The organism is Haladaptatus pallidirubidus (genome assembly GCF_020700235.1).
Taxonomy (GTDB): domain Archaea; phylum Halobacteriota; class Halobacteria; order Halobacteriales; family Haladaptataceae; genus Haladaptatus; species Haladaptatus pallidirubidus.
This window is the reverse complement of record NZ_CP085307.1, coordinates 288,358-343,343: the sequence shown is the minus strand read 5'-3', so window position 1 is coordinate 343,343 and position 54,986 is coordinate 288,358. Positions and strand designations below refer to the sequence as shown.

The 54,986-nt window shown below is 50.9% G+C and carries 67 protein-coding genes and 2 pseudogenes (1 of these 69 running past the window's edge); 34 read left to right on the top strand and 35 right to left on the bottom strand.

Annotation, left to right across the window (positions count from 1 at the left end):
• Positions 1-225, top strand: partial view of a hypothetical protein gene (locus LIX15_RS31350; protein WP_227778712.1) — the 3' portion only. Its footprint begins 42 nt before the window's first position; only the last 225 of its 267 coding nucleotides appear in the window; its start codon lies off the left edge, out of view; it ends in the stop codon at positions 223-225.
• Between the two features lie 42 nt (positions 226-267).
• Here LIX15_RS31350 and LIX15_RS31345 read toward each other — a convergent pair whose 3' ends face one another.
• Entirely contained in the window at positions 268-1,149 is an 882-nt protein-coding gene (locus tag LIX15_RS31345; RefSeq protein WP_227778711.1) for a class I SAM-dependent methyltransferase, read from the bottom strand.
• Positions 1,150-1,425: 276 nt separating this feature from the next.
• Here LIX15_RS31345 and LIX15_RS31340 point away from each other — a divergent pair, with 276 nt between their 5' ends.
• Positions 1,426-1,989, top strand: a complete 564-nt coding sequence (locus LIX15_RS31340) for a GNAT family N-acetyltransferase (RefSeq protein WP_227778709.1) — start codon at positions 1,426-1,428, stop codon at positions 1,987-1,989.
• 430 nt (positions 1,990-2,419) lie between these two features.
• Here the strand turns inward: LIX15_RS31340 and LIX15_RS31335 are convergent, their stop codons facing one another.
• From LIX15_RS31335 to LIX15_RS31320, 4 genes are all read right to left on the bottom strand, one after another.
• Positions 2,420-2,701: a hypothetical protein gene (locus LIX15_RS31335; protein ID WP_227778708.1), complete on the bottom strand. Its 282-nt coding sequence runs from the start codon at positions 2,699-2,701 to the stop codon at positions 2,420-2,422.
• 291 nt (positions 2,702-2,992) lie between these two features.
• The gene (locus LIX15_RS31330) at positions 2,993-3,274 is read right to left on the bottom strand and encodes a GYD domain-containing protein (protein ID WP_227778706.1); all 282 of its coding nucleotides are present in this window, start codon (positions 3,272-3,274) and stop codon (positions 2,993-2,995) included.
• Between the two features lie 180 nt (positions 3,275-3,454).
• Entirely contained in the window at positions 3,455-3,607 is a 153-nt protein-coding gene (locus LIX15_RS31325) for a DUF1328 domain-containing protein (protein WP_227778705.1), read from the bottom strand.
• A gap of 556 nt (positions 3,608-4,163) precedes the next feature.
• The gene (locus LIX15_RS31320; RefSeq protein WP_227778703.1) at positions 4,164-4,538 is read right to left on the bottom strand and encodes a hypothetical protein; all 375 of its coding nucleotides are present in this window, start codon (positions 4,536-4,538) and stop codon (positions 4,164-4,166) included.
• A gap of 186 nt (positions 4,539-4,724) precedes the next feature.
• On the opposite strand from LIX15_RS31320, the gene LIX15_RS31315 reads away from it, so the two are divergent.
• Positions 4,725-5,012, top strand: coding sequence for an SDR family NAD(P)-dependent oxidoreductase (locus tag LIX15_RS31315; RefSeq protein ID WP_303657545.1), 288 nt, complete (start codon positions 4,725-4,727; stop codon positions 5,010-5,012).
• A gap of 203 nt (positions 5,013-5,215) precedes the next feature.
• Positions 5,216-6,769, top strand: a complete 1,554-nt coding sequence (locus tag LIX15_RS31310) for a flippase (RefSeq protein ID WP_227778702.1) — start codon at positions 5,216-5,218, stop codon at positions 6,767-6,769.
• On the opposite strand, the pseudogene LIX15_RS31305 reads toward LIX15_RS31310, so the two are convergent.
• From LIX15_RS31305 to LIX15_RS31295, 3 genes and pseudogenes are all read right to left on the bottom strand, one after another.
• Positions 6,752-6,910: pseudogene (locus LIX15_RS31305) on the bottom strand (transposase); the annotation flags it as partial. The gene LIX15_RS31310 and the pseudogene LIX15_RS31305 sit on opposite strands and share 18 nt — an antisense overlap.
• A 397-nt stretch (positions 6,911-7,307) precedes the next feature.
• Positions 7,308-7,748, bottom strand: a complete 441-nt coding sequence (locus LIX15_RS31300) for a DUF6220 domain-containing protein (RefSeq protein ID WP_227778700.1) — start codon at positions 7,746-7,748, stop codon at positions 7,308-7,310.
• Positions 7,745-8,191, bottom strand: a complete 447-nt coding sequence (locus LIX15_RS31295; RefSeq protein WP_227778698.1) for a high-potential iron-sulfur protein — start codon at positions 8,189-8,191, stop codon at positions 7,745-7,747. Before LIX15_RS31295 ends, LIX15_RS31300 begins: the two co-directional genes overlap by 4 nt.
• A 39-nt stretch (positions 8,192-8,230) precedes the next feature.
• Between LIX15_RS31295 and LIX15_RS31290 the strand changes: the two genes are divergently transcribed.
• Positions 8,231-8,869, top strand: coding sequence for a helix-turn-helix domain-containing protein (locus LIX15_RS31290; protein WP_227778696.1), 639 nt, complete (start codon positions 8,231-8,233; stop codon positions 8,867-8,869).
• A 34-nt stretch (positions 8,870-8,903) separates the two neighbouring features.
• On the top strand, positions 8,904-9,287 hold the full coding sequence (locus LIX15_RS31285; protein ID WP_227778694.1) for a hypothetical protein: 384 nt from the start codon (positions 8,904-8,906) through the stop codon (positions 9,285-9,287).
• 269 nt (positions 9,288-9,556) lie between these two features.
• Here LIX15_RS31285 and LIX15_RS33540 read toward each other — a convergent pair whose 3' ends face one another.
• From LIX15_RS33540 to LIX15_RS31270, 3 genes are all read right to left on the bottom strand, one after another.
• On the bottom strand, positions 9,557-9,745 hold the full coding sequence (locus LIX15_RS33540; protein WP_227779291.1) for an alpha/beta hydrolase: 189 nt from the start codon (positions 9,743-9,745) through the stop codon (positions 9,557-9,559).
• A gap of 127 nt (positions 9,746-9,872) precedes the next feature.
• Positions 9,873-10,487: a dihydrofolate reductase family protein gene (locus LIX15_RS31275; RefSeq protein WP_227778692.1), complete on the bottom strand. Its 615-nt coding sequence runs from the start codon at positions 10,485-10,487 to the stop codon at positions 9,873-9,875.
• Between the two features lie 2 nt (positions 10,488-10,489).
• On the bottom strand, positions 10,490-11,131 hold the full coding sequence (locus LIX15_RS31270; protein WP_227778690.1) for a dihydrofolate reductase family protein: 642 nt from the start codon (positions 11,129-11,131) through the stop codon (positions 10,490-10,492).
• 215 nt (positions 11,132-11,346) lie between these two features.
• On the opposite strand from LIX15_RS31270, the gene LIX15_RS31265 reads away from it, so the two are divergent.
• From LIX15_RS31265 to LIX15_RS31250, 4 genes and pseudogenes are all read left to right on the top strand, one after another.
• Positions 11,347-11,988 carry a helix-turn-helix domain-containing protein gene (locus LIX15_RS31265; protein ID WP_425556827.1) on the top strand — a complete coding sequence of 214 codons (642 nt, stop codon included), beginning with the start codon at positions 11,347-11,349 and terminating at the stop codon, positions 11,986-11,988.
• Between the two features lie 255 nt (positions 11,989-12,243).
• Complete coding sequence (locus tag LIX15_RS31260; protein ID WP_227778687.1) at positions 12,244-12,471, top strand: hypothetical protein; 228 nt, start codon at positions 12,244-12,246, stop codon at positions 12,469-12,471.
• Between the two features lie 160 nt (positions 12,472-12,631).
• The gene (locus LIX15_RS31255) at positions 12,632-13,069 is read left to right on the top strand and encodes a DoxX family protein (protein WP_227778685.1); all 438 of its coding nucleotides are present in this window, start codon (positions 12,632-12,634) and stop codon (positions 13,067-13,069) included.
• Positions 13,070-13,106: 37 nt separating this feature from the next.
• Positions 13,107-13,655, top strand: a pseudogene (locus LIX15_RS31250) (dipeptidase); the annotation flags it as partial.
• A 158-nt stretch (positions 13,656-13,813) separates the two neighbouring features.
• On the opposite strand, the gene LIX15_RS31245 reads toward LIX15_RS31250, so the two are convergent.
• The 3 genes from LIX15_RS31245 to LIX15_RS31235 form a co-directional block, all read right to left on the bottom strand.
• A complete protein-coding gene (locus LIX15_RS31245) occupies positions 13,814-14,266 on the bottom strand; it encodes a luciferase domain-containing protein (RefSeq protein ID WP_227778684.1) in 453 nt (150 codons plus the stop codon).
• Between the two features lie 18 nt (positions 14,267-14,284).
• The gene (locus LIX15_RS31240) at positions 14,285-14,737 is read right to left on the bottom strand and encodes an ester cyclase (RefSeq protein WP_227778681.1); all 453 of its coding nucleotides are present in this window, start codon (positions 14,735-14,737) and stop codon (positions 14,285-14,287) included.
• Between the two features lie 488 nt (positions 14,738-15,225).
• Positions 15,226-15,879 (bottom strand): helix-turn-helix domain-containing protein, encoded by a 654-nt coding sequence (locus LIX15_RS31235; RefSeq protein WP_227778680.1) that lies wholly within the window; start codon positions 15,877-15,879, stop codon positions 15,226-15,228.
• A 90-nt stretch (positions 15,880-15,969) separates the two neighbouring features.
• Between LIX15_RS31235 and LIX15_RS31230 the strand changes: the two genes are divergently transcribed.
• Positions 15,970-16,410 (top strand): luciferase domain-containing protein, encoded by a 441-nt coding sequence (locus tag LIX15_RS31230; protein ID WP_227778678.1) that lies wholly within the window; start codon positions 15,970-15,972, stop codon positions 16,408-16,410.
• A gap of 204 nt (positions 16,411-16,614) precedes the next feature.
• Here the strand turns inward: LIX15_RS31230 and LIX15_RS34150 are convergent, their stop codons facing one another.
• The gene (locus tag LIX15_RS34150; RefSeq protein ID WP_497007448.1) at positions 16,615-16,905 is read right to left on the bottom strand and encodes a formate/nitrite transporter family protein; all 291 of its coding nucleotides are present in this window, start codon (positions 16,903-16,905) and stop codon (positions 16,615-16,617) included.
• Positions 16,906-17,228: 323 nt separating this feature from the next.
• Here LIX15_RS34150 and LIX15_RS31225 point away from each other — a divergent pair, with 323 nt between their 5' ends.
• Entirely contained in the window at positions 17,229-18,722 is a 1,494-nt protein-coding gene (locus tag LIX15_RS31225; protein ID WP_227778677.1) for an SLC13 family permease, read from the top strand.
• A 119-nt stretch (positions 18,723-18,841) separates the two neighbouring features.
• Here the strand turns inward: LIX15_RS31225 and LIX15_RS31220 are convergent, their stop codons facing one another.
• The 3 genes from LIX15_RS31220 to sp36 all read right to left on the bottom strand — a co-directional run bounded on the left by LIX15_RS31220 (position 18,842) and on the right by sp36 (position 20,787).
• Complete coding sequence (locus LIX15_RS31220; RefSeq protein ID WP_227778675.1) at positions 18,842-19,072, bottom strand: DUF7835 family putative zinc beta-ribbon protein; 231 nt, start codon at positions 19,070-19,072, stop codon at positions 18,842-18,844.
• Between the two features lie 474 nt (positions 19,073-19,546).
• On the bottom strand, positions 19,547-20,566 hold the full coding sequence (locus LIX15_RS31215) for a DUF7972 family membrane protein (RefSeq protein ID WP_227778674.1): 1,020 nt from the start codon (positions 20,564-20,566) through the stop codon (positions 19,547-19,549).
• The gene (gene sp36, locus LIX15_RS31210) at positions 20,563-20,787 is read right to left on the bottom strand and encodes a Sp36 family protein (protein ID WP_227778672.1); all 225 of its coding nucleotides are present in this window, start codon (positions 20,785-20,787) and stop codon (positions 20,563-20,565) included. Before sp36 ends, LIX15_RS31215 begins: the two co-directional genes overlap by 4 nt.
• Positions 20,788-20,883: 96 nt before the next feature.
• On the opposite strand from sp36, the gene LIX15_RS31205 reads away from it, so the two are divergent.
• The 3 genes from LIX15_RS31205 (at position 20,884) to LIX15_RS31195 (ending at position 22,861) form a co-directional block, all read left to right on the top strand.
• Positions 20,884-21,303 (top strand): hypothetical protein, encoded by a 420-nt coding sequence (locus tag LIX15_RS31205; RefSeq protein WP_227778670.1) that lies wholly within the window; start codon positions 20,884-20,886, stop codon positions 21,301-21,303.
• A 655-nt stretch (positions 21,304-21,958) separates the two neighbouring features.
• Positions 21,959-22,519, top strand: coding sequence for a DUF2238 domain-containing protein (locus LIX15_RS31200; protein ID WP_227778669.1), 561 nt, complete (start codon positions 21,959-21,961; stop codon positions 22,517-22,519).
• Between the two features lie 99 nt (positions 22,520-22,618).
• Positions 22,619-22,861, top strand: coding sequence for a DUF8593 domain-containing protein (locus LIX15_RS31195; protein ID WP_227778667.1), 243 nt, complete (start codon positions 22,619-22,621; stop codon positions 22,859-22,861).
• Positions 22,862-23,255: 394 nt separating this feature from the next.
• On the opposite strand, the gene LIX15_RS31190 is transcribed toward LIX15_RS31195, so the two are convergent.
• From LIX15_RS31190 to LIX15_RS31185, 4 genes are all read right to left on the bottom strand, one after another.
• Positions 23,256-23,567: a hypothetical protein gene (locus LIX15_RS31190; protein ID WP_227778666.1), complete on the bottom strand. Its 312-nt coding sequence runs from the start codon at positions 23,565-23,567 to the stop codon at positions 23,256-23,258.
• 230 nt (positions 23,568-23,797) lie between these two features.
• Positions 23,798-23,965, bottom strand: coding sequence for a DUF7563 family protein (locus LIX15_RS33935; RefSeq protein WP_425556842.1), 168 nt, complete (start codon positions 23,963-23,965; stop codon positions 23,798-23,800).
• Positions 23,966-24,007: 42 nt separating this feature from the next.
• Positions 24,008-24,208 carry a DUF7835 family putative zinc beta-ribbon protein gene (locus tag LIX15_RS33930; RefSeq protein WP_438267241.1) on the bottom strand — a complete coding sequence of 67 codons (201 nt, stop codon included), beginning with the start codon at positions 24,206-24,208 and terminating at the stop codon, positions 24,008-24,010.
• Positions 24,209-24,464: 256 nt separating this feature from the next.
• On the bottom strand, positions 24,465-24,749 hold the full coding sequence (locus tag LIX15_RS31185; protein WP_227778664.1) for a HalOD1 output domain-containing protein: 285 nt from the start codon (positions 24,747-24,749) through the stop codon (positions 24,465-24,467).
• 391 nt (positions 24,750-25,140) lie between these two features.
• On the opposite strand from LIX15_RS31185, the gene LIX15_RS31180 reads away from it, so the two are divergent.
• Positions 25,141-25,800 carry a bacterio-opsin activator domain-containing protein gene (locus LIX15_RS31180; protein WP_227778662.1) on the top strand — a complete coding sequence of 220 codons (660 nt, stop codon included), beginning with the start codon at positions 25,141-25,143 and terminating at the stop codon, positions 25,798-25,800.
• 509 nt (positions 25,801-26,309) lie between these two features.
• On the opposite strand, the gene LIX15_RS31175 is transcribed toward LIX15_RS31180, so the two are convergent.
• Both LIX15_RS31175 and LIX15_RS31170 read right to left on the bottom strand, forming a co-directional pair.
• Positions 26,310-26,576, bottom strand: a complete 267-nt coding sequence (locus LIX15_RS31175; protein WP_227778660.1) for a hypothetical protein — start codon at positions 26,574-26,576, stop codon at positions 26,310-26,312.
• 176 nt (positions 26,577-26,752) lie between these two features.
• Positions 26,753-27,484, bottom strand: coding sequence for a helix-turn-helix domain-containing protein (locus tag LIX15_RS31170; protein ID WP_227778659.1), 732 nt, complete (start codon positions 27,482-27,484; stop codon positions 26,753-26,755).
• 213 nt (positions 27,485-27,697) lie between these two features.
• Here LIX15_RS31170 and LIX15_RS31165 point away from each other — a divergent pair, with 213 nt between their 5' ends.
• The 4 genes from LIX15_RS31165 (at position 27,698) to LIX15_RS31150 (ending at position 31,005) form a co-directional block, all read left to right on the top strand.
• A complete protein-coding gene (locus LIX15_RS31165; protein WP_227778657.1) occupies positions 27,698-28,207 on the top strand; it encodes a universal stress protein in 510 nt (169 codons plus the stop codon).
• Positions 28,208-28,824: 617 nt separating this feature from the next.
• Positions 28,825-29,349, top strand: a complete 525-nt coding sequence (locus LIX15_RS31160) for a ribbon-helix-helix protein, CopG family (protein WP_368410724.1) — start codon at positions 28,825-28,827, stop codon at positions 29,347-29,349.
• A gap of 143 nt (positions 29,350-29,492) precedes the next feature.
• Positions 29,493-30,254 carry an NAD-dependent epimerase/dehydratase family protein gene (locus LIX15_RS31155; protein ID WP_227778653.1) on the top strand — a complete coding sequence of 254 codons (762 nt, stop codon included), beginning with the start codon at positions 29,493-29,495 and terminating at the stop codon, positions 30,252-30,254.
• 313 nt (positions 30,255-30,567) lie between these two features.
• Positions 30,568-31,005 carry a hypothetical protein gene (locus tag LIX15_RS31150; RefSeq protein ID WP_227778651.1) on the top strand — a complete coding sequence of 146 codons (438 nt, stop codon included), beginning with the start codon at positions 30,568-30,570 and terminating at the stop codon, positions 31,003-31,005.
• Positions 31,006-31,124: 119 nt separating this feature from the next.
• On the opposite strand, the gene LIX15_RS31145 is transcribed toward LIX15_RS31150, so the two are convergent.
• The 5 genes from LIX15_RS31145 to LIX15_RS31125 all read right to left on the bottom strand — a co-directional run bounded on the left by LIX15_RS31145 (position 31,125) and on the right by LIX15_RS31125 (position 37,294).
• Entirely contained in the window at positions 31,125-32,624 is a 1,500-nt protein-coding gene (locus tag LIX15_RS31145) for an alpha-N-arabinofuranosidase (RefSeq protein WP_227778649.1), read from the bottom strand.
• Between the two features lie 92 nt (positions 32,625-32,716).
• The gene (locus LIX15_RS31140) at positions 32,717-34,639 is read right to left on the bottom strand and encodes a glycoside hydrolase family 127 protein (RefSeq protein WP_227778647.1); all 1,923 of its coding nucleotides are present in this window, start codon (positions 34,637-34,639) and stop codon (positions 32,717-32,719) included.
• Positions 34,640-34,762: 123 nt separating this feature from the next.
• Positions 34,763-34,906, bottom strand: a complete 144-nt coding sequence (locus LIX15_RS31135) for a hypothetical protein (RefSeq protein WP_227778646.1) — start codon at positions 34,904-34,906, stop codon at positions 34,763-34,765.
• A 432-nt stretch (positions 34,907-35,338) separates the two neighbouring features.
• The gene (locus LIX15_RS31130; protein ID WP_227779274.1) at positions 35,339-36,211 is read right to left on the bottom strand and encodes a fumarylacetoacetate hydrolase family protein; all 873 of its coding nucleotides are present in this window, start codon (positions 36,209-36,211) and stop codon (positions 35,339-35,341) included.
• Positions 36,212-36,532: 321 nt separating this feature from the next.
• Positions 36,533-37,294 carry an IclR family transcriptional regulator gene (locus LIX15_RS31125; RefSeq protein ID WP_227779273.1) on the bottom strand — a complete coding sequence of 254 codons (762 nt, stop codon included), beginning with the start codon at positions 37,292-37,294 and terminating at the stop codon, positions 36,533-36,535.
• A 124-nt stretch (positions 37,295-37,418) separates the two neighbouring features.
• On the opposite strand from LIX15_RS31125, the gene LIX15_RS31120 reads away from it, so the two are divergent.
• The 8 genes from LIX15_RS31120 to LIX15_RS31085 all read left to right on the top strand — a co-directional run bounded on the left by LIX15_RS31120 (position 37,419) and on the right by LIX15_RS31085 (position 45,268).
• On the top strand, positions 37,419-38,594 hold the full coding sequence (locus LIX15_RS31120; protein ID WP_227779272.1) for a mandelate racemase/muconate lactonizing enzyme family protein: 1,176 nt from the start codon (positions 37,419-37,421) through the stop codon (positions 38,592-38,594).
• 42 nt (positions 38,595-38,636) lie between these two features.
• Positions 38,637-38,978, top strand: coding sequence for a hypothetical protein (locus LIX15_RS31115; protein WP_227779271.1), 342 nt, complete (start codon positions 38,637-38,639; stop codon positions 38,976-38,978).
• A 289-nt stretch (positions 38,979-39,267) separates the two neighbouring features.
• On the top strand, positions 39,268-40,404 hold the full coding sequence (locus LIX15_RS31110; RefSeq protein WP_227779270.1) for an ABC transporter ATP-binding protein: 1,137 nt from the start codon (positions 39,268-39,270) through the stop codon (positions 40,402-40,404).
• Between the two features lie 157 nt (positions 40,405-40,561).
• Entirely contained in the window at positions 40,562-41,890 is a 1,329-nt protein-coding gene (locus LIX15_RS31105; protein ID WP_227779269.1) for an extracellular solute-binding protein, read from the top strand.
• A complete protein-coding gene (locus LIX15_RS31100) occupies positions 41,880-42,803 on the top strand; it encodes a carbohydrate ABC transporter permease (protein ID WP_227779268.1) in 924 nt (307 codons plus the stop codon). The genes LIX15_RS31105 and LIX15_RS31100 overlap by 11 nt, the downstream gene beginning before the upstream one ends.
• Entirely contained in the window at positions 42,800-43,660 is an 861-nt protein-coding gene (locus tag LIX15_RS31095) for a carbohydrate ABC transporter permease (RefSeq protein ID WP_227779267.1), read from the top strand. The genes LIX15_RS31100 and LIX15_RS31095 overlap by 4 nt, the downstream gene beginning before the upstream one ends.
• Positions 43,657-44,289, top strand: a complete 633-nt coding sequence (locus tag LIX15_RS31090) for a hypothetical protein (protein WP_227779266.1) — start codon at positions 43,657-43,659, stop codon at positions 44,287-44,289. The genes LIX15_RS31095 and LIX15_RS31090 overlap by 4 nt, the downstream gene beginning before the upstream one ends.
• 91 nt (positions 44,290-44,380) lie before the next feature.
• Positions 44,381-45,268: an SMP-30/gluconolactonase/LRE family protein gene (locus LIX15_RS31085; protein ID WP_227779265.1), complete on the top strand. Its 888-nt coding sequence runs from the start codon at positions 44,381-44,383 to the stop codon at positions 45,266-45,268.
• 982 nt (positions 45,269-46,250) lie between these two features.
• Here LIX15_RS31085 and LIX15_RS31080 read toward each other — a convergent pair.
• Both LIX15_RS31080 and LIX15_RS31075 read right to left on the bottom strand, forming a co-directional pair.
• A complete protein-coding gene (locus LIX15_RS31080; protein ID WP_227779264.1) occupies positions 46,251-47,330 on the bottom strand; it encodes a TrmB family transcriptional regulator in 1,080 nt (359 codons plus the stop codon).
• 430 nt (positions 47,331-47,760) lie between these two features.
• Complete coding sequence (locus tag LIX15_RS31075; RefSeq protein WP_265338474.1) at positions 47,761-47,982, bottom strand: GNAT family N-acetyltransferase; 222 nt, start codon at positions 47,980-47,982, stop codon at positions 47,761-47,763.
• A gap of 252 nt (positions 47,983-48,234) precedes the next feature.
• Between LIX15_RS31075 and LIX15_RS31070 the strand changes: the two genes are divergently transcribed.
• Positions 48,235-48,531 carry a winged helix-turn-helix transcriptional regulator gene (locus LIX15_RS31070; protein WP_227779263.1) on the top strand — a complete coding sequence of 99 codons (297 nt, stop codon included), beginning with the start codon at positions 48,235-48,237 and terminating at the stop codon, positions 48,529-48,531.
• A gap of 49 nt (positions 48,532-48,580) precedes the next feature.
• Here the strand turns inward: LIX15_RS31070 and LIX15_RS31065 are convergent, their stop codons facing one another.
• Positions 48,581-48,862, bottom strand: coding sequence for a winged helix-turn-helix transcriptional regulator (locus LIX15_RS31065; RefSeq protein ID WP_227779262.1), 282 nt, complete (start codon positions 48,860-48,862; stop codon positions 48,581-48,583).
• A 105-nt stretch (positions 48,863-48,967) separates the two neighbouring features.
• Complete coding sequence (locus LIX15_RS31060; protein ID WP_227779261.1) at positions 48,968-49,906, bottom strand: DMT family transporter; 939 nt, start codon at positions 49,904-49,906, stop codon at positions 48,968-48,970.
• Between the two features lie 173 nt (positions 49,907-50,079).
• Between LIX15_RS31060 and LIX15_RS31055 the strand changes: the two genes are divergently transcribed.
• From LIX15_RS31055 to LIX15_RS31040, 5 genes are all read left to right on the top strand, one after another.
• A complete protein-coding gene (locus LIX15_RS31055) occupies positions 50,080-50,445 on the top strand; it encodes a hypothetical protein (protein ID WP_227779260.1) in 366 nt (121 codons plus the stop codon).
• A 162-nt stretch (positions 50,446-50,607) separates the two neighbouring features.
• On the top strand, positions 50,608-50,721 hold the full coding sequence (locus LIX15_RS34145; protein WP_486327149.1) for a DUF8097 family protein: 114 nt from the start codon (positions 50,608-50,610) through the stop codon (positions 50,719-50,721).
• 245 nt (positions 50,722-50,966) lie between these two features.
• Positions 50,967-51,875 carry a winged helix-turn-helix domain-containing protein gene (locus LIX15_RS31050; protein ID WP_227779259.1) on the top strand — a complete coding sequence of 303 codons (909 nt, stop codon included), beginning with the start codon at positions 50,967-50,969 and terminating at the stop codon, positions 51,873-51,875.
• Between the two features lie 264 nt (positions 51,876-52,139).
• Positions 52,140-53,498: an MFS transporter gene (locus LIX15_RS31045; RefSeq protein WP_227779258.1), complete on the top strand. Its 1,359-nt coding sequence runs from the start codon at positions 52,140-52,142 to the stop codon at positions 53,496-53,498.
• Positions 53,499-53,743: 245 nt separating this feature from the next.
• Entirely contained in the window at positions 53,744-53,920 is a 177-nt protein-coding gene (locus LIX15_RS31040; protein ID WP_227779257.1) for a hypothetical protein, read from the top strand.
• 284 nt (positions 53,921-54,204) lie between these two features.
• Here LIX15_RS31040 and LIX15_RS31035 read toward each other — a convergent pair whose 3' ends face one another.
• Both LIX15_RS31035 and LIX15_RS31030 read right to left on the bottom strand, forming a co-directional pair.
• Positions 54,205-54,681 (bottom strand): DUF6069 family protein, encoded by a 477-nt coding sequence (locus tag LIX15_RS31035; RefSeq protein ID WP_227779256.1) that lies wholly within the window; start codon positions 54,679-54,681, stop codon positions 54,205-54,207.
• A gap of 2 nt (positions 54,682-54,683) precedes the next feature.
• Entirely contained in the window at positions 54,684-54,842 is a 159-nt protein-coding gene (locus LIX15_RS31030; RefSeq protein WP_227779255.1) for a hypothetical protein, read from the bottom strand.
• Between the last annotated feature and the right edge of the window lie 144 nt (positions 54,843-54,986).

Genomic DNA, 54,986 nt, shown 5'->3' with positions numbered 1-54,986 from the left:
GCTGGGTGGAACATCACCGTCCAACACGCTATCCAGCAGGCAACAATTGAGAACGTCTCGATTACAATCTATGACTCGCCGATGAAAGTACTCATCATCGACGACGGAGCGCCAAACGTCCTTGTTCGCGAAGTGCGGAGTCAAACACCGGGCTGGAAGGGAACGAAGGAAAATGTGCTCCGTGGATCAGGCGATGAGATGAAGAATATCACAATAGAGGGATGACGAGAATATGCTCCAGAAATAGCAGAGAGAACGACTTTTCCACTACTCAGTGAGCTTCTGCGCCTTTAGCGAAAACGTGAATGGAAGATCGTACTCTAAGTTAGGAAGTCGCCACCGATCGTCTTCGTCCGACTCCATGGCCTCGAACCGCTGGAAAAACGACCAAGGGTGCTCATGCAGAAACTTAATCCGTAAGCCTGCGTCGGCCAGCGTGGTGATGATCTCTTCGATCGAGTGAGAGAATCCATGAGAGCGTCTGTTTTCCAGGCCAAAATCCCATCCGGCATAGCTTCCGTCGAACTCCTCGGTCGTTGCTTCGGTGTTAAAGTAGGGGTGCGCAATTCGCAAGTCATCAGCAGTACTCTCATAGTCGAACGGTCCTGCCAACGGATGTCCATCGGCGATGTAGAAGATCCCGCCAGGCTCGAGATGATTTGCAATCACTTCTGCCCAACGTTGCAGATCAGGCAGCCAGTAGATTGTCCCGTATGAAGTGAATACTACCTCGAAGGTATCCTCCAACTTTGAGGGTAGTTCGTAAATGTCGCTCTCGATGAACCGTGCTTCGTTTGACGAGAGACCGACTTTGTCACGGAGTTCGCGTGCAGTCTCGATAGCAGTCGGTGCGAAATCGACACCTGTGGCGTGAGCTACTCCCTCATTTCGAATCCATGAGAGAGTATCTAAGCCAAAGTGACATTGTAGGTGTAACAGTCGTTTATTGGTGATAGTCAATTCCTCACGCTCAAGCCGTCGAAGAGTGGACTCACCGTGGAGAAATGCCTCGATATCGTAGAAGTCGGTATCTGGATGATGTTCTGCGAGTTCGTCCCAATGAGCACGATTTTCCTTGATATAGTTGTGATAATCGTCCATAGTGTAGATGATGAGGTGAATGGCATATCTTTTTGGGATATTTGACACTGTCTAGCATAGATTGTTCCCTGAGATCCGTCAATTATCAATACGCGTTGATTGAGAAGATGATGCGGATGGAGAACGTCGCAGCCCTTGCTGATATAGCTCTTAGATCGAACAGGAGTTCTTTGCCTTTTCTGTGTATGAGTGCTTAAAATCATAAGCGGAAGTGGACACACCCCGGGATCCCCAAATCAATCTGTGTGCAACCCATGGTTAGTATCGATCAGCGGATTTCCACAGATCGGAATGTGTTTAAATCCAACTATTTAGGTATACAGTATGCCCGGGCCCGTTTTTCTCCACGGCGACGTTGTAACGCTCCGCCCAGCAGAAGAGGACGATATCGACTTCATTCAACAGTGTATGAACGATTCTCGCGTGTGGCGGCCCGCACTCGATATCAACCCGATGAACCGTAAACAGGGTGCAGAGTTCTTTGAGAATGTGATCTCTGGTAGTGATACCGTGCATTGTCTGGCGTGTGACGGGGGCGAACCGATGGGCGTCGTATCCCTCTCGGAATCCCAGTATGGGCCAGATGAGACTGCCCGGTCGCGTGCTGCGGAACTCGCCTATTGGTTTTTACCTGAGTACCATGGACAAGGGTACGGCTCTGATGCAGCTGCACGGATGGTACAGTATGCCTTTGAGGATCGGAATCTCCGACGAGTGAGTGCCCAGGTTGGCAGTTTCAATGAGGGCTCGATTGGGCTGCTCGAGTCACTTGGATTCGAACGCGAGGGCACCTTGCGGGAAGCTGCGTGGTTCCGCGGTGAGTACCACGATATGCTCTACTATGGGCTTTTGCGGAAGAACTGGCAGATGAGAGACTACGAAGACTAATCACCAACTGACCGGTTAACATTCTTCATCCAGCAGAAATCCGCTTTCTGTCGCCTAAATCCCTAAGCGGAAGTGAAAACCCCACGGTATCCCCATCGCGATCTATGCACAATCCGTAGTGCATGTTTATCACCATGTCATCCAGGCCCTAATCGCGCTGGAAAGAAGTTCGAGGATTAATACAAATATTTGATAGGTCATCCGACAGCCGTTCCCATATGCGAATCTGACTTTTATCGGGATTGAGGTGACTGTCAAACATGCAAACACGATGATCGATCTCTTCGTTGATGACCTGTAACTAAGGTCAGTACACCCACCAATATCCTCAGTGTTGAACATCAGGACTGGGTGTAAACCGCTTCGGGGTCACGCCCCGAGGCACGCGGCCTGCTCCGCTTGTAGAATCGGTATTGTAGGATAGCAAAGTTCACTTGGAAAAGCGGTACTCTGCGACCGAATCGCGAATTTCGCGTGCTTTTACCCGGTTATGAGCAAGGAGTGGCATGAGTACAGACGTCTGATAGCGAAGCTTTGCTTTTGCACTACGTTTGGACGCCGCATCGGACAGTACAGCAAGCAACATGCCACCCATATCTCGATATTCGATCGATCCGCCCACCGTTTTTGATTGAATACCATCGACAGACTGTGAGACAATTTCGTGGGCGGCTTCTTTTTCGATGCTCAGATAGATCGTCTCGAAACTCACTGTCTGCTAATTTGTTGGGGCAGTATTTGAAGCACACGCCCTCGCGGATTTTCTACATTTTCACCACCGAAGTTTGAATTCCCGAGAGTTAGTGATACTATAACTATGGTAGTCAATTGGTACATGTTCCGACCATTGCCTTGGGTAATCTCACACGAAAATTGCTGGAGTATAATTGCGAGGAAGTTATAATAATTGAATTCCTGCATATAATATTCGACGGATAATCCGGCTGCAACGCTTTTAGTCAGCGATGCGACGTGCGAGAGAAATGAGTCCACCTGTTGGTGCTCAGTCTTCAACGAGCTGAGCAAGCTCGTCGATTGGGATTATTTCCATTGTCTGCATGTCCAAACCATGACTCTCAACCGCGATTCCAGCCTTGAAGGCGGTATCGCGATCCGGAGCATCGAAAATCAGCATGAAATCATATTCACCAAGGATTGCAAAGCTACCTTCAAGCGCAACTCCGAATTCTTCTAACTCGACACGAATATCTCCCCAGGTTGAGGCAAGTTCTTGGCTGTTCTGGATGTGTTCACGAATATCGACGAGTGCAACGTATTTTGCCATAGTCTAATACTCACGTTCTATTCTCAAAGCTCTTCTCACCAATTATGAGCGGCTCCTACTGCCAGCGTCAATATTCTCGAATATCGTAAATAGTGGTCGGATATCTTAGTACCTCTATCATTCTCTGTGTAGTTCGTAGCTTGTGTCTGCTATTCCGTCTGAAAAAATTGTAGTTAGTTATTAGAAGATGAATGACAAGATTGCAAGCACAAGGAACACGATGACGAGCCATTTTGCAGCCTGCATCGACAGCCCAGCGACGCCTCTTGCCCCAAATATGCCAGCAATAATAGCGAGGATGAAAAACGCAATTGCAAGCTCTATGATTGCCATAAATGGTATATATGATTTCTAAGTAGTTGAATATATCGCCATGTTGAGGACGAACTACCCATGACGAGTTAAGAGTCCCTTTTCTTGAGTGAGACAGAATTAATGATAGAAATCTGTGAACGACAGAAATATCAAATTTAAATGACTACTCTTGACAACATCATACTGATAAATACAGATTCAATTTGAGTGGCCATTACTAAATCATCCGGATGTCGTCCAACAATGAACTGCATTTTTATTCTAATTAGAATGATTGGGCATTCGGGGAGTAATCATGGGAACAGGGAACAGAAGCTCCCTGAGGTGTTCTACGAGACTTGTGGCCAGGAAATGCCTCATACTGTCTCCATCGAGATTAAGCTAGCGAAGCAAATCGTTTCGATTTCCTCAAGTAGGACAGGTGGACTATTATCACCGCCACTGAAAAGCTTAGTCTGATTCTGGCAGACAATCTATAGCCACGATAGACTGTCCAAGGAGAGAGCGGGATCAAAAGCTGAGTTGAACTGATCCTCAACCGTTTTCTCTGAATACTGTCATAATGAATCAATCGCTATCGTGTGGGTGAATAGCCTGGATGAACCCAGTCTAGGCCATCGAGTCGCGGTTCGAGCCACGTCTTAAAGTCATCTGGCTGATCCTCATTGGTAGTTTGCCAGATGATGATCGCATTGAGACTATCAACACCACGCTCGTCAAAGGGAATCAACGAGGCCCATGCGCCAGGATTCGATGTATCCCAATGGTAGAGTGCCCGCTTGCCATTGTCGGATAGCCCGACTAAATGAATCGTACTGTATGCTCGGCTCAGGACGTTACTTGCCATTACCTCTGCATCGTCTTTCGGTGTTTCACGTAGCTCAGCAATGTTCTCAGTGAGTTCCGCAAACAACTCTTCGCGTCCGGATGGGACGAGCGTGTGATTCATAGTCAATAGACGGGACAGCACAATATTAGGGGTGAGCCATCCCCAGAGTGAAAGTGTCGCGCTCAAAGCACGGCGTCTTGCAATTCGAAACAAACCGAACCACGACAGGACGAAGGACAAAGATGAATGTGGTACCGTACTCACTCTCGATAGCGTCTGGCATCACAGAGTCGCTGTCCAACTCGGTTGGAAGGCGAAGTAGCGGTTATCACCGGATCCACTCACGGCATCGGGCTTGGAATCGCCCAGAAATTCGCCACTGAAGGAGCATCCATTGTCGTGAACGACCAGGGTGAATACGATGGCGAGAAAGTAGTAAATGAGTTGGACAGTGACGCTCTCTATGTTGAGGCAGATGTTCGTGATCCAGCACAGATCAAAGAGCTTGTTGCGACGGCAGTTGACGACTTTGGGCACATCGATGTTCTAGTAAAACTGCTAATCCACCGTCCTAGGTCACAGTACACAGTTTGAGCGATGAGGTGGTGGCTGTAGTGGCGATTGGCTGTCAATCACGGTAGCACTGCTTAGTTCCCTCCTAAATCGTTCACTGGATTCACGAATCGTCAACAATCATCGCGATTCTTTGTAACAGAAGGTCAGTTGTAGTCCAACGACTGTAAAGTAGTCAGACTAAAATCACCAAATTATCAATTTAAAATAATTGAGAACCAAATATGGAAGTAGATGACCAAAATGCTACGACAGAAACGGAGCAATCCGAAAGTCACGGACGAAGTTCATCACTCGCTTCCGTGTCTCGCGGTGCGGGTCTCTTTTTGGTGGGAAAGGGAACGGATAACGCGCTTCGGTTGGGTCTCAATATCGTTCTAACGCGGGGCCTCGGTGAAGGACTTTTTGGCGTCTACAGCTACGGATACGTTATTCTTTCCATCGTTCGGACGGTTACGAACCTCGGGACGGATACATCGATACTCAAATTCCTGCCGCAGTACAGCGAGCAGAAACCGAAACAGAATCAAATGCTCGGATTAGCGCTTCTCACATCGCTTGTCGGGAGTCTGCTCATCAGCGGATTCATCTTTTTCGGGGCACCGTTCATCACGAGATTGACGCTGAAAAATCCGCTCCTGACGGACGTTCTGCGTATTTTAGCCCTCGTCCTTCCTTTCACGACGTTGAGCAATATCTTGCAAACCGTCTTCAAGGCGCTTGAACTACCCGAATATCAAGTGCTTCTTATGAACGTCGTGACACCGACCGTCCGACTTCTCCTCATTGCTGTTCCGATTTTCCTCGGCTACAAGCTTCTCAGCGTCGTTGCGGCGAGTGTCGCGGCGAGCATCGTTGTCTTCGTCGCAACGGTTTCACTCTTTGCTTCACGAACGGCGTTCCGGCCGACGCTACGGGGTTCGCGCGGCGATGTTGTCGAGTTTTACAACTATTCCCTCCCGCTAACGCTCACCCAAGCGGGAGCGATCCTTGCAAACCGAATCGATTTGTTGATGGTCGGCATCTTTATCTCGGAGGGGAGCACCGTCGGTATTTATAAAGCGGCGCTGGTCGTCGCGGGAATGCTTGTCCTGCCGCTGAGCGCGTTCAATCAAATTTTCCCGCCCGTCGCCTCTCGTCTCTACACGAATGGGAAAACAGCCGAGTTACAATCACTCTACCAGCAGCTCACGCGCTGGATCTTTACTGTCGCACTATTTTTCGCGCTTGGTGCGATCGTTTATTCGAAGGAAATTCTGTTCATTTTCGGGGAGGGATACACGGACGGAAGCTCCATCCTCGTACTCTTTGCACTCGGACAGTTAGCGAACGCTGCGGTCGGCCCTAGTGGCTTCTTGCTGATGATGACGGATCACCAGTATCTCTCACTTGTCAACCGGTGGGGGCTCGGCATCTTAAATGTGATTTGTAACTACGTGTTCATCCAGGAGTTCGGCGTTATCGGGGCGGCACTGGCAACGGCGAGCGTCCTGGCGCTCATAAATTTCGCGCGGGTCGCCGAAGTTTGGTACACTGAGGGACTCTTCCCCTACTCTCGGCGATTCGTAAAACCCATCGTTGCAGGTATCGCCACCGGACTTATCATGTACGGGTTTCGGTCTTTGTTCTCCGGGTATCCACTTCTCGTTGTCGGCGGTGGGGTTGGGTTTTGTGTCTTCAGCGCGCTTCTACTGGCTGCCGGCATCGAGGAGGAAGATCACGAATTTTTCTCGATGTGCGTCTCGTACGTTAGAGACGCGTCAGTGACTCACGACTAAAGTCGTGGGCTTGTCAGTGGACTCCCCTTCTACCGTCGAATCGACGGAGGCGTGGAATTCGCCATTTAGGTTCAGCGTCCCTGACGTTAGCGCACACTGACAGGGTGCGCCTCCACCCGAATACGTTTGCCCCTGGTGCAGGGATTAGTATAATATCCTAACCTCTGTCGCACACATCACTACCCAATCTCTCCCTTTCCCCTTGTGTCTGTTTGGTGTCTCTCAACTTTCGGTTAGTGTATTATACTAGCCTACGAAATCGGTTTCTCCATAAAATCGTAAGCGGAAGTGGGAACGACCACACCGACGCCCTCGGGGAAGTATAAAAGCGACTTCGTCATTAGGATACTTTGGTTCTGTCGAAGTTATTTAATACCTATTATAAATTATATATTATAAAAGTAGACTGAATTAAACATATGGGTTGAACTTCATTTGCAGTGTCCCTCCCGAACAAACGACGAAACTGCACGAATGCCACGGCCGCCACAAGTCGACGGTACGAAGGGGACAGTTGAGTATCTGTTAGAACAGTGGATCAAGAGGCAGGAGGAGAGTCTGCAGTGGTTCGCCATGCTTTGTAGGTGGTCAACGATGCGAGTCCGAAGATCACCAACGCGTTTACGGGATGGAGCGCCGCGACGACCGATCCACTGAATCCGAGTGCAGTGGCGTACTGAAGGACGATCAACAAAAACAACACAATGGGGGACAGCATCAACCACCGCGAGAGCCCCCCAAGAATTGCCAGAACAAGCATGATGATAGCGAGCAGTTGGATGTAATGGACGAAACTCGCATGCAAGTTCCAGTGTGCAGGATCGACAAAGACGGCCATTCCAGCAATGAACACCTGACCGAGGATGCCGAGGACGAACAGGCTAGCGAACAGGATGTACCCTCGTTGTGCCCACAGAACGCGTATAGATATTTGATCGTCAGTCTCGACGGACGTCGTTGATTCTGTTTTGGTATTCATCCTGACACGTAAAGATTACACCACGCTTCAGGGGCGATATCCCCCTCGACCTTAGTACAGCTCCCCACGCTTTCACCGTCCTCAGACGTGCGGTAATATCGACATTCGGAGCACTGGTTCCCGTTCCGTGGACTGTCCTGATAATCGACCGCTGATTTCGACGATTTGCTCCCGTCGTTATTGCTGGTACATCCAGCGACACCGACGACGATTCCACTTGCTACTAGGCGGACGACTCCCCGACGTGTGGGTTGGCTCCTCACCGAGCCTGATTTCTGTACAGATTGCTGATTGTCTTCCTCCGAAATATTCGATATACGTGACGTATCACATACAGTTTGAGTAGTATTGTCTGTGTCTAAGCTGCTCTTGCAGCCGTCATTCAGTTCTTGATTCACACTCCACAGTAAGAGTCTATTCTCTGTGAAGGTTGCATCGAACATGTTCGTAGTGTTTATGATTCTCTCACGCAAAATCCGAACATGCCTCGGGCAACGATCAAAATCAAGCCGCCCGGCGACCAGTTCGACGATTTTTTCAGAAAACATCCTGACGACGTGTTCAAGATTCTCGCTTCCTTCCACACTGAATCAGGCATATGTGTGCTCATGGAGGCTGAGACACAGAATGCCGAAACCATTATCGAGGATTTCGAGGAGGCTGCACACGTGCAATCATACGACGTGCTCAATTGCACTGATCAGTCGTTGCTGATTCAACACGTCATGCAGCAACCGGCACCGTATCAGATGCTCCATTCTGTGGAAGTTCTCCCGAATTATCCGCTCACAATTCAGAACGGGTGGGTGATCGTCGAGACGTTCACTACCCAAGAGCAACTCTCACAGCTCAAAGCAGCTTTCGAAATGAACGATGTGACGTACGATGTCGTCTCAATCACTTCTCTGGCCGATCCAACGACTCTCCTCACTGATCGACAGCGACGAGTAGTTACCGAAGCATTCTCCCGTGGATACTACAATAGTCCCCGCGAATGCTCACTTACGGACCTTGCAGCGGAACTCGAGATCAGCAAATCCACTGCTAGTGACATCCTTCATCGTGCCGAGGGTCACATCATCTCGGAGTTTATCGCGGCATCAGGGATGAAAGTCGACTAAGCAAACAGAAGTGAACCCTCGTCCCGAAGGCAATATGGGTGCGAGCGCACTCCGCGACTCCGATGACAAGCACGATGCCGCTACCCCCGCGCAGGTTACGAAGGGAGAACCGTCGGTTCATGCCGCCCCTAGTCAACGCAAGTTGGACACGGACGAGGCGAAGGAGTCCATCCGACGGCTAGCCGAGCTCGGCGTTGAGCGTGTCTTCCGAGCCGAAGTCACCAACGTTAACGACGTGATCTACCTTACGGACTCGAGATTCTCAACGATCAACCCGATGACGATCCAAATCCAAGATAAGCTGAACGCGAAAATGAGTATTAGCATAAGCGCGAGAATCACACCCATGGCACCGGTTTCGGGCCGAAAGCCCAGAATAACGCCGAGCCCGACAACCATGAACGCCGCGATTGAATAGCGCAGCACGTCACGAGGAATGCTCCGACCAGTGGTGCTGGCTGCCAAATCGGGAGTGACTGGAACCGGTCGAACAATCCTTTGTCGATGTCCGTGTTCAGTCCGATGCCCGTCTAGACGGTGATTAAGATGAGATCGCCTGTATGAGGATTCCGGGCAAGAGGAACTGATTGTGCTGCTGTAGAGACCCGGTGAGAGCAACTCCTTGAGGAGGTTCGACGCGAAGTTGTTTCGCAGTGTATACTCGCTCACTTCCCAATCCTCACCGCACTAGTAGGGTGGTGCAAGAAGGAATAGGACAGCAATAGAGGTTGTCAACGTCTCTTCGGAGAGACATCTCAGGAGAATTGAACCGCCCAGAGAATGCCCGATCAGAATCACCTCGCCATCTAACACAGCGAGTTCTTTTGTGATTTGATCGTTCCCTATCTCATATTCAGGGCGGTCTTCATGTGACACCTTTGAATACTGCACGCTCTATGACGCTCCCAATACGTCCTGAAATTTTATTGCTAATTCTTCATCTTTAGTATAAGCCTCCCTTCCCCGCCTTGAACAAATAACACTAATTTTTCATGGTTATTTTCTATAAAACGCGATATTCGAGATGGGTGACTTTGGGAGAGTCGATGACCTGTGTGTTCTCCAGTTCAACTGGTCCTCGATCAATGTGGTCGAACAACCGGATTCCGTCGCCGAGTAGGAGGGGTGCGAGGTGGATCTGGAGTTCGTCCACGAGTCCGGCTTCGATGAACTGCTGGACGATGTTCGCGCCGCCCGCGATTCTGACGTCTTTCTCGCCTGCTGCTTCCTTTGCCTGCTCTAGGGCGGTCTCAATGCCATCGGTGACGAAGGTGAACGTCGTTCCGCCTTCTCTGACCCAGGGTTCTCTCTCCTCGTGAGTGAGGACGAACACTGGTTCGCGGAAAGGCGGCGGATTCGGCCAGCCAACCTCTCCCTCGTCAAACATCCGACGACCCATCACGTACGCTCCGATACGGTCGAAGGCCTCTCTGACGAGTTCATCATCCCTGTTAGTCTCGCCACCGGTGCGGTTTTGGCGTTCGCGCCAGCTATGGACATCGTACATCCATTGATGGAGTCGCCGACCTTCATCACCGAGATTGTTCTGTGGACCAGCGTTCGGTCCGGCGATGAATCCGTCCAGCGACATCCCTATGTCGACGATTACGTTACTCATTTTCATTCCTCAGCTTCCGTTTCTTCTTGTGCTGGTTCGTAAGTAAGGATAACAATCCCCGAACCGACCGTCTCTGTATCTACAAGTTGTAGAGTAGTCGTATCGCTTGTCTCTCCGAAGAGGCGCTTACCACTCCCAAGAACAATGGGGAAGGTCATGAGTCGGTACTCGTCAACCAGATCGTGTTCCATCAGCGTCTGCACGAGCTGTGCACTGCCATGAACTAGGATATCACCACCTGGCTCCTGTTTCAACTTGGAGACTTCATCCGCGACGCTCTCTCCGATCACCGTCGAATTATTCCATTCGAGAGGTTCCTCCAAGGTCGTTGAGACGACGTACTTGTCCATGCTGTTGAACTTATCTGCATACTCGTCATCCCGAGATGGCCACGCCGCTGCAAACCCCTCATAGGTCACCCGACCCAACAGAAGTATATCGCTTGCCAATACTTCCTCGAGTTTGAACTCGTCGCCTTCGGGGCCACGGTCGAATTTGAATGTCCAACCAGTGTGTTTGTATCCTTCTTCTCCCCCTGGGGCTTCCATCACGCCATCCAGCGATACGTACTCCGAGACAACCACTTTTCGATGCGTGTCGGATGTCTTGCCTGTACTGCTCTCTACTGTATCAATGTCACTCATCTGTAGTACCTCACGTTCTAGTACAGACCAAGAGAAGACCGAATGGAGCATGGAGGTTCTACCGAACACCTTCGGTGATTTTTAAATAGCAGGATGTCATTCTTCGATACGAGGAGTGGAACCATGGGAGAGCATAGCTACTATCCCGGTGAGTGGACGATTCATCGACAGGCTCCCTTGCAAATACGGATGGTCATACATCCCAGGAATCGGCCATGAGACGTTTAACAGTCGTAGTAGACCCTGGTGATCAAAGGCTTGTCTCCGTATTTGGTGCGTTAGATTCAGAGCAGGCAAAACGCGAATATTTGCATCACTACAATTTATTGTCTGATGGGACGGTTATTATGCTCTTTCAGTTTCGCGATAATCTTGACTACGCTCGAGCGGTTTTCAATGACCATCCAGACGTTATCCACTACGACATTCCTGAACAAGGGGATGGTATTGTATATCTTCACTGCAAGATGAACGAATCCCTCGGAGGTATTCTCTCGGCAGTGCAAAAATCCGAGGTTATCATGACGATGCCGATAGAGTTTCTGGACGACGATCGCCTGCGAGTGACATTCATTGGAGAACACGAGTCGCTACACCGGATTCTCGACAAATCAGCGGAGTTCATCGATATCGAAATTGAGCGAGTCAGCGAGTATGGATCCGAAGATCGCCTCAGTTCGGTACTCACTGATCGCCAACGAGAGATCTTGAACGTGGCCATCGAACAGGGATACTACGAAGTCCCGCGGCAAGCGACGATAGGGGACATTGCCGACGCGCTGGAATTGAGTCAGGCGACAGTAGGCGAGCACCTCCAGAAGATCGAAGCACGAGTTCTCTCTGTCAGTGTCCACTGATCTCTGTCGAAGAGTAGCGGCAGCAGGGATGCTCTCAGTTCTCGAAATCAAGAGTCTTTAGCCACTGAAGCCGACGAGTCAAGCGATGCTGCATCGATCACAACGATATTTAGGTTGCTGAGGTTGGTTTCTCCATGCCTCGCGCATGAGAAATCCACCTTCCCAACTTCAGATCCACTCGAAATGCGTCGCACACACGTCTGACTGACTCTTCAAACAAATGCGCCCGTAATCGTCCACCAATGGACGGAGAACATGCCTATCAGGTTTGAAAAGGAGGAAATTAAGCCCTTACAGGATGAAGCGGAGGAGGAGGACGAATCCAGAAGTGAATACATCAGGCCGATCATCCGAAATCGCGATAGCGCGAAATCAAAGATTGAATCCGCTGCTGAACTCGTCATGATTAGAGAGGTGCTATTCCGGCTTGATGGCGAAATAGAGCGATTGTACGAGAACTTCATTATTAAGATGTCGTCGTAATATCAAATTAGTGGCTGTTAGCAACAGTCATAGCTTAAAAACTACCGAAAAGGTTCGGCACTACTTCCATGCTTGTTTCAGTCTTCTCTATACTTGTAAACGATTGTGAGATGGTACGTGCCGTATCGCTAATAGTACTGAGCTAAAAGGAAGAACTAAAATGACAGCAAACACCCTTTCCCGTGGACAGAAAGACGTTCGAAAGACAGGACGGAAAACTCAAATCATACACTACTCCCTATGGGTGATCCAAGGGTTGCTCGCCCTTGTTTTCCTATTCGCAGGCGGTGTGAAGTTGGTCACTCCAATTGAGATAATTCTCGCACAAATGCCAATTCCGCTGCCGGGCTTGTTTGTCCAATTTATCGGCGTCGCCGAAGTACTTGGAGCGATCGGACTACTTCTTCCCGGACTATTACATATTCGTGAAGGTCTCACACCGTTGGCGGCTGCCGGATTAGTAATCATCATGACTGGTGCAACCGTGCTCACTCTTGTCGCTGGCGGGGGTGTACTTGCGCTCTACCCGTTCGTGATCGGCCTTCTCGCGACGTTCGTCGCGTATGGTCGCTGGCAGCTTCGACCATTGCACGGCTAAGACGACTTTATAGTGTACTGAACGCGTCGATGACGGACTCAGTGACTACGGAATCGAGGTTATCGGGTCGATAGAGGAGCAGAACATCCTGCTCGACCTTTCGCACGTCGGGCCCCAGTCTGCTCTCGATGCATTAGAGGTCGCCTCACAGCCGACCGTGTTCTCTTATTCCAATCCCCGTGCCGTTCACGATCACCCTCGGAACATCTCCGATGAACAGATTAAGGCAGCCATCGAGACTGGGGGAACTGTCGGGATTAACGCGTACCCCGACTTCGTGGATAATAGCCCTTCCGTCGAGAAATTGGTTGAGTACGTCGAGTACTTGGACGATCTTGTCGGAGCCGAAAACATCACTTTGGGGCTTGATTTCGTCGATAATTTACCGGCGGAAGAGTTGCAGTCATTAAAAGAGAATCCGTACTATTCGGATCCACCCTATCAGTATCCGGAAGGCCTTCGGTCAGCCGCAGACGTGCCGAATTTGGCGAAATCCCTACTCAACCACGGCTTTACCGAGAGTGAGGTATGGGGAATCATGGGTGACAATCTCCTCCGCGTATACGAAAGCGTGTGGGAAAACTAGATTTAATATCTTATCAATTATATCTTGAAAGGTATGGGTCACGACTATGCTGGATGTTTAGTGTCACACTCTCGAGCCTGTGCTTCGTGTTTGGCTGTTTCTTTGGCTCCTGACTAGCCGATTCAACGCGGAGATCTAAACCGGGTAAATCGACGTGATCATCCCACTAGTGCGGCCTCGAAAGCATTGCGAACTGTATTGCTCGGTGCAAGCTCGTCCAGTCCTTTCTGGATGTCGATTTCGACGGATTCCGATTCCCCCTTCCCGACCTCCTGCTGAATTGCTACACGAATGAGGTACGAGAGCCGGAACAGCCAGGCAACATGGTCGATGTCGTCGGCTGATTCGATGTGGAAGGTTGTTGCATTTGGGTGCTCTGGAACAGCATGATGTTGTTCCGTTAAACCGTCTGCAATCAACTGATTTCGGAGCGATCTTGGATAGTCTATGTCTGCTAGTCTCGGATGAAGGTGACCGATCTCTCTGCCCGCGAGTTTGAAGCTCGTCGAATTAAATCGACCTTCGTCTACCGAAATCCCTGGCCACGATGAGACTATTTCTGTGATTTGCTCCCTTGACGTTCCGCGCTCTTGTGTATCTTTGTTTTCCATGATTGTATAGTGGTATTGTCATTCTCGATATGTGCTCGGTTCCTCTGCTTGCCAGTCCATCTGTGGAACGGCTCCGAGTTGCTGAAACCAAGTTAATGAATCCATCTCCGACCAGACCTCTACAATCCGCTCTCCAGAGATTCGAAGTATCGTTATCGTTTCAACCTCAACTTGGTTACCCGTTGGTGCTATCCCAAGGTACTCTCCTTGATGCGTCCCTCGCATCGTGGCCCGAACCGCAACCTTGTTCTCGTCCCCAAATACATCGTGTAACTCGAATATCAGGTCAGGGAATGCCTCACGAAGCACCGTCGACTGAACTTCGAGAAACTGATCTCTGTCTCGGAGGGTCTCCAAACCATAGATAGTGAAGTCCGGTGCAAGTATCTCGTCATTGACACTGAAATCCCCCCCGCTTAGTATCTCATCGAAGTAGCGGTCGACAAGTCGTTTATCGGCGTCGCTCAACATAGATCTCGCTTCTCCAATCGGAGTGACCGATCCGTCTGTCGCTGCGGTTGATTGGATTGACGAAACTGATGTTGATACCGCCTGTTTGGTCGTATTGCAACCATACTATCTACTATGTGTGGCGGAACTATCGCTATTCGCGTGAAGATATTCACGACTACCTCGAATTCACTGAGGAGCGCCGTCGCCACAAACATGTTCATCTTCCCTTTGGTCGTTGGTGCGAGCCAACATCCAGTGTAGAGAGCAAGCCCCTGCTTCCGGCTGCTCTACCTGGCAGTGGCCGGCACTCCGCTATTCTGGTTCTTGAGACGATCGTGACGTGAAACACCGCTCTTGGTCATCGACTATCTCATAGTTATCATATACCATCGTGAAGAATGTGTATTATGCAGAGAATTTATTATATAATCACCTGAACGATATCTGTTTTATAATTTTATATAGATTATAAATTACCCTAATAATTCAATATAATATATAGAGCATTAATATGGTGGGTTGAGACTATCGATTTGCTTTGTCTCGGCAGCAAACGATTTGATGATCTGTTCTTCAGCACGGTGGAGAACACCACTCACCGCCGATGGGTTCACATCTAATGCATCTGCGAGCTCAGTAAGTGAACACCCACGCGGCGTATCATAGTACCCACGCGTGATGGCTTCAGTAAGGACTTCCCATTGCCGGGCAGTCAAGAGATCGGTCACTTCGACTGATTGGGAAATCGAGAGAATCTCGAATGAAACATCCCTTTCCTCAAATTCAGTTTTCAGGCTCGAGAGTCGTTCCCACGATATGATCGTCTCAATGGTCTGCCAACCATTGCGCAAAACCATGGGATATTGCGGCAGCATACCCGTTGTACGCGCCGCGACACGCGGTTCGTGTTCCGCTGTCTCGACTTGGAGTAGCATCCCTTGCTGATCAGTATGTAATACCTCATATGACCGCACTTCAGGTGCCGTATCAAGCACCTGAAAGAAAGCCTTTGGATCTGCCGTTTCTGCGTCAACGACTACTCGTAAGCCATCCTCTGTACGATGAGAGGTGAGCATCCGAAACTCATCGTCTGGGTGATTAAGCGAATACTTGACGATTGAATCACGCGGTAATTTAATCTTTAGCCAAACTCTGGGCATATACTTCTGTATGTCGCTTACTGGCTTGTTTCCCTGGGTGTGAATATATTCACGCGAATGTCCATGGTACTCCCTACCGTTTTCTAGGTCATGGGATCAGCGAAGTCCAAGAAAACAATTGAGTCAACCGTCAGTGACTGGCCCGGTATTAACGTCGAACCGCATGACCGTGGTGGTGGGCATGAATTCACCCTCAATGGGCGAGAAATCGGCCATATACACAATAGTCGACTTGTCGATATTCCGTTCGCCAGGCGCATCCACGACATCCTCATTGAAGAGGAACGGGCCCAAAAACATCATGTTCTCCCGGACTCTGGCTGGGTGTCCTATTATGTCCAGTCAGACGAAGCCATCGATGGGGCACTCTGGCTCCTGTGCATCTCGTACCTGTATCACCTGAGTGTGATACAGAAGCGTGCCAGCGACCATTTTGAAGGAGGCGAGGTAGATATTGACGCAGAGCTCAACGAATTGAATCTGAGCGACGAACTACGCCGTGTATTCAGTGAACTGAGGGCCGATACGTGATAGGGAAATAGAGCTTAGCCGCTCGCGACTTGCCCAACCGACGCTGTTGCTCACGAGCGTCGAACCGACAATGGCTGCGGATCAACGCAATTATCATGTCCGATATCTGGAACGAGGGCGATGAGACGATATTCGAGCGGGCCAGAACCTAAGAGCCGGAAGCTCGATTCGATTTTGAACAACAAATGATTCCGTAATAGGCGTTTACCTACAGGTAAGTCGGTACCGTGCCTTTTTCAACAACCGCTGAGAGGACTTTGCTTTCGGCCTTCTGCATGGGATGATATAGATAAACCCGATTGGATACAGAATTGCTTCCAGAAACTCGTTCGAAGACACTGCCGTACCGACTGCAGAGCCAAGAAACGTGAGTGTGATCGCAAAGCCAGCGGCTATCCCGCTGAGGAGAAGTTCCCGATCGGCTGCTCCTATCTCTTCGTCAGCTGAGGCAATGACACGCTGAAAAATTTCATCAGTCGAAAATCGCTGTCGCACGGCTCTCCCAGCAGCAGGGGCCCCGCTTTCAGCTCGATCAATACTTTTTCGGATATCCTTTTCGGAGGGACTATCTGAACTTATTCAATCTCTTATTGGTTCTTCTGTGTCTATAGTAATATTCTGAATGGTGTCTACGCGTTCGAAGCTGGATGGTTTGAGATCAAATATATCTTCCTCACTTACGTTTGCTATCTCAAATGCCATAAGCAGCAAACCACATAGTATTACTAGCTGGCTTGCAAAGTGAGTGTAGATACTATCACCAGCTTCATTTGTACAATGGAGACCACGAGAGGGTGATATATTGTATTCATCCCATCATGGCAAATACCACCTCCTACACGGGCTATTTCGATCGATTCCGCGGTAGAGACGACCCAAAAGGAGGAATTGGTATTCTGCTCCTTGGCCCAGCCCTTTTTGTGGGTTCGTTGCTCACTCCGTTTTCAATCAGCTGGAAAATACAAGGTGCAATCGGACTCTTAGCCTGGATCGTCATCTGGATGGTTTCTGGTATTGTTCGGCTGGAAATCGTGTTTCTGCTCCCTGTGGTGATTGTCAGTGTTGTCCCACTTGCACCGTGGCAAGAAGTAGTTTCGGTCTATTGGGATCCACTTGTCTTATTCATCTTTGGCGCGGTCGGCATCGCCACAGGCTGGAAATATTGGGGATTCACGCGACGTGTGGCATTACGGTCTTTATATAAATTGGGTTATGGGCCTAAATCTCAGATTTTGGTGTGGTTTGGATTGGCAGCTGTATTTTCTGCCGTCATTCCAGATACGGTGACCGCGGCCATGTTCATCCCGATCGCGGTCACCATCCTTCACTACCAAGGGTATAAAACAGCTGATGAAATTCGTGCATCAACGTTTCCCTCGCTTGTATTGTTAGCGATTGGGTGGGGTGCAGCAGTTGGCGGCTCAGCAACACCACTCGGTGGGGGAATGGATATTTTGACAATCGAATTATTGAGTGATCATGTTGGGTACTCAGTTCCATTCACGAGCTGGATCTATCATTTACTCCCATTTACCGTTCTCAATTTCCTCCTCGTTGGAACATATCTCTACTACATCTTCGATATTGACGCAACAGAAGTCCCGACTAGTAAGTCCTTTTATCAAGCAGAATTAACAAAGCTCGATTCAATCAAACAGGAAGAAATCATCGTTGTCGGTGCATGGCTCTTTGCCTTTGGTCTCGTACTTCTAGAACCACTCTATGGGAGCATTATCGAAAATAGTGTTCCATGGTTTGATCCGTTGCTTGCGTTCCCCATTATTTGTGCAGTGTTATTCGTGGTTCCAGCAAAATCAGGGTCAGCGTCCACTATTTTGAATACTGATGTCATCACTGACTTCCCACTACCGGTACTGTTTATCTGGCCAGGTGCAATTGCACTTGCGAAAATCCTCACACTGTCTGGCGCTGTTGATGCACTTGGAGCAGCAGTTGACCAATACCTTACACTCAGTTTACTTGGATTCTTGCTCCTCGCAATTATTGTCACAACAATCACAAATATTACGACAAATACGGCAGCAGCAGCAGCCCTGATTCCAGTAATTATTTCTATCGCTGCGAAAGCCGATCTTCCCGTTGCGACATTTGTGTATGCTGCCGCAGCAATGTTGAACATCAGCTATGCACTCCCGTCGGCAAATGGGTGTCTCGCGCTCACAACTGGATTCGGCGCAGACACAAACAAGATGGTGAAACATGGCACGATCCTGTGCGTTCTGACGGTTATCCTAATTACGGTATATTCGTATTTTGCAAGTCAATTTATCCCGGGATGGAATCTACCCTAAGAAAGCCCAACGTCTGATTCCCATATCTCCGCGCTTGTCAATAGAAACACCTGATATAAACACTATACTCTTCCAGACCGATTTAGTGCGGTAACTACTTCCGAGCCAACAGACCTGCTTTAGACATCGTTCATTCGTTGCTGTGAGATTTCTCTACATTGCTGGCATTCTGTGACCCGATATGGTTCACGGGAGAATTCATCATTTTTTGAGTCCTCACTTTCCGTAATGAGTTCAATAGAGATACGGTGTTTCGTTTCGGTACCGCAAATCGGGCACGACTCAACGGCGATTTGAGGACGATTACCCTCCGCATCATCCTCGTTTTCTTTTGGAGCCTTATTATTCATATTAGTAATCTCCCACTTGCGGTCGAAGGCTAAGATCGTTTCGAAGTGAGTCAATCACTCAATTGCAAAGATCACACCTAATATAGATAAATCAGAGGTATGATAATGTCCCACGGGCGGGGACTTCATATATCACTCCGTTTATAATTCCCTGCGTGGACAACCAGTGATGTCAGGTACGTCTCGATCTTAATTGGGTTTCATGGATGGGGAACGATCATTAGAGTGTAAAGAGTGTTGGTGGAGTGCCTGCTAGAACAACCAGGGATCTGAGAACTCAATCGGTTGGCCATAGATAATTTTCACTTCTCATTCCATGTGATAATATCTGATGACGGGCCGCTTCATTCTTGAAGGCGGTCTATACTTACTCGTTCAGTAATAGTCAGAAACATATAACCCATTCTCTGCCGAATCAATTGTTTATATTTTAGAACTAGAGAGTTACACGGTGTGATGCTTGCTAAGATCTATTTACCGCTGTGAATCACGCAAGATCAGTGGTTCAATGGCGAGTGTTCGTTTCGCAACTGTGACAACTCGCAAGATATACGATGTAAAGAGGAAAAATGGTACTAACGTTATTGTGAACGCCAGACCGATCGTCCACGCCATATTCGTCACGCCGAGCGTACTCCCTGAAAACGTAGTCGCATTAACAATCGTGAGCATAATCCCGGCGACGACAAGTGCTGGGATCGCTGCATAGAGAATCATTTGTGAGAGACTCACAAGTGCCCACTCAAAATAGAGGGTCTTGATATGTTCACGAGCAGGGCCGAACAGGCTCAATGCCGTTTTCAGATCAGTTAAGAGCGTGATCTCTTCCTCGGAGAGACTCTCTTCATAGTTATTCATGAGTCGTTCGACTTGGAAAATTTTCCATGAGTAATTGAAATTGAGTGCGGCAAAGAGCACGTCGAATGTCCCAAATTTGGCGCCATCAAGCTGATCGCGAACAACTTCCGAATTTCCAGTGAAACTGTCGGTGAACTCGTCAACTTCCTCTTGAAGTTGATCATTGTCGTTTTCGGACAGACCCTCTTGAAGGGCGACGGCTCGATGCTCGGCCACATTGATCAGCTCTCGGAGGAATGCTGACGGATCTGCAGGACTCGGTGAACCGATCAGTTCCTCGGCATAGTCACGGAAGTCCATCGAATTCTCCATGCGTTCACGTTGCTCGCCGAGCGGACCGTTTTCCTGGGAGATGACGAGTTGACCGATGGTCACGACGAGCGTCACGCCAGTGATTATGGCCCCAATCATCGTCGAGAACATCGTCTCAATCATGTCCCCGGATTGAAGTTGTTGCTGCAAGGGTGGAGACAGGAAGGTCACTGCAATGACAAAGACAATCAGGACTGCAAACGCCAAGACGGCCGTTACGTGAAGGCGGTTCGCGGCGAGCAAGAGCCAGATTTTGAGCCGACTCTCGCCTGCTCGCTCGCGCATTGTATTGGCCGTGCTAATGTCAGAACTCTCATCGCTCATGATTCTACGTCCTCACCAGTACCGGTATTAGCTGCAACTGGGCGTTTAAAGACGAGATACTTGGTGCCGCCACCCGTGTATTCTATCGTCTCACTCAGTTCCCACCCATCTTCGCCGTAGGCATTCAATTCCTTTTGCGGGTCATCAGCTTCTTTTTTGGTTTCACCACGCGGTGGTCTCAGCGTCATGTACTCCCATTGCTTTCCCTGCGTTTGACTCATTACGTCTCTCTGTTAGACTCAACGGGCCTAAGAATGCTGATCGATAGACGGAAAATGGATAGCCACGGCCGGACCGGCTAGTCGTGAGGACTAAGCATGCCGCACCAAGTCATAAAAGTAATGAATCAACGGATTCGCGTTGTGATGGTCGCGATACTGGTCGTGATGGTCTCGATGACGAGTGGCTGTCTAACACTCGATCCAACGGTAACTCTCGGTACTGCTGATTCATCCGTTTTCAAAGGTGCGTCGACAACTGATTCAGTTGCAGCAGGGAAAGTCGATACACGAGTCACACTCACCGATGGGGCAACGACCAGTGAAGGAGTGACCCAATTGAACGTGATCGATGCGACAGGCAAAGCAGTCTATAAGACGCCTGTTGAAAGTGGCGAGACGTCAGTCACACTCATGCTGCCGACAACTGGTACGGTGACAATTGTCGCGGTTAATACAGTCAATGGAACGGTTGTTGAAACACGGAACGCGACAATCACTGGCAAGAAAGTAATTTGAACCATCTACTACGTTCACTCTTTTCCATATTGAAATATTGGTAATCAAATTGATAATTCTTATTACAAGTTACGACTAGCTATTGATGACCCAATCACTGTTGAGATAATTGGAGATATTGGTTGCCATCCTAGTAGTGACTATATCTAAACTCATTATACTGGTCGCATAGATTTGATTGACTCTCTTCAACCAAGTGTTCTCCCAACAAAATCAGTCTCTCGATAACGGAGACGGGATTTGTGCTTCCCGGAGGGTGTCAACCCAATCGATTTCACTGCCGCTTATACGCCAAATATTCGTTCGAAGTCATTCATATTAATGCGGCGACTCATACGTCCAGATTTTGCACACAGCAGGCGCAGACATACCCGACCCCGCGTGAAGGACTTAGACATTCGTAAATTGGCTCTTGTGGTCGTCTATAGAGAGTTTGGGAACAAATGCTCACTATATAAAACCGCAAGTTTACAAGAGCGTTTCAACAAGACCAGATTTCTAAAAGCGTGAGACAGGAACGCTCGTTGGGAGTGTGACACTCCCGCTGACAAAGTCTCACTGCCTCACGGTTACATCTCACGAAACCACTGATCCGGCATATAAACCTATTTCCCAGCGGACTCCTCAGTGTCAGTGTACATTCATGGTAGAGTTCATGCAGATCTCAACGGGGCAAAAAGCCGAGCGTAGTATCAAAGGTGCAATCATTGCTGTGTTCATTGCGGGTGTTCGTCGATGGAACCCGGGTGCAATTGTGAACGCCGTAATCGGGTTTGCGGCCGCCTACCTGCCAGATATTATCGAACGCCAGTATGACATTAAATTCCAGCCGTGGCAACGAGTATATACGGGAATCGCAATGCTCATGCACGCTGTTGGAATGCTTGGGCCATACGACGATACATGGTGGTGGGATCATATCACGCATACTCTCTCCGCAAGTCTCCTCGGCGGGGCCGTCCATGTTGCTGCTCAACGGTGTGGCCGGGACCCTCAGCGAAGCGTTCTTACTGCCATTGTCGGTGGGGGCGTTCTCTGGGAGGTTATGGAGTACGCTATTCACGGACTCACCGATCGTCTCGATCTTGAACCCGTGCTTATCCCCTACAGTGCCCGCGATACTATCGTCGATCTCTTCTTCAACTTGCTCGGTGCACTCCTTGTACTCTTGTTCGGTGATCGTCTCCTTCAGAACTTCATCCAAGATACGGATTAATGTTATAAATATGTATATTAATTATACATACTGGGGTATAAGTGACTTGCAGTTGCAGCCGGTACACCTACTCCCAAAGGACAGAATCTTATGGATGCGATGGCACGAGAATTCACTTCCGATGATCACGGCAAGAACGTTGTCACCGGTGACGGTGATCGACTTGGGACTGTCTCAGAGGTTCGAGAGGGACGAGCTCATGTTGAACGTGATGAGAACGCGAGCCTGACTGACAAAGTAAAATCCATGCTCGGGTGGAACGATTCTGATGATACCCACGAACTTCAGCAAGATCATGTCGATCGCGTTGACGAGAACGAGGTTCGTCTCCGGCAGCCTTGAATAGATCACTCCTAATTTTTCACCGTGAGTCAAGAGGAAGTGAGCTTTTTTAGCCCGTTAGTTCTCATTCTGGAAACGTCGCGTTAAATACTCAATCATAATGAGTATCTAACCGAATTACCGCCGAGAGAGCCATCCTAGTCGGTATAAAGCAATAAAAATACAAACACGACCAAGAATAAATGCAGATGTGAATTCACCCGTCGAGCAATCTTGCCACACCTCTCGCGATAATAGACACTATCCGTTCATTATCTGAGTAGGTAGACATCATGATGATGTGCATCGCCGACCAGTACCTCCAGGCCTCCCAGGAGGAGGATACACACGGTGACGGCGCACATCTTATGATTTCTGAACTGGTTGAAGGGGATGTGAAGCTTGAATTGGAGAGCTATTTGTAGGGGTGAAGAGGACATTCGTCGCGGATTCGTTCGCGGAAGAGAGCAATCCGTCGGCGGTGGCTCGGTATTACTTCCCATTTGTAGTGGTTAACTGTCTCCATGGCGGTGAGCAGCGCTTCAATTGCGTGGTGTTTCGCGGAGACTGTCCCAAGCAGATAACAGGTGGTGAATCGATTTGCTGCGGTATCGATAAGTTTGAGTTCCCATTGATTTCTCTCCTTTTCGGAGCGAGCACAGTGGTCGGGAGAAAAAATCTGCTCTGCTTCGAGTGTCAGATCGAGAGTGTCATTGCGGACACCCATTTCACCCCCCACGTATCGGCGTTTGTGTCCAGCCAGCTGGGAGTTGCTGCTGTTCCAAAAGAGGTGGCATAAATATCTCTTCTCTTGCCAGTCTAATCCCTATTCTGGCATTGAGCACTCTCAAACAGCTTCGTCGAGATCCATCAGCTAATTTATCTACCTTCAGGGAATCGTACTGGTCAAAAGTGTTGGTAATAAGTTATATGAAAGAGTAGAGCGGTGATTATCGTCTACTCACGTTGTGGGTAGCTGGCATGGCCAGCTTTGACGTCAGTTCCGCTCATGCAGTTCAGACAGCCTTGAACAGTGTTTTGATTATCGCCGAAGACGCGTGCGAAATCTCGCGTGATGAAGCTCTCGCAGTTCTGACACCGGTTATCAACGATTCGTGACTCCATCCCTCTTTGTGTAGTGGTCTTTGCCATGGGTCAACACCTATGTTACATGTCATTCATCCGCTGTTTACTTGTGGCCGCACAACTCTGGCACTCTGTAATCCGATAGGGTTCATGTGAATAAACTGCATTTTGGCTCTCCTCGCTCTCAGTGATGAGCTTGATCGTCACTTCGTGTGGCGTCATCGCAGCACAGCTATCGCATCGTTCTACGAGCTGACTGTTAGCGGATCTCTTTGCTCCCATAGATTTCGGTGTGGTTTCTCCGTCTGGATTGGTTTCAGCGCGGCACTGGCATCAGGTGGTTGTTTCTGCCCTGTTCACATTAGACTCTTGTTAACATATAGATAAGGAACTTCTCTATCTATGGGCTGAATATGCAAGCTCATTAACCACCAATAAATGATTGTATTTACATAAAGATAGTAGAGTATAGATTGAATAATCGGTAGCAACATGTCTCAAGTGGTGGATTTTCGGCAAAAAGACGGAGTGACGCCACCTACCTATCTATAGTTTGAGAGACGACTTTGATTTTCACGGTTCCATCGCCCCAGAGTGTGACTATCACGTCATCGGTATCGAATGCAACAGTCGTGTTGGCAGTGGCGTCTTTGCGAAAGAGATTATTAAGGGCATCTGTGTTGATATCGTCATAGAGTTGGAACTCTGTCTCGGTTATCTCCATGTCTTTCAAATCTGCGACTGTCTCTACAATCGCGGTACTCAACTCCCGATCGTCGTCTGGATGATACAGCTCGCTCTCTTGGTGACTGTTTGTACCCATCCGCTATCAGCACACACGCCATCTGAATAACCGTTCTGGGCGTTACCCCAGACCTGCTAGTCAACTAACGCATGACGCACACTACTTGTTCATCTCCTTCTCCAAGATATTGCTTAATGAAGACTCAGAAGAACAGGGTTTCTACTCTATTTCATTTCGTCCCTCATTGGGATGCTCTTGTTCGATGACTTTGTGCTCTTCCTTCGTTTGATGGTCGCCCATGAAAAGAAGTTGTTAGACGACTGGCCATAGCACCCCACGAGAATTTCGTGGGCGAATTGACATGGTCTCGACGGAGCACAGAGATCGAAGAGCGACTGTTGAGCCGCGTCTACTGAATGCCTGCATTGTTTCCGATAGCCCTTTCAAGTGCAAGTGCCATGATTCATCTATGACAACTATTGCGGAGTTCTCCATCCCAGCCGAGCAGTTCGCACTTCGAGAAACGCTCAGCCGTCGCCCGCACCTCGAATTCGAGATCGACCGCGTCGTCGCCCACGACACGACGCGTGTCATGCCGTTTGTGTGGGTATCGGGTGAGGGACTGGAAGATCTAACCGCGATACTTGACGCCGACCCGAGTGTCAAGCAGGCCGAGTTGCTCACTGAGACCGACGAGGAACGGTTTTATCGGCTCGAGTGGGCTGATGAAGCGCGGATTATCGGGCGTATGGTTATCGAGTGTGGGGCCACTGTCCAACGGGCGATCGCTGCCACCGACGAGTGGACACTGCGCGTGCTATTTCCCGAGCGCAGCGACGTCTCGGCAATCCATGACTTTGCGAGGAAGCATGGACTCGATCTCGACGTCGACCGGCTGTACGATGTCGATAACGCCCGGCATGTCCGATTTGGACTCACTGAAAGCCAGCACGAGACGCTTGTCGAAGCCTACGAACGTGGATATTACACCATTCCACGCGAGACCGATGCGGTCGAACTTGGTGCCCAGCTCGACATCTCCCATCAAGCGGTCGGTGAGCGCCTCCGCCGCGCGACAGGGAGCCTTATCGAAAACACACTGTTGGTCAACAAAGACGAAGTGCAGTAGCCACTGCCCTGCTTTTGTGCCGACCGCAACGATATTAATCACCACTGGTGGGGTACCTACTGTGTTCTGTTGGTTACGACTTCGACCGCGCGGTCGTGACCGCGCTGCCGCCAACCGGCGCGGCTGGCGGAGGAACCGACGCACAGAGAGTGAGTTGAAACCCCCCGGGGTGGTTGCACTTCCGCTTATACTGCCCACAGGAAGTCAACCATCGAAAAACACCAATTTTGAGAAATCGACCTTACCGCTGTCGCACGTTCTACTTCGGTTATCAAATCAATCACGCATCTTGAAACAGAGCAAAATCCTAGAAATCAGGCTGCTTTCCTCTGATTATTCGGAGCAGCAAAATTCGACCACTGAAATCACCGCCAGTTTGCACGGTCAATATATACCACGAACTGCACAGTAATCGGCTCAAGAGTGCCAGAGGGAGCTACCACTCATGAGGTTAGAGCGCAGAATCCACATCTGCAGAGTAGAGAGCCTCTGTGTTCATTGTATCGTCGCTAATAGAGATCTGCAGTGTCGGACCCTATGTCCGAACGGCCGTATTTGATCGTCAAGACGCCAGCAGCTGCAAGAACGAGCCCACAAAGACTCACTACGAGTTGAACGAGAACGTGATTCAGCAGGGAGTAGTGAGTCACAGTCCCAACATCACTGGCAAACTGATTGGTCGGAATCCATCCGAAGAGGAAGAATCCAGCCGGTATTAGACCAAGTAAGATCATCAGCGCTCCTAAAAAGAGATCCGCAATACGATCAATATCCATCTCTCATCAGTACTTGGTCAGGGCGCTTAGTTCTTTAGCGGTGAGGAGTTTGTAGCACAGACTGCGCACAGATTGATTCGAGGGTCCCGGGGTGGTTGTACCTCCGCTTAGAGAGTAAAAAAGAGCCAATGAAGACGCTATCGCTTCCTATTGAAATCAGCTATATCATCACAGCGCTACCGCCCACTCGTTGTTGGTTGAGTCACGAAACACTGAATAATCCACGCTTCGGCCTGCTGGAGCCGATATTGAAGCGTCGACAACGGAAGATCCATTTTCGTAGCGAGATCAGTGAGCGAAATATCGCGTGGTGTCTGATAATATCCATGTTCGACAGCAGCTTCGACAGCAGCCCGCTGCTCATGTGGTAGATCAGCAATAGTAATTGCTTCGTCAATCCAATAGGACGGCTCACCAACCTGCTGGAATCCAAGCCGCAGCCCATCACGAAGTTCATCTTGAAGCGCCTCATAGAGTTCACTCGCGGAAGCGTCACCACACAAGAGTAATCGCCATTCATAGCGATTCTTTCGCCGTTCTGCATCACAGATGAGACCATCACCGAGATAGCAATTTGCGAGGTGCGGAATCGACCAGCAATCACTTGCAGTTGGACGATGAGTATACACCAGTCGGCATGTGGGACTTTTCATAAGAATTTCGTAGTCCCAGTTTGTATGGCAGTGCCGTTGGCCAATGCACTCGTTGCAATGAACTGGATCGGTGAAGATGTCGTCCAATTGTGTGAGTGCTGTCTCAGAGCCGGTGATTTGATCCAGGCGCCATAATCCGTATTCAGACACATGACATGCGATCGTCTGAGCTCTCGTGTTCGGATGTTTGATGAAGACATCCATGACTGGATCCGCTCCCCGTTCGTATTCGATCGTAAAGACGAATTCACGCATGAGATGATGTTGGTCCACACCGAACAAATCAATTGCGTGCAACCGATCAACTTCGCGATTTGGGCGTCTACATAGCGTTAGAGTATTAGAGAACGCAACCTCAACGAAATTGGCGTATAACCCTTGAAGGTTCGAAATTCCGGTGTTGTGATTGATCACGAAGTTTGAAGCACAGATGAATGTCTACTCACCGTTATCGAGCAAATTGGTTCGGTGATCACCGAACGACCATCCAATATTGAGTGGCTCGGACTATTTTCTGTGAGCAAAGAAATGCCAACAGTAGTGAACCGGACGCAGAATGTGCAACGAACCATTCTAGTCCCTGTAGACGATTCAGAACAATCTCAGCAGGCACTTGCTGTTGCTGCAACTGATTTTGACGACGCTGAAATCATCATTCTCTATGTCCTCAAGCCGTATGTCATAAAATCCGTTACCGAGTCAGCAGTTTGGGATGACGAATTCAGGGACAACCGAGAGCAAGAGGCAAAACAAGCTCTTGAGGAGTATCAGCAACTAGTAACTGAATACGGACTCAACGTACGAGCCGAGTTCACACGCAGGTCACCAACACGAGCGATTAGCGAAGCAAGGAACAAATTCGACGTGGATCACATCGTCTTGGGTTATTCAGGGAAAACAACCCTTGCTCGGGTGCTCTTGCACTACGTTACGAAGCCAATGATGAGACAGTCACCTGTTTCCATAACGCTTGTCTGAATCGGCTTCGTGCGAGTTGTGCATTTCACCCTCAATGATGAGTCACTACGTGTGTCGATGGTGGAATGAAGTGGTTAGCGTTCGCGCATGGTTTTGAGTGGGGGTACCGGGAGTATATCCACTTCCGCTTAATAGAGACGAAGTGAACACACCCCGTGTCCAGTGAACTCACAAATTCATCCACACGCCTTCGTCATGTTTATACAGAATATAAATGAATCAGACAACATCTTATCGACCTAATCATTCATCAAACAGACTCAAGGGGAAAGGGAAAAATTGGGTAGGGGGTGTGCGACGGGGTTAGGATACTAGACTAACCATTTGCACCAGGGGACAAACGTCCCCCCCAACTCCGAGCGTGCGATTACAACTGGGATCGCACATGGACTGGAGAAGAACTACCGTATAAACTTTGTATCCGTGGCTGACGCACGTCTGACTGAATCACATTGTGGAACTGTACTATCTGATCAGATCGTGTTGAAGGACTTGCCGCCAGTTCCTATTCTTCTGAGTTTGTGTCGATAGGTATATCTTCGTGTCGACATTCATTCCATTTTTATTTTATCCTGGCTAACACCTTACAGCACAAATTTGATTGTAGTGCTCTGTGAATGCACTACAGAATGGAGCAAATTACAACCCGAGTGCCAGAAGAGATGGTTGAAGCATTCGAAGAACATGCCACGGAACGTGGTGTGAGCAAGTCCGATGTTATCCGTGATGTACTTGCATTGGGTTTCGAGTATGATGCGCTACGTGACGAACATGGGGCGAATATAGATGAATTACTTTCTGAATACAAGTCGAATATAGCCGAGTTGGAACGTGAGGTAGACGACTTACAAACCGAATTAGATGATATAGAATCCAGTCATGAGGATGATCTAAAGAAACTTCACTCACGTTACGAAGATGAGATTGACAAGTTAGAGACAACAGTCGAGCGGCTAGAGAATGAGAAGCGCACAATCCTCTCTCAGCGGGAGGAGAATCAAGAGTTAGTAAAATGGGCTAAGGAGGAACAATCGTTAGCACGGCGTCGTGAGGAACGTGAGAGGCGACGTGTGCAAGCTGGTCTGATGACGAAGGTAAAGTGGAGTCTCTTTGGAATGCCGCTTGGCGAGTCAAGTAATTAGATAGTTGACAATTCAGCATTTGAACTCCTTAAAACACTACTTCTTGTTCCCCCCTCTGGTTAGCAGCAAGTCAAATTATCTTCAGGTAAAGTACTCGCCGGCTCCTCCTAGTTTTATATTTCCCCCCAATGTGACGTGAGCATATGGTTCGAATTGCCATCACCGGTGCGGCAGGAAGCGTCGGTTCAATTGCTCACAGTGGACTACAGGATCACGATGTGACTCCCGTCACCCATCGCGAGCACGACAATCTGGACAGTATCGTGCTTGATGTGGAAGATCCGGCGGCACTCACGACGGCTTTTGAGGATCAGGATATAGTTGTCCACCTCGCCGGAAACCCCTCGCCGGAGGCCGAGTGGGAAAGCGTGCTGTCCGCGAACATCGGCGGGACGTACAATGTATACCAGGCGGCGTTAGCGAACGACGTCGACCGAGTCGTCTTCGCAAGCACGAACCATATTCATCAGATGTACAACATTGATCAGCGTAGCCGACCGGAGACGCTCCGCGAAAACGCGACTGCTGTCAGACCCGACGCGCCACACCGCCCGGATTCGTACTACGCCGTCAGCAAGGTCACTGGCGAGGCGCTGGGGAATTACTACGCGATGCGACATGGACTCGAGATCGTTAACCTCCGGATCGGGTGGCTTCTGACGGAGGAAGAATTACTTGAGCGCCAAGCCGACGACTCAGCAGCTGCACGATACGCTCGCGCGATGTGGTTGAGTCCGGACGACTGTAGGGATGGCATACGAAAGGCGGTCGAGACGCCGCTAGATCGGAACCCCGTCTCGGTGAACCTGGTATCTGCCAACCAGGAGCGATACCTCTCGATAACCGAAACACAGCGCCAACTGGGGTACGCCCCGGTCGACAACTCAGCGACCGTCGTGGAGTAATAACTCCATAGTACTCCCGCTCGAGGGACGGTCAGTTGTGGCTCAGATAATCGAGTACGGAGGCAGCAAAACGGTGATACACATGACACCACATGATGAGAGGAAACACCAGACAGTAGACAGGCAAAGCTTCCTATCGAAATCAGTCGGTATCGTGGGCGGAGTGACCCTGGCATCGGCATAACCGGGCCACGCTGCCGCCGATTCCACTGATCGCACATCGAAATCAAACAGAGAACGGGCGCATCGTGGCGATCCCCTCTTCAGGCCAGCAGAGTGGGCGCTAACCCGTACCGGGACAATGTATCTCCGCGTGACGCGGTTGGACTACGATGACTTAGGACGCGACACGTTGCTGGCGACATTCGAACACTGTGAGAGTTGGGGACGGCCGCCAGAGTACGACGACAAGCCGTATTTCCCGATCTACCGTAGCGTGAACGGGGGTCAGACGTGGTCGATGTTCTCGGAGCTCCGCGATACGCAGAGTGAGTGGGGGCTCCGATACCAGCCTGACCTCTTCCAACTGCCGCCCGACATCGGTCCCAGGGACGCCGGAACGGTACTCGCGGGTGTGAATTCGATTCCGAACGATCTATCTGAGACGTCGCTCGAATTCTACGCGAGCGAAGACCACGGGAAGAAGAGGGAATACGCAAGTACGATCGTGACCGGCGGATTCCCGACGCTGACGGCAGACACCGTCGGCGTCAACGGCGAGATAGTGCTCCCTGATATCCTCAGGAAGTAGCGCTCGGTGACTGACAGATTACGCGTTTCCCTGGCGGCCGGGCAGTGGCGCTCGAGGGATCGTGAGCACGCCGGTGAGAGGCGAGCTGTTCGAAACGGAGTCGAGAAGGGAGGGTTCGTTTACTGGACGGAGATGCCAGCTACCGTAGAGGGTTCCAATTCCACGGTCAGGGTATCGCTCTCGACCGTAACGTCGAGATCCTCCGCAACGAACGCGTCGGCGTTGTTCGCGTCGACTTTGAGGTCGGGGTCCTGTTCCTCGAACAGAACCGCGGCGTCGACGTCCGAGGACGCCGACGCCGCTCCCTCGATGTCGATTTCGACGGTGTGGGTTCCGCGGCAGTCCAAGTTGGTCACTGTGATGTAGGTCTCGCCCTTGTCATCGACGGAGGCGGAGGCGCGAACTAACGACAGTTCGTTGTCGTCGACGTCGCGCGTGGGCGTGTCGATCGACGTCTGAACTGCCTCGTTGCCCTTGTGCGGCGCATAAAGATCGAAGACGCGGTAGGTTGGTCGCGCCCATGCCTCATCGCCCTCTGTCTCGACCAGGCACTGGAGTACGTTGACAGTCTGAGCAATGTTAGACATCGTCAAGACGTCGCTGTGGTGGTTGAAGACATCGAGGACGGCCGCGGCAGAGAGCGCGTCAATGACAGTGCCGGGCTGTTCGAGACCGCTCTCGGCGACGGCCTCAGTGTGCCAGGCCCCCCACTCGTCGATGATGACGCCGATGTCGCGGGTGGTCGCCACAGCGTCGATCGCCGCAGCAATGCGCTCGATGTGTTCGTCCATCTCCAGCGCCTCGATAAGGAACTTGTCGTACTTCTCCTCGTCGGCCTCTGCGACGGACATCGTACGTCCGTAATAGTGGTGGAGCGTGAGGTGATCAAGGGGAAACTCGACGCCCCAGTTCGTGTTCCCGATTTCCTCCATGAAGCGCCGGTTCCAGGTGTGGTTCTGGAAGCCACAGGCAATCAGCTCGAGGTCGTGATCAAGCATCAGATTGTCCATCGACCCGACGTAGGTCGCGAACCGGCGGTACTCCCGGGCGTACTGTTCGGGCGTCATCTGGCCACCACAGCCCCAGTTCTCGTTGCCCAGTCCCCAGTACCGGACCTCGTATGGCTCCTCGCGACCGTTCTCGCGACGACGGTCGGCGAGCTCGGTGTCGCCGTCGTAGCAGGTATACTCGACCCAGTTGGCCGCTTCCTGTGGGTCACCGGAGCCGACGTTGGTGGCCAGGTAGGGTTCCGTACCGATACGTTCGCACAGGTCCAGGAATTCGTGAGTGCCGAAGGTGTTCGGTTCCTCGGGGGTCTCAGAGCGATCCTGTGACCAGAAGAGGTTCCGCCGACGCGGGCGCTCTTCGCGCGGACCGACGCCGTCCTCCCAGTGGTAGTCGTCGGCGAAACAGCCGCCGGGCCAGCGCAGGACGGGCATATTGAGGTCGTCGAGCAGCGAGACGACATCCTCACGGAACCACTCGTCGTCACTCTCTTGGCTGTGCCAGATGCCGTCGTATATACATCGCCCGAGGTGCTCCGAGAAGTGGCCGTGTAGCTCGGGTTCGATACGGTCGATACCCGCCTCTGTGTGGACGGTAATGCGAGCGTCTGTCATACAATAGTCGATATTATGTGGACAGAATATAAATTAACTGGTTTGCCTAAATTGGTAAATCACATCAGCGCTGCGCCGACGTCGTCGGGCTGCTACTTAACGCGAGTCCACACATGCATCTCGCTGGGTTCCCGGTTGTCCCACGCGTAGTAGGGCACCATCGTGAGCTGTACGGACTGGATGTCCGTCTCCTCGTCCGGGCGGTATAGCGACCCGTTCCACCCGTCGAGCGACGGCACCTCGGCGTCCGCTTGGAGGACGGTCACTCCATCGAGCAGATCGTCACGGTGCTCTTCGTCGATTACGGCTTCCAAAGAGAGTGTGTATTGATGAATCGGTCGGTCGTTGTCGACTGCCTCAGCACAGTAGACGAGCGGCCCCCGTTCGACGACGACGCGGCCCGCATCGCTCTTTACTGCGGGGTGGGCACGAATCAGTTTAGTGTCCAGTTCGAAGTGGACGTCGATCGTATCGTCGCTCCACTCGCCGTCGAGTTCGACGTAGTCGTCGTTCTGCTCAACGTCTTCCCCGTCAACTGAGATGGAGACGTCGGTCGCCCACTCTGGGATCCGAAGTCGGATCGGAACCGGCCCGTCGGCGTCGACAGTGAGCGTGACCTCTCCGGACCAGGGCAGCGAACTCGACTGGGTGAGTTCGACGTCGAACCCATCGATCGTGGTCGTCACGGTACTGCCGACGTACTGGTTGACGGTGAGCACTCCGTCGATGTTCGAGTATACGTACTTCCCGAGCGACGCGAACAGGCGCGCGGCATTTGGCGGACAGCAGGCGCACGTGAACCACCCTTTCCGATGGTGATCACCGGAGCTCTCCAGCGGGTTCTCGTAGAAGAACCGTGTACCGTCGAGCGAGATTCCGGCAAGGAATCCGTTGTACATCGTACGCTCGATCAGATTTGCGTACTTTGCCCCGCCCGTGAGTTCGAGCATTCGCTGATTCCAAAAGATGCTCCCGATGGCAGCACACGTCTCGGCGTAAGCATCCTCATTTCGGAGGTCGTAGTCCTCCGTGAAGCCCTCGTGTTCGCGCTCAGGGCCGATGCCTCCAGTCACGTACATCCGCTTCGTAGTCATGTTTTCCCAGAGGCGCTCCATTGCGTCGAACAGCTCCTCGTCACCGGTCTCTGCGACGAGGTCAGTAGCCCCCGCGAAGAGGTACATCGCTCGCACCGAGTGGCCCTCGACTTTCTCCTGCTCCCGGATGGAAGCGTGGGCCTGCGCGTATGTGCCGACGTACTCACCATCTTCGTCGAGAAAGAGTCTACCCCCACCCTCGGCAGGGATGAGTGCGCCGTCGTCCCACGAGTGGCCGCCGATCTCGTCCGAGTGTTCGAGTTCCCATTTGAATCGGTCGTCGTGGCCCCGAAGGTTAACAAAGTACTGCGCGAGGTCGAGATAGCGTTCCTCGCCCGTGATCCGGTACAGTTTGACGAGCGCGAGCTCAATCTCCTCGTGTCCCGGAATGCCGTCTATCTGGTCGTCGAAGACGTCGTCTACGTGGTCGGCGAAGTCGACGGCCACATCGAGCAGTGACTCCTCGCCGGTGGCCTCGTAGTGAGCGACGGCCGCCTCGATCAGGTGGCCGCCGCAGTACAGCTCGTGCATGATGTTGAGGTTCGTCCACGTCATCTCCGGCTCGACGAGTTTGAAATACGTGTTGAGGTAGCCGGAATCCTCCTGTGCAGCGGCGACGAGGTCAATCACTTCGTCGACCCGCTCTCGGAGATCGGTGTCGTTGGCCTTCGTGAGCTCGTAGCTCGCCGCTTCGAGCCACTTGTATGCGTCGCTGTCCTGGAACCACATCCCTTGGAAGCCGCCGTTCTTCCCGTCGCGGGCCCGTTGGAAGTTCTCCAGCGTTCCTGACTCCTCAAGCTGTTTGTACTGGTACTCAATAGTCACCTCCCGGTTCTGAGTTACCCGAGGTGACCAGAACTGATCGTCAATTTCGACGTCTGAAAGCGCTATCTTGTCTGTCGTCGGCTTGTATCCACTCATAGTATCTCATTGATGGGTTGTCGTCGGTTCGGTCGACCGTTCCATTCCCGTGGTCTGCCAGATATGATTCACGTCCAGTGCGAATAGTAATATCGGACGCTCCCCTCTTAACGGTAAAGGGAGCTATCCGATCTGTATGACTTGTTGCTCGGTGTGGAGCAGTGGGTTGTACACGGCGTCCCCGGTCTCGTCGAACAGATTGGCCCTATCCGGGTCAATAGAGACGCCGACTGTTTGGCCGTGGTCGAAGTGTTGCGACCCCGGCACCTGTGCGAGTAATTCGTCCTCGCCCTCGCCGAAATCGAGGTGAACAATTTAAACGAGCCGACCTACTCGAAGACAGTGACTTTGGCTGTGAAGTCGCCCTCCTGTAGCGCCACGAGCGTCATGTCTTTGGGACGGATCCCGAAGGTCGCGACCGTATCCGAGATGCCGTCATCATATTATAATAATTGGTCCAAATATTGGAATATACGCGGAGCCATCCAAAGCAATCGACAGTGGCTGGAATAAAATCTCTAATCTATCCTAGGACTAAATTAGCAAGGCATCTAGCGGAATAATTGCTTGTCGCCGTATCTCGGTACGAGACCAACGGGAAATTCTACGAACTTGCGAAAAGGTGTGGTCTCGGTGAACGTACGGTACCTTCGGAGTCAGAGGTCACTACTCCGTCTGCCAACGCGATTTCCCATCCGCTCAGAGCTGTTCGACGGTGTTCTCAAGCGTTCCAATTTTCTCGATGTCGATTCGCACTGTGTCGCCCGCTCGCAAGGTAACGTCATCCGGCGGGATAATGGAGGTTCCGGTGAGCAGCGCCGTTGACTTCGGTACCTCGTTGTACCGTGCGAAGTAGTCGACGAGCTCCTCGCACGTCCGAACCATTTCACTGGTTGAGGTCGAATCCTCGAAGACGATATCGCCGTCGCGGTCAATCTGCATCTGCATCTCCACGTCGAGCGGGTCGCCGACCGTCTCGTCGGTCGAGATGCACGGCCCGATGGCGCAGCTCTTGGAGTAGATCTTGCTCTGCGAGAGGTAGAGGAGGTTCTCGCGCTCGATATCTCGACTACACATGTCGTTGCCGACGGTGTAGCCGACGATCTTCCCATCGTAGAGCACGATAGTAAGTTCCGGTTCGGGAACGTCCCACTCCGAATCGCCCCGGATGCCTACCGCCTCGCGCGGACCGACCGTTCGGCTCGGCGTAGCCTTGAAGTACACCTCTGGTCGCTCGCCCTCATAGGCGTTGACGTACGATTCGGCCAGCCCTCCTTCTCCCTCGCGTGACTCCTGACTAATGGCGTAGGTCACGCCCGCGCCCCATACCTCGTCCGGGTCGAATGGTCGGACGAGGTGCTCCCGGACAGTCGTGAGTTCGATCGTCGGCGCGTTGTCGAGCAGCGACCGCGAGACGTCGTCGACGGTACCATTGGTCAACGCGGCGGCCGAAGCTAGTTCCATGAAAGACGTGGGCCCCTGCTCGGTCGCGGTTAGGTTATACGTCGTCGATTCGTTTGTCTCCACGATGAGGGAGACGGAATTATTCTGTTCTATGCGATAGTATCGCATATGAATAACCTAACGAAGATCGTATTAATATCTTCTGCTGCGTCCAGCGTTCCGGTTCCAAAACAGCCTATTCGGTATTATCGGATATCGTCGTCCGCGGTCATCCTGCTACTAATCTACTGTTATATCAATGGAGAAAATATGCTTCTCCTCCGTTCTGGCCGTGAACAGTCTATTCCTCGCCTCCTTTCCGTTGTCGACCGTCTTCGGCAAGAAGCCATCTCCTATTACAATCATAGATTTGTAATAGAAGTCCACCGAGCGGGATTGTTCATTGGCTCGAATGGATCACTACCGAACTCGGTGTCCGACAACATCGGATCACCGATGTTGTATGTTGACTTCGATGACATTCACTGTGCTGAGTACCTCAGTGGGGATGTCGTCCTCGAACTTCTTTCCGCTCATCCGACTTCGAGGTGCAGAGATACTTACCGCACCGACAACGTCACTGCCAGACATGATGGGGGCGGCGACGCACCGGACGCCCTCCACGCGTTCCTCGTTGTCGACGGCGTATCCCCGGTCGCGGATCATCCGGAGTTCCTCGTCAAGCTGGTCGCGGTCCGTAATCGTGTTCTCGGTCACCGCTGGCAGTCCGTACTGGTCAATAATTTGATCACGTCGCTCCTCGGAGAATTCGGCGAGAATAGCCTTCCCCATGGCCGTCGTGTGGAGGTACACTTCCATCCCTTCGTACGTGTCGAGATTCACCGACTGCGAGCCCTTCACCTTGTATAGGAAGATGCCGAGACCGTTCTCCTCGACCATGAGATTGGCGTGTTCGCCCATGTCGTCGGCCAACTGCTGGATCTCGCGCTCGGCGACTTGGAAGAGTGGCGACTTGATTCGTGCCCTACCACCGAGGTTGAGGAACTTTATGCTGACTCGGTACGTCCGGCCGTCCTGCACGAGATACCCTATGTTAACAAGCGTTTTCAGGTGGTCGTGAACCGTGCTCTTGGGCTTCGAGAAGTAGTCGGCGATCTCAGGGAGCGTCGCTCCATCGAGGTCGTGGACTGTCTCGAGGATATCGAAGCTGAGGGCGGTTGATTTGATCGGTAGGTCGTGGTCGGTGTGCATGTGTGATAGACCTAAGTTCATCCCTCATTAATCATCCGATTATATCGGACTCCGTTCGATAGAGAGTTACTCTCTCTCTCTCTATCGACAAACTTAATATTAGGTGGCTTGCCGAATACAAACGATGTCCGATGTGAGTATCACTGACGTAGAAACGTATATTGTCGCAAATCCGTGGAAACCGTGGGTGTTCGTTCGGCTCAAGACGGACGCCGGTGTCACCGGACTTGCCGAAGCGACGATCCATGACAAGCCTCGAACTGTCGTGCAAGCGATTGAGGAAATGTCAGATTACTTCATCGGCAAGGATCCCTTTGACACCGAGCAAATCTGGTTGGAGATGTATCGCGACGAGTGGTTCTCGAAAAACGTCATCAACACTACGGTCTGCTCAGCTGTCGACATGGCGTGCTGGGACATTAAGGGCAAACTCCTCGACAAACCGGTCTACGAACTCCTCGGCGGGAAGATCCACGGTGACCGGCTGCGTGCGTACGCAAACGGTTGGTACACCGACACGGATGGCGAGCCCGAAGGGTTCGCACGCGCGGCCGAAGGTGTTGTCGACGACGGCTACGACGCGATGAAGTTCGACCCCTTCGGCACCGCGTGGGAGCGGATGCCGAAGAAGGATCTCAACCACGCCGTCGACATCGTCCGGGCGGTTCGCGAGGCGGTCGGCCCCGACATCGACCTACTTATCGAGTGCCACGGCCGCTTCACTGCCGGGCAGGCCGTCAATGTTGCACGGAAACTCGACGAGTTCGACCCTACCTGGTTGGAGGAGCCGTGCCCGCCAGATTCCATCAATAGCCTTCGGGAGGTGGCCGACAAGTCCCCGATTCCGGTCGCAACGGGCGAGCGCCACATGACGAAACACGAGTTCTTCGAACTTGTCACCCGCACGGAGGTCGACATCATTCAGCCCGACCTGATGAACACCGGCGGCCTCACCGAGGGCAAGAAGATTGCCGCCCTCGCGGAGGCCGACCACGTGAGCTTCGCGCCCCACAACCCGCAGGGTCCGGTCGCGTCGGCCATCTACGCCCACCTCTGCTCGACCGTCCCGAACTTCATGATTCAGGAGGTGTTCCAGACTTACGACGTCGAGTGGGTCGACGACCTCTTGATCGAGCCGATCCGGGTCGAGGACGGCTTCCTCGAGATTCCGGAGGGGCCCGGCTTCGGTATCGAACTCGACGAGGACATCGTCGCCGAGCACGAGTACACCGAGGACCGGGTTCACACCATCAACCTCTTCGAGAAGGACTGGGAGAAGCGGGAGGTCGATATGCGGTAAGGCAGGCACGTAGCTTCTGACAGCGTCTGTCCCCCCGTACCGTTGTTTTCCGCGACACCGCGTTTCCGCTGCCGATATTTCCTGATTCTCGCCACCGTCGCCCATGTCACTCCGACCGCTCGACCGCCGAGTCGAGGCGAATCCGACAGCAACCGCCAGATCGGGCTATTCCGATACCTCGACCGGCCGGCCGGTCTCGGCCGCCTCGTGGATGGCTCAGATGGTCCGCATGTCAACCAGCCCGTGCTCGCCGTCGGCGAAGACATTGGCGTTGCCGAGCTCGCGGTCGGCGAAGTAGTCGAACTCTATCTCCATCTGGTTGACCTACTCGATCTCGATGGAGAGCGCGGCGAACTCGTACGGAACATCGTTGAACGCCTCTAGCGAGGATAGCATCCATTATTACCCTCGAAAGGAGATCGCCGGATTCGAAGAATGTTGATGCGAAGGTGCTGTTTTCGAATTCAGACGTTGATACGGAAGTCGATGCCGACCATTCCAACGAATTTGAAGCTGAAAAATTCGAAAGTTCGATCGACGACGGAATTCTAACCGTCGAGTTTGCATCGTCTCTCGTCTTCATTGCCAATATTCAAACTAATCAATTTTTATTGGTAAATTATATATCTTCTTAGGAAAGATATAAACATCAGAAACGATAATCTTGTTAACTATGAGCAGGATACGTTTGGAAGACGTTAGAAAACGATATAGCGGGAATATCGTCGCGGTGGACGATTTCAATTTGGATATCGATGATGGCGAATTCGTTACTATCGTAGGACCATCTGGATCGGGAAAATCAACGATCCTCCGAATGATAGCCGGGCTCGAAGATATTACTGAGGGTGCGATTTACATCGGCAACCAGCGAATCAACGATGTTCAACCTCAGGATCGTGACATAGCCATGGTGTTCCAAAATTACGCACTCTATCCCCATATGACCGTCGAACAGAATATGTCCTATGGATTAAAACTCAATTCGGATCGGTCAAACGAACAGATCGAGAAAGGAGTGAGGGAAGCTGCAGAAATGATGGGGATCGAAGAACAATTGGACAAAAGGCCTAGCGAACTCTCCGGCGGCCAGCAACAGCGCGTCGCAACTGGTCGCGCAATCGTCCGTGATCCATCCGTCTTTCTAATGGACGAACCGCTCTCAAATCTCGATGCGAAACTCCGAGCTCACATGCGTACCGAACTCCAACGAATCCAAGAAGAACTCAATACGACCACGGTTTACGTGACACACGATCAGGAGGAAGCAATGACGATGAGCGATCAAGTTGTAATTTTAAACCACGGAGAACTCCAGCAAGTTGGCACGCCGAGAGAGGTGTTTTCCGAACCGAAAAATACGTTCGTTGCCGAATTCATTGGAAGTCCTTCGATGAATTTCTTCGATGTGCAGTTGCTGGATTCGACACTTACTGGTTCCGACATTGCGTATTCACTATCGGAATCTTTTGCTGGTCGCATTCGGAAACAGAGTACGAACGACAAACTAATTCTTGGAATTCGGCCTGAACATATGTCGTTCGCGGATGAAAGTACTTCCAACGGGATCAAAGCAGTGCTCGAAGTGCGGGAACCAATCGGGGATGACAATTATTTGTACCTACGAAGTGGCGATACTGAGTTCAAGATGCGTGTCTTGGGTCAGATCGACTGCTCGGAAGGTGACAATATCCACGTCTCGTTCGAGGAATCCGACGCACATATTTTTGACCATTCGACGGGGGAGAACATCTTGTTGACTGATTCCACCAGCATCGTCACTTCCGACGCAACGACACAGACAAAGTGAGTTCCCGTAAGGATCACCGTCCCGTGCAGTCTCCTACGTCTGTAGACTCTACATAGAATTGTATTCCAGATAACAACATCATACTTCTTTATAGAATAATTTTATAATATATTTCTTACCAAAACATTTAACACAGTGTGTCTCGCTGTTTGTTAACATGGTAACTACCGGTGTAGGAAATAATACCCTGTCAAGAAGACAGTTTCTCGGTGGTGCCGGTGTAGTTGGTACCGCGGGATTGGCCGGTTGTAATTCATACAACGGAATCGTCGGCCAGGCAAAGAAAAGCGCCAAAACAACGATTCAATTCTGGACGCTTTTCGGCGGTGGCGACGGAGCGACGATGGCATCGATCGTAGATCGATTCAATGAACAACAACCGCTGGGGGATGTCTGGATCGAACGACAACGAATCCCTTGGAATAGATACTATACGAAGTTGTACACCGCTCTGGTTGCGGACAAGGGTCCGGATATTGCAATCATGCATCAGGCCCTAATGGGACGATTTCAGCGAATGCTTGTCCCATTCAATAAGTATCTAAGCGAATCCACCGAGAAAAAATATGTTTCTACGTTATGGAATCGCATGCGTTTCGGCGATGACCAGTTAGCGCTCCCGCTGGATGCTCATCCGATCGGAGTGTACTATAACCCGAAGATTTTCGAAAAGGCCGGTCTTGATCCACAGTCTCCTCCCACAAATTTCCGGGAGTTTAAAAAAGCCTGTAATATGATCGTGAACAAAACTAATGCTCACGCGTTCGCTCCAACTCCGTATCTCGATCCCATTGGGATGCTTAGAACGTTTATCGCTTTCACCCATCAGCGCGGTGGAGAACTGTTCAACGATTCTTTAACGAAAGCCACGTTCGATGATAAGGCCGGTATGAGAGTAGCGGAATTATTTAGCGACATAACCGGAAAGTACGGTTGGGATATCCCAAACGCGTCGGAGAATAGAGCAGATATTGCGTTCCAGGATAACAAATTAGCAATGACGATAAACGGCACTTGGTACGCGGCTGTCCTGGAGTCACTCGAGGGTTTCGAATGGAGCATGTTCAAGCCGTTCGTCGCACCAGGAAAAAAGCAAGGGTATACCGAATCAGGAAGCCACACTATCGTGTTACCCCGAAATCCAAATCGGAACGAGCAAAAAACACAGGCCGCGGTCAACGTCGCCGAATGGATTACGCAGAAGAACCCTGTTTGGGGAACTCGAGCGGGACATTTACCAGCGGCAACCGACGCGTTGAATTCTCAGGCTTTACGCAATTCACCACTGTGGCCTAAATCACTGGCCAAGTTCTCTGAGATGGCGAACGACGATCAGTTTGCCTACCTACCACGAACCCCATTCAATGTCAACAACGATTCAACGTGGAGCTTTTTCCCTGATATCTACGCGCACAACGTACCTCCTCAAAAGGGAATACAGCGAGGAGTAAACAGCATTCAGAAGTTAATCAACGATGTCAATTAAAGATCGATTCGGTTGGGACAGACAGCACCGTATAAGAAAGATTCTTCGACAGCGAGAGACGATTGATGGTATTCTGTTTTCTCTCCCGTATCTCGCTTTTTTCTGTTTATTCCTCCTGTATCCATTGTTACAAGGACTCTATATGAGCCTCTTCGAGTGGGATCCACTCTTTCCCTCACAGTCACAGTTCATCGGCATACAGAACTACGTCTCAATGTTCCAGGATCCAGCGTTTTGGAATGCGTTATGGAACACCGTGTATTTCGTCGTCCTCACTGTACCGACGATGGTAATTTTGAGTTTAGCGCTTGCCCTCGGAGTCAACAAGAAGGTGTTCGGTTGGCGGCACCTACAGACGATATACTTTAGTCCGTATATCCTGACCGTCTCAATTGTTGGAATCGTCTGGTCGCTGTTCTTGATGACCGGATTCGGCCCTCTCAATTATTATCTCGGGTTCATAATGGATAGTCCACCTGATTGGCTCGGTTCTCCAACGTTGGCGATGCCAGTGCTCGCCCTGGTCACCGACTGGTGGCTTCTCGGCTTCAATTTTGTCATCTTACTCGCTGCACGCCAAAACGTTCCACAACGACTGTACGAAGCAGCCAAGCTTGATGGAGCAGGTACGTGGCGAGCGTTTCGAGACATCACGCTTCCACAGATGCGCAACGCGATCGCGTTCGTCGTCATCATTCAGTTTATACAGCAGTTTCAGGTGTTCGGTCAGCCGTACGTGATGACGAACGGTGGGCCCAACAACGCCACTATGACGCTCGTCTTCTATCTTTATAATGCGGCATTTAGCCAACAGCGGTTCGGCTACGCCGCAGCAATCGGCTATCTGCTATTCGCTATTCTCGTCGGCGTTTCGTACATCAACTATCGGTACATCGGGAGTGATTCAGCATGAGTAATTCCACCGTCAGTCGAATCAGTGGTATCAGTAATGACAATATGCTGCGTACGATAGCAATCCATGTTGGGTTGTACGGCGTTGCACTTCTGTTCGTGTTGCCGTACCTCTATATGATTTCGCTATCCCTCCAGCCCGAGAGCATCGCGATCAGTTCGACACCTCATTTCATTCCGCCCGAGATCACTTTCGCGAACTACTCGGAATTAATCTCTAGTTCAATGATTATCCCGTGGGTGATCAACACCTTTGTCGTCGCAACGGTTGCGACAGTACTCGTCCTGATCGTCGATTCGATGATCGCCTTCTCGCTCACGCGGTTGGATTGGCCTGGCCAATCGGTATTGTTGAGCATCATCGTTGCCAGTTTCCTTGTCCCTTTCTACGTGAATCTGGTGCCGCTGTTTATCATCGTGGCTGATCTGGGTCTCGTTAGTGACTTACTCGGCGTAATCCTTCCTGCAGTGGCGAATCCGCTTGGAGTCTTCTTACTTTATCAGTTTTTCCGTGACATCCCCGACGAGTACGACGAGGCCGCTCGACTAGACGGGTTCTCGAGCTTCCAAATCTATACCCGTATTATCCTCCCGATTTCGAAACCGATCCTTTCTGCCCTGGCCATCTTCGTATTCGTCTTCAACTGGAATCAATTCGTTTGGCCCGTGGTGGTGCTCCAGAGTCAGAGTTCGTTCACTCTCCCGCTCGGATTGGTTGTGCTCCGAGATACTTTCACGTTCCAGCCGGGCCTTATCATGGCTTCCGGGGTCATCGCCGCGCTACCGTTGTTTATATTGTTCTTACTATTACAGGATCGCATCATCGAAGCGGTGAAGTTCCAAGGGACAACCGGATGACCACCACAACCACGAGTATGGATCATTTTCGCCGCTCGTTTCAGCGGACTGGGACTTTTATCTTCCAACATAGCATATCTCTCGTGATAATAAGCATTTGCTGGTTTGTTGGCTCGCTTCCCCTTGTAACATCTGGTCCGGCCACACTTGGCGCGTACTCGGCAATACATTCGATCCGAAATGGCGACCGGATTGAGACGAGGATGATTCGTCGAACACTGCGTCGTCATGGCCTCAATGCGACTCTTTTAGGCTTTGTTCCCATCATCGTCGGCATAATCACAGCTATTTACTTTCACCAATATATTGTAACAAATTCCACTTTTTATATCGTCTTCGCTATTGGTGGTGTGTATCTGTTCGCATTTCTCTTGCTCATATCACTTACAACATTTGTCCGCCTTTCCGATGGGTGCACGTTCGTAGAAGCAGTAAAAGATAGCTACGGCTGGGTAATCCACAATCCACTACTTTCTATGATGATCATGCTAACTTCGGGTGTTCTCCTCCTAATTGGTATCATTTCGATCGTCGGGCTAGTCGTCATAATCCCTGCAATTTTATTTAGCTTTCATTTAGAAGTCGTCCAGACCAATGTATCGCAAATCGCCCAAAACGGTGATCCATAACGGAAGAAGTCAATCATGGATTATAATTCCAGGTGTACGCTTAGTTAGATTCAAAGAGTATCTTGATGTGGTTTCAGGATGAAAATTGCCCATGGTACGAATTGAACGTGTCGCAGACGTGCACGCCGAAACCGGCGAAAATCCGCTGTGGCATCCAGACGAGAAACGGCTCTACTGGCTCGATATTCCGCCGGGGAAACTCTATTGCTATGATCCCAAAACAGATTCAAACGAACTCGCCTACGAGACGCCTGACGCGTCCGCCATTGGAGGATTCACTATCGAAGAGGATGGGGCACTATTGCTCTTCGGGGCTGGTGGTCACATAACTAAATGGGAACCGGCGACGTCTAGGACGACTGTCGTCGTTGATGGCATCGACAGGGAAGCAAATGGCCGATTCAACGATGTTATTGCCACGCCCGAGGGACGGGTATTCTGCGGGTCAATGCCGACCGAGAACCATCTTGGTTCACTCTATAGACTCGACAGAAACGGATCTGTGACAACCGTCCTTTCGGACATCAATATCGCCAATGGCATGGGGTTTACCGCCGACGAAAAAACATTTTATTTCACTGAATCGAACGCCCGGCGTATTTATATGTTCGACTATTCCCGTGAAAGCGGAGAACTTTCCTCTCGTCGAACGTTCGTCCAAACACCGGCGGATAACGGTATTCCCGACGGAATGACTGTTGACGCCGACGGTTGTGTATGGTCAGCACGGTGGAATGGTGGCGTCGCCGTACGGTACGACCAAAATGGGAACTCCATCGACGAAATTGAATTTCCGGCTCGCAAAGTGTCAAGCGTCGTCTTCGGCGGCCCAGACTTCAAAGATCTTTATGTGACAACCGCACTTGGGGAAGGTGGTTGCCGATCAAAAGAGGGTGACGGTGCCGGAGCTCTCTTTCGAGTAACTGGACTTCCAGTAGGTGGTGTTCCAGAGTACCATTCTAGAGTCGTGACTGAGTAGGTCGAGTTCGGGCCAAACGATGGTGACCGAAGCACAGGTCACTTCTGCATTCTGAACCCAATCTGGTCCTACCTCTAAGAACACCCCACAAGTTTCATAGTCCGTCCAGCTTTCTGCCACTGATATCGGTGAATCTTGAGCCATTTTGTTGTCATCTGTTTTAATAGCAAGGCCAGCTACATTCCAACTCCCGTTATTCCACCATTGGTGAGGCCCTGAATGTATAGAAGCTCGAATCGCCAGTCGCAACTTCTGACCGAGCCCACTTTTGAGAATTCAGCCTGAACCACCCTAAGACATATAGTCAATAAGATATCATCTTCGGCATATGGACGCCCTAAATCCCCTCCATAAGACAGGGAACCCTCCTCGAATTGGCTATCGTATCTTCTCTGCGATTTTGGGAGTGATAACACTGCTAACGTTCGGAACTGATCGATTCTTGTATGAAACCACTGGTCAGTCACTTGGAGAACTCCCCGCCTTTGTCATGGCTGGTGTCCTTCTCGTCGTCGGAGTAAGTTCCTTCTACGCATCGTTAGACGGTCAAGACATCAAAACGGCAATTTTCCTCGCATTAGGGCCAGTTAGTGGTCTCTTCGTGTATTTACTCGGCTATCATTTTGTCTTCCCACCCAGTACTGACTCCCCAACGTCGCTCATATTCCTCGCCTTTGCTGGGGTCCTCGTTGTGATAGGGACTGGAGCACACCTGTATGGCCTCTTTCTCCGAAAAGTTCGTACTATTTTATATTAATTACAGCCGATCTCATTACTGGTTCGGCACTGTCTAGTTAAGCGATTCTAGCGTATATTGCCGTTACAATCGGTGACTGCTCGTACTCACCTGTCAATTCGATCTAAACCAAGAGATTGACGGCGCGTCAGATTGAGATGATAGTAAGTTTTAGGTTCAGTTTGCTATAATTCAACACAGATACAACCAGATGATGGATATTAAAACAGTCTGATAAATATTAGCTCAATTGAGAAATGTAATGTCCTCAATGATGACTCGGTCTACCTCAATATCTTCGAGAGTTGCACCATGACCGCCAATCGTATAGTGTTCATCATCCGTCTCAATGACAAGCGTAGCCTGCCCGATCAAATGAAATACGGATGCCGGTCCATCAGTGGCTGGTTCGCCAGCATATTGGATGTCAATGAGTTGTCCTGAAAACTCACACGCGCGTTTCGTGTGAGTCCACCGACCGTGAATTTGAGCAATCACAGTTGCATCATCGCGTAATAGTGGTTCAACCATTCGAATGCAGTCGCGTATTTCTCCGAAAACAATCGGCAGTTGCGTCGAATCCTGGTGTAACGGCTCAGCGATTTCCGCTAAACCCGCAAGATAGAACCAGAACACGAATTCATGGAGCGGATCGTCAACAAGGATACCGTACTCGTCGGCTGAACCGATGTACAAGGCGAAGCCGACTTTCTGGTGGTCGATTAGGGCGGCGAAAGGCTTTCCCCAGCAGGAGACCGTCCGGCGTGCCTCCGTGCATATTCCTTCGAAATCCTCCGTGTCAAGCGAAAATTCTTCATCCGGCCGTGGATGGATCACGACACTGGTATAGACACCACGTTCGTACGCCTCGCGAAGCGTCGGTCGGAGTTTCTGAAACTGAACGGGAGTCAACGACATGAGAACATGATGTTCGGCATCACGAATATCTCGTCTAGTTTGCTCGAAGATCGTCGTGAATCGCCGGACGATGGTGATTTCATGATCATGAGTCTCCGGCTGCTGCCAGCGAGATTCGATCTCCTCAATGCCAGATTCGAAGCGCCCGACACGATTTCTGAGGCTTCCGAGCGCATCTGCCGGATCGGGTGCACGGGCGTATAACTGGTCTTGTTCGTACGTGACGACGTACCCGTCATCTTCCAGGTCACGGAGGACATCATAGATACGTGGTCCTGGAACACCACTTGCGGTCGCTATCTCGCTCGCCGACGCTGCTCCGAGTTCAAGTAGTGTAACGTAGGCCCTGGCCTGATAAGGGGACAACCCAGCGTCTTTTAGTACTGAAATGAGTTCACCGGTTTCCATAATCGGTCTGTACGAGGTACGTAGCTAAATCTGAATTGTCGAGTGTATCTACAGGAGCGGTTGCAACGTTCCTGTCTTTAAGCTGCTCTTTCCAGTGTGCCTTAGTGCGCTGGTATGTGTGCTTATCCGGTGCCTGCTGCAGAGGCAACACCGGCAATGAACCACCACTTAGTGCCAGCGCGTGGTTCTTGGTTTTCTTGTTCTTCGTTCGAGAAATTTCGGCGATGTTCCCAAGCCATTGCAAGAGTTGGTAGGTGAGGAGAGGAGATAATACTTGTCAATTTTATTAACAATAGCTGTTGTAGGACAACACCTGTTGTACATTCACGTCTTATCTGAGATATGGTAATACCACCAATTGAGTTCTGTTTGGAGGGCGTTAAGTCACGAAATTGTTGTATTCCGGAGGTCACCTTCGATCCATTGTCCGTCAATTTTCGCGTAAGAGTCCGTACCAAAGCATATCATGATATTCACCCTGAAACCACGTGGCCTCCCGCAGAGTTCCCTCATGTTCAAACCCAAGTGATTCCAGAAGCTCGATTGACGCCTCGTTAACGCTCCCGACCTGTGCGCTCACTCGCCGGAGGTTCCGACTTCGACGAAAATGTGTCGGTAATATGTGTCGGTAATTACGGGTTCGATGCTTCATCAGGCCCGTCTGGCTCTGTCTGGCCGAAATAAGCGCTCATATGTACGCTACGAGCCGTTTTGTGATAAACTCGGCAGTAGTGTCGTTTGAACGTAGTAGAGACTGTCATAGTTCGAGGCTGAATACTTGCCAGGACGGTTTCTCTGGACAGTACCCAGCATTATATCTCGGGCCTATCCGACCAAAGCGGAGCAATGACTCTCGGAATCAAGTGTGGAAATCTGTTTAACCGAGGCTCGAATACGTTCCTTCATGGAAAAGGAAGACGGAGAGGTTGTCGAAGAAACCCGCGTGATGGAGCTTTTCCGGTCGAAGTGGGCACTTTCTGCGCTTGTCGCACTCAGTGAGAGCGACCTCCGGTTTAACGATTTGAAACGCGCGATCGGCAGTGCCCCGTCGAATACGCTGTCAGACCGACTCTCTGAACTGGAAGCAGAACAGCTCATCACGAGAACGATTGAAGATGGGGCACCGCCGCACGTGATTTACGCGCTCACGTCACGCGGGCGGCGCGTCGTCGAAATCATCGACCAAATCGAGCAGCTGTAATTGCCGTCCTTCTCTGAACGGTTTATAGGAAAAAGGAGAGTGCTGATGTTCAGACCGTAGCGAGTTCAGCGAGAATCCGGCGTAATTCGTTCCCGCGGTCGGTGAGTTCATATCGGACTAGCTTCGGCGATGTTCGCTCGACCGTCCGAATGATGAGATCTTCTTCCTCCAGCTGCTGTAGTCGGAGCGAGACGGTACTCGGCGGTGCGTCTTCGAGTTGCCGTTTTAGTTCATTAAAATGTAAGCCATCGTTCTCCAAGTGACGTAAGATGGGAAAGGTCCACTCGCACCCGAGTACTTCCCACACGCCGGTCCATTCATTTCGCGTCATTGGGTAGCCAATACGTCTTGCATCGAATTATAGTTGCACGTGATTCGAGCAGTACCGTGCTCGTCAGGGGGAGTGGGTGGTCTCGGTCGTTCACGCTGGCGAGCATCAATCATCAGTCACAGGCTCGATGTCTGCCGTTCGAATCTTCGCAATCTCACGTTTCAACTCGTCCGCCTTCATCAGATAGAAGCCGATGAAGATCACGAGGAATCCAACCATCGTGACTAAGGTGATTATTTCGTCTAGCCAGAGCCACCCGGTGATCGCCGCGGTCACCGGCATGAGATACCCGCCGACGTTGACTTCCAGCGGACTGAGGTGATCGAGCAGCTCGAAGTAGACAAAGTATCCCACGCCGGTCACGATGACGCCGAGAAACAGCGTTGCGAAGATCGCTTCACCAGTCCACTGGATTGAGGCAATTGACCGCTCGCCCCGGACGGCACTGACAGCGATAAGCGGAAGAACGCCGATTCCCATCGACCACGCCACGAGGGTTTCGCTCGGAAGCGGTGCCTGGATACGCTTGACGACGATACCGCCCAGCGCGAACATGAGGGCTGACAGTACGAGTAGCGCGAGTCCGTACGTCCGCGCCCCGAAGAGATTCGATGGCGACGGGTGGACGACGAGGACTGCGCCGACGAATCCGAGGGTGACGCCGAAGAGGTCGCGTGCCCGCAAGCGCTCACTCGGTAGCAACGCAAGCGTCAATCCCGGGGTAAGCAACGGAATCAACGCGGATACTACGGCGGCAATCGCACCGGAAACGTACTGCTGGCCCAGGAAGAGCGCGATCGGGTAGATCGTGAACATGAATAACCCGTTTGCGCTGACAGCCAGCCAGTCGCGACGGCCGACCGGATACTGATAATCGGTAAGAAACACTGTGTATCCGAGCATGATCACCGCGCCGATCCCGAAGCGGAAAACCGCATAGAGCACTGGTGGTATGGTCGAGAGCCCGGCTTTCACCGCCACGAAGCCCGCGCCCCAGACCGTTACCAAAAAGACGAACAGGACGATGACACGCGACTGCTTCATTGTCTCCCCATCCGTGTTAACGTATGGTGGCTGAGATGACCCGAGCCAAATCTGCAATTCATACTCGATGTTAGTCGTCGTCGTGCAAATATTGGATAGTAGTGTGGTTCGAACCTTGTTCGGCCGAGCTCAGTAGCATGTTTATTGTCCGGTCAGCTATATCTCGGTCTGGCATGGCCGATGTGTCGATAGTCGAATTAGAAACCGAAGACGACTGGCTCCACGGATTACCCGTCTTGAAGCAGCTTCGGACGCACCTTACCAAAACTTTGCTCCTGGACCGTCACACCGAGATGCAGGCGGAGGGATACCGACAGTTCGCAGCTACTGTCGATGACTCGACGAATCTCTTCTACGATGGGATTTCCGAGATAACGGTCGAAAACATCATTCTCCACGGTGATATGGCAGCTGTGAACGGTGTCATAACCCCCGACAATGGAGACACCCACGCATTTTGTGAAGTGTTCAAATTCGAGGGGCACATGAAGGACGCAAACATCAAGTCTATCGACTCATACGTGGTCGAGATGGTCTGATAGACCGGAACACTACCCAATCGAGCTGATTTTCGGCGAAGAATTCGCCAGGCGTCATGCGATACATTATCAATGGCCCCCTCGATTCAAATTCACTCCCTTCCGAATGACCGGCAGCCGGTAGTGACGGTGGGGACTTCGTCATTCTGTTAGCTATACGGCCTGTATGTAACACCGAGGCCAGGAAGATCGTGTGGTAGCGCGATTGGAACGGTGCTTTACAGGCTCTGGTACGGAATTCTCTACCCACTTCCCAGCACAACGACTAGACAATAGACACGCTCGATCTCTCAGAGCTGAGTTAACGCGAACTACATTATAGTGGTTTAGTGTCGCAACATCACTGGATTCTGGCTGTCAACGACTATTGAGGGGAATAGTATGCATTAAGAGAGCCAACATCAACATTTGTCTCTCCCTAGAATATCACAGTTTCGGAGACTCATGTATCGGTGAGTGCCGAGACTGTGCATCACGCAATTCCCGGTATGCCTATGGCAAAACGTCTCTAAGAAAGAGACATGAGTGACCAGTTCGTCCAACAGATCGAGCCTGAGGAGGCGTTTGCTGCTCTCTCCGACGAGACACGCCTCAGGATCCTGCAGGTACTCTGGAAATCCGATGTTCAAACAGTACCGTTTTCCGAGTTACGTCGGGCCGTCGGAATGCGCGACCCAGGTCAATTCAACTACCACCTTGACAAGCTCATAGGACAATTCGTCATCAAGACCGATGGCGGATATCGGCTGACACAAGCGGGCAAGCACGTGAACGGGGCCATTGCGTCGGGGATGTACACGGCGCACGAGACTCTCGATCCGATCGTGTTGAATCACTTGTGTCAAAATAGTGGCGAACCTCTAACGTTACGGTATGAAAATGAAACTGTCCGCATCGGGTGTGATTCCTGTTCATCATGTCCATCCGGTTGGGAGGCACCCATTCCACCTGCTGTATTTACCGGGTACGACCGGGATGAGATTCCGGAAGCTGTGAGTCAATATTTCCGGACGAAAGTCCAACAGGTCATCAATGGCTTCTGCCCGTTCTGTAATGGGCAGATGAAGCCAACTGTAGAACTTTTTGATACGATGGATGGAGATCGATCATCAGAGAATGAGTCTGAAAACCCGAGTAGACGACCTCTCGATCCAGTAATTCTATTTGATTGCCAACAGTGTGGTACCCAGTCGCAAGTCGCGTTAAACCATGCACTCCTGCTCACTGATCCTCTCGTTGCCAGTTTTTATTGCGAGAATGAAATTATTGTTCAGGAACGTTTTATCTGGGAGTTATCTGAACTCAGTCCCGTCAGAGTAAATATCGAAAGCCAAAGTCCACTCCAATTGAATGTAACGTTCCGAGTTGAGGACTCCATCCTTAGCGTTGTCGTTGACGAAACGTTCGACATCATCGATATTGACACATAACTTGACGCTGTTCGAGTCATCTACCGACCAAAACGGTATTCTCAGCACGGAATCTCTCCACACGTATTGAAGAATCGGCTCCGCTGGTCGTCAAACAGACTTGCCGTTCTTATCGCCGTGATGTGGTGGAAACCACTTGACGCTATTATGTTGATTCTCTTCGTGAGATCAAACTCGATTGAGTTGCCAAATGGAATATAGAACAAAACTTCTGTACAACTCGTAACAGAAATATCATTCTAATTATATTTATGGCCTCACCGTGTGATTGATCAGGATATGCGTGGTGCCTTTCAGAATCGAACGTTTCGTCGATTGTTTATAGGCCGTGTAATAACCAATGTTGGCGACAGCTTCTACCTTGTCGCCGCGATGTGGCTCGTTTACAGTTTGACCAACGATCCTGTCTACACGGGTATCGCGGGATTCGTAACAATGATCCCGCAGGTGTTTCAATTTCTCGCAGGACCACTGGTTGATCGGTGGTCGATTCGACGAACGCTCGTCGGCACACAACTTATTCAGGCGGTTGTCGTCTCAGTGATTCCGATAGCCCATGTTTTCGGATTCCTTACCGTTGAGTTAGTGCTCCTCGTAATGCCAGTCCTTTCGGCACTCAACCAATTAGTGTATCCGGCGCAGAGTACCGCACTCCCACGTATCCTCGAAAAAGAAGAACTGGTCGCAGCCAATTCAGCGTTCTCGGTCGCCTACCAGGGGTTCGACATGGTAGCGAATGGGGTTGGTGGTGTCCTTATCGGTCTTTTCAGTGCAATTGCATTGTTTGTACTTGACGCCATTACGTTCGGGGTCGCTGCAATCGTGTTTGCAACTGTCTCGATTCCATCTACAAATACGGTACCGGATGACAACGAGTCCGAAGAATTCTCGACGTTGCCAGATGACGAGCGGCAAGCTAAGGACAGCGGTAATTCCATTGTTACAGACGGTGACGGTTCACACACGAGAGCCGAAGACTCCGACTCCTACCTGACGCGTATGCGCGAAGGAGTGGCCGTTCTTCGTGGCACACCCCTTGTGCTGTTACTTGCCGGGGCAGTAGTTGCCAACTTTTCTGTTGGGATGATGCTGGCAGCGACGCCTGCGTACGCTGACTCTCTTGTCGTTCCTGGAGTGTTGAGTCAGATTGGTGCAGCTGGCACGTATGGGATCCTCATGGGATCAATCGCAGCCGGCGGCTTTGTCGGGGCGCTCGCCTCAAATTTCGTTGCGACACGTCCATTGGGATGGAGCATGATCGTTGGATACACCATTGCGGGAGTACTTTGGAGCTGTGCACTCCTCGCTAATTGGCTCCCTTTGACGGCCTTGCTCTTTGCCCTGACTAACATCCCTATCGGGATTGTTTCCGTGTATGTAACCACAGTGTTTCAAGCCGCACCGCCAGCAGAGAAGGTTGGACGAGTGAGTAGTATTTACGGTTCGGCGTCAGCATCCATGATTCCGATTGGTTCGCTAGCTGGGGGAATCTTCGCTGGCTGGGTCAGCCCACAAGCTGCGATGGCTGCACTCGGGGTCGCAGCCATCTCATTGGCTTTGTATGTGCTTGTGAATCCAGAGCTTCGTGAGCTGCCATCTCCAGATCGCGTAACGATCGAGTGATACACAGAGTTCATGTGATAGCTGTTTTGTCGGAACCTGATTAAACGAGTAGAGAATGTTGAGATCCTATACATTGAGAGTACTGATTTCAACTTTTGTGGTGAGCGAAATCGTACCACAATCTCAGAGGGTGGATTTGATGCATGTCATATTTGCGGCGTAGAGAACCATAGAACAAGTGGATATTGAAAGAATAAGGTAAGAGGAATCACCATGGTTATCGTCCGTATCAACATAGTAGTTGTATGGCGAAGAGCGACACTGACGAGGAATCTGACAACGATATCGAGTGGATAGCAATTGGGGCAGGGTTAGGCATGGCAATCGGCGCAGCCGCTGGAATGACTGGTGCAGGACTCGTCCTCGGAGCAGGTGCCGGTGTCGCATATCAGGCAGCTAAGCCAAAGAAAAAGATAACTTGAACGCGTATAACGGGATTAGAGAGATACTCTTGGGCATCCAGCAATCGCTTCTCGGCTACGCATCCGTAAATATTCGGATTGTTTCAGAAGAAATTAAGGGGCATCTCCTCATCAGTGGAACTGGATTGACAGTAGGTGGTTCTATTGTCGGACGTGGTCAATAAGCACTCCACTGAGCGGTTGGTTCGCTCTGGCGGGTTGGGAAAGAGAGGCACGCATTAAAATCATTCTCCGAGAATGTACCTGGCCACAGTTTCGGAGGATAGGCTGTTTCAGCATTTGATTCACATAGTTACTAACTTATCTAAGAAAATATTAATATTTATACTAGTTAATATAGAAAGTAATATAACGCATATTGCGGCGTCAACTATGTGAATACTGATCAAGGTGATGATCGCGGCAGGGGTGTGTCCCGGCCCACTCCCGTACAACATTGCAACATCTGGAATTATCGAGAGGGTGAGGGCTACAACGGCTATCTGACGGTAAAGGGAGATGGGATTTTGACTATACCGAGCTACCACCACAAAGGTGAGGACAGCCACACTGACAGCGATAATAGTGACCGTAATGAGGTGTCCCCACATCAAATGATGGAATGAAGGTGAGATATTGAATATCACCAACGAGAACTCACGTATTGCAATGTTAGCGACCACTGACGTGGCGATTACTATAGGCCCGACCCACCACAGTCGGGATAGAGAAATGGGCTCTTGTCTCTCGGTACTTCTTGCAGAAGGTATTGCGTCTCCCATGATCAGTCTCCCATGCCCATGCTCTTTTGAAAGTGCGTTACCGAAACATCGATTGAAGCGTATCTATCCCTCCCCACCGTCGCATTTATAGCGAAGTAGCGGAGGTCAGTTCCGACGCTGCCGAACAGCCCTGTGTCAAATTGGATGGTCTGTTTCGTCATAGATCGTTTAGTTCTACCAATAAACGAGAACCAATGGAGCATGGATTCGCCGCCGGAGATATTCGGCTCACTTAAATAAGGGGCCATTATTCCTCTTGTAGGATTTGATCGAGGAGGCAAACACATGACGGGAAGCCACTCCAC

Bases quoted from the DNA above. Each gene is read 5' to 3' on its own strand.
- LIX15_RS31055 (WP_227779260.1), top strand. From the start codon at position 50,080: ATGGCCGATGTGTCGATAGTCGAATTAGAAACCGAAGACGACTGGCTC.
- LIX15_RS31295 (WP_227778698.1), bottom strand. From the start codon at position 8,191: ATGTTCGATGCAACCTTCACAGAGAATAGACTCTTACTGTGGAGTGTG.
- LIX15_RS31195 (WP_227778667.1), top strand. From the start codon at position 22,619: ATGGCACGAGAATTCACTTCCGATGATCACGGCAAGAACGTTGTCACC.
- LIX15_RS31235 (WP_227778680.1), bottom strand. From the start codon at position 15,879: ATGCCCAGAGTTTGGCTAAAGATTAAATTACCGCGTGATTCAATCGTC.
- LIX15_RS31170 (WP_227778659.1), bottom strand. From the start codon at position 27,484: ATGCGTGAATTCGTCTTTACGATCGAATACGAACGGGGAGCGGATCCA.
- LIX15_RS31270 (WP_227778690.1), bottom strand. From the start codon at position 11,131: ATGAGTGACATTGATACAGTAGAGAGCAGTACAGGCAAGACATCCGAC.
- LIX15_RS31325 (WP_227778705.1), bottom strand. From the start codon at position 3,607: ATGGCAATCATAGAGCTTGCAATTGCGTTTTTCATCCTCGCTATTATT.
- LIX15_RS31320 (WP_227778703.1), bottom strand. From the start codon at position 4,538: ATGAATCACACGCTCGTCCCATCCGGACGCGAAGAGTTGTTTGCGGAA.
- LIX15_RS31285 (WP_227778694.1), top strand. From the start codon at position 8,904: ATGGGTGCGAGCGCACTCCGCGACTCCGATGACAAGCACGATGCCGCT.
- LIX15_RS31175 (WP_227778660.1), bottom strand. From the start codon at position 26,576: ATGGATATTGATCGTATTGCGGATCTCTTTTTAGGAGCGCTGATGATC.
- LIX15_RS31155 (WP_227778653.1), top strand. From the start codon at position 29,493: ATGGTTCGAATTGCCATCACCGGTGCGGCAGGAAGCGTCGGTTCAATT.
- LIX15_RS31090 (WP_227779266.1), top strand. From the start codon at position 43,657: ATGACCACCACAACCACGAGTATGGATCATTTTCGCCGCTCGTTTCAG.
- LIX15_RS31240 (WP_227778681.1), bottom strand. From the start codon at position 14,737: ATGTTGAGCGACGCCGATAAACGACTTGTCGACCGCTACTTCGATGAG.
- LIX15_RS31215 (WP_227778674.1), bottom strand. From the start codon at position 20,566: ATGAGCGATGAGAGTTCTGACATTAGCACGGCCAATACAATGCGCGAG.
- LIX15_RS31035 (WP_227779256.1), bottom strand. From the start codon at position 54,681: ATGGGAGACGCAATACCTTCTGCAAGAAGTACCGAGAGACAAGAGCCC.
- LIX15_RS31340 (WP_227778709.1), top strand. From the start codon at position 1,426: ATGCCCGGGCCCGTTTTTCTCCACGGCGACGTTGTAACGCTCCGCCCA.
- LIX15_RS31145 (WP_227778649.1), bottom strand. From the start codon at position 32,624: ATGACAGACGCTCGCATTACCGTCCACACAGAGGCGGGTATCGACCGT.
- LIX15_RS31260 (WP_227778687.1), top strand. From the start codon at position 12,244: ATGCCTATCAGGTTTGAAAAGGAGGAAATTAAGCCCTTACAGGATGAA.
- LIX15_RS31300 (WP_227778700.1), bottom strand. From the start codon at position 7,748: ATGAATACCAAAACAGAATCAACGACGTCCGTCGAGACTGACGATCAA.
- LIX15_RS31310 (WP_227778702.1), top strand. From the start codon at position 5,216: ATGGAAGTAGATGACCAAAATGCTACGACAGAAACGGAGCAATCCGAA.
- LIX15_RS31105 (WP_227779269.1), top strand. From the start codon at position 40,562: ATGGTAACTACCGGTGTAGGAAATAATACCCTGTCAAGAAGACAGTTT.
- LIX15_RS31265 (WP_425556827.1), top strand. From the start codon at position 11,347: ATGAGACGTTTAACAGTCGTAGTAGACCCTGGTGATCAAAGGCTTGTC.
- LIX15_RS31050 (WP_227779259.1), top strand. From the start codon at position 50,967: ATGAGTGACCAGTTCGTCCAACAGATCGAGCCTGAGGAGGCGTTTGCT.
- LIX15_RS31220 (WP_227778675.1), bottom strand. From the start codon at position 19,072: ATGAATAATAAGGCTCCAAAAGAAAACGAGGATGATGCGGAGGGTAAT.
- LIX15_RS31075 (WP_265338474.1), bottom strand. From the start codon at position 47,982: ATGAAGCATCGAACCCGTAATTACCGACACATATTACCGACACATTTT.
- LIX15_RS31160 (WP_368410724.1), top strand. From the start codon at position 28,825: ATGCACTACAGAATGGAGCAAATTACAACCCGAGTGCCAGAAGAGATG.
- LIX15_RS31205 (WP_227778670.1), top strand. From the start codon at position 20,884: ATGCCGCACCAAGTCATAAAAGTAATGAATCAACGGATTCGCGTTGTG.
- LIX15_RS31120 (WP_227779272.1), top strand. From the start codon at position 37,419: ATGTCCGATGTGAGTATCACTGACGTAGAAACGTATATTGTCGCAAAT.
- LIX15_RS31255 (WP_227778685.1), top strand. From the start codon at position 12,632: ATGACAGCAAACACCCTTTCCCGTGGACAGAAAGACGTTCGAAAGACA.
- LIX15_RS31080 (WP_227779264.1), bottom strand. From the start codon at position 47,330: ATGGAAACCGGTGAACTCATTTCAGTACTAAAAGACGCTGGGTTGTCC.
- LIX15_RS31095 (WP_227779267.1), top strand. From the start codon at position 42,800: ATGAGTAATTCCACCGTCAGTCGAATCAGTGGTATCAGTAATGACAAT.
- LIX15_RS31245 (WP_227778684.1), bottom strand. From the start codon at position 14,266: ATGGAAAACAAAGATACACAAGAGCGCGGAACGTCAAGGGAGCAAATC.
- LIX15_RS33935 (WP_425556842.1), bottom strand. From the start codon at position 23,965: ATGGAGTCACGAATCGTTGATAACCGGTGTCAGAACTGCGAGAGCTTC.
- LIX15_RS31130 (WP_227779274.1), bottom strand. From the start codon at position 36,211: ATGCGATACTATCGCATAGAACAGAATAATTCCGTCTCCCTCATCGTG.
- LIX15_RS31275 (WP_227778692.1), bottom strand. From the start codon at position 10,487: ATGAGTAACGTAATCGTCGACATAGGGATGTCGCTGGACGGATTCATC.
- LIX15_RS31290 (WP_227778696.1), top strand. From the start codon at position 8,231: ATGCCTCGGGCAACGATCAAAATCAAGCCGCCCGGCGACCAGTTCGAC.
- LIX15_RS31040 (WP_227779257.1), top strand. From the start codon at position 53,744: ATGGCGAAGAGCGACACTGACGAGGAATCTGACAACGATATCGAGTGG.
- LIX15_RS31230 (WP_227778678.1), top strand. From the start codon at position 15,970: ATGGGATCAGCGAAGTCCAAGAAAACAATTGAGTCAACCGTCAGTGAC.
- LIX15_RS31185 (WP_227778664.1), bottom strand. From the start codon at position 24,749: ATGGGTACAAACAGTCACCAAGAGAGCGAGCTGTATCATCCAGACGAC.
- LIX15_RS31225 (WP_227778677.1), top strand. From the start codon at position 17,229: ATGGCAAATACCACCTCCTACACGGGCTATTTCGATCGATTCCGCGGT.
- LIX15_RS31100 (WP_227779268.1), top strand. From the start codon at position 41,880: ATGTCAATTAAAGATCGATTCGGTTGGGACAGACAGCACCGTATAAGA.
- sp36 (WP_227778672.1), bottom strand. From the start codon at position 20,787: ATGAGTCAAACGCAGGGAAAGCAATGGGAGTACATGACGCTGAGACCA.
- LIX15_RS31125 (WP_227779273.1), bottom strand. From the start codon at position 37,294: ATGCACACCGACCACGACCTACCGATCAAATCAACCGCCCTCAGCTTC.
- LIX15_RS31060 (WP_227779261.1), bottom strand. From the start codon at position 49,906: ATGAAGCAGTCGCGTGTCATCGTCCTGTTCGTCTTTTTGGTAACGGTC.
- LIX15_RS31085 (WP_227779265.1), top strand. From the start codon at position 44,381: ATGGTACGAATTGAACGTGTCGCAGACGTGCACGCCGAAACCGGCGAA.
- LIX15_RS31065 (WP_227779262.1), bottom strand. From the start codon at position 48,862: ATGACGCGAAATGAATGGACCGGCGTGTGGGAAGTACTCGGGTGCGAG.
- LIX15_RS31190 (WP_227778666.1), bottom strand. From the start codon at position 23,567: ATGGGTGTCCGCAATGACACTCTCGATCTGACACTCGAAGCAGAGCAG.
- LIX15_RS31330 (WP_227778706.1), bottom strand. From the start codon at position 3,274: ATGGCAAAATACGTTGCACTCGTCGATATTCGTGAACACATCCAGAAC.
- LIX15_RS31180 (WP_227778662.1), top strand. From the start codon at position 25,141: ATGACAACTATTGCGGAGTTCTCCATCCCAGCCGAGCAGTTCGCACTT.
- LIX15_RS31030 (WP_227779255.1), bottom strand. From the start codon at position 54,842: ATGACGAAACAGACCATCCAATTTGACACAGGGCTGTTCGGCAGCGTC.
- LIX15_RS31200 (WP_227778669.1), top strand. From the start codon at position 21,959: ATGCAGATCTCAACGGGGCAAAAAGCCGAGCGTAGTATCAAAGGTGCA.
- LIX15_RS31140 (WP_227778647.1), bottom strand. From the start codon at position 34,639: ATGAGTGGATACAAGCCGACGACAGACAAGATAGCGCTTTCAGACGTC.
- LIX15_RS31070 (WP_227779263.1), top strand. From the start codon at position 48,235: ATGGAAAAGGAAGACGGAGAGGTTGTCGAAGAAACCCGCGTGATGGAG.
- LIX15_RS33930 (WP_438267241.1), bottom strand. From the start codon at position 24,208: ATGGGAGCAAAGAGATCCGCTAACAGTCAGCTCGTAGAACGATGCGAT.
- LIX15_RS31110 (WP_227779270.1), top strand. From the start codon at position 39,268: ATGAGCAGGATACGTTTGGAAGACGTTAGAAAACGATATAGCGGGAAT.